The organism is Streptomyces sp. KR55, assembly GCF_052245645.1.
In the GTDB taxonomy this organism is placed as follows: domain Bacteria; phylum Actinomycetota; class Actinomycetes; order Streptomycetales; family Streptomycetaceae; genus Streptomyces; species Streptomyces flavusporus.
On the sequence record NZ_JBQQCE010000003.1, the window covers coordinates 1 to 55,884 of the forward strand.

Sequence of the window (55,884 nt, forward strand, 5' to 3'; positions counted from 1 at the left end):
GCCGAGGCCGTCGTCCTGCGCGTGGTGGTGGGCCTGGACGCGAAGACCGCCGCCGAGACGCTGGGCAAGCGCGCGGGTGCCGTACGCACCGCGGCGCACCGCGGTCTGAAGCGGCTCGCCGAGCTCCTCGGCGAGGCGGGAGTCGATCCGGAATCGGCCGGCGTCCTCGACGCCCTGCCGCCGCAGCGAGAACCGCGCGACCGCGCGGTGACGTCCGCGAGTGTGACGCCTACGCGCGCGCGGACGCAGAAGGACATGTGATGGCCGACGAGCAGTACAGGTGGCTGGACCGTGATACGGCGGAGCGTTTGCTGAGCGGAGAGCCACTGGACGCTGTCGACGCCGCCGCCGGGGACCAGGCCGCAAGGCTTGCCGAAACGCTGGGTGCGCTGTCCGTGAAACCCGCGCTGACCAGCGACGAACTCCCCGGTGAGGCCGCCGCGCTGGCCGCTTTCCGCAAGGCGCGGGCGGACCGGGACAGTGAGCGCGCCGACCTCGGTGCGCCCGGCCGTGCACACCCCTCCGACGCCGGGCTCGTGCGGATCGGCGGTCGCTCCCGTCGGCGTACGCCCGCTGTTCGCGGCCCGCGCTGGACCCGCCCCGTGCGGCTGGGGCTGGCCGCCGCGCTGGTCGTCGGCATGGTCGGCGGGGTGGCTGTCGCGGCCGGAACCGGAGTCCTGCCCACGCCCTTCGACGACGAACCCGGCCCGGCCGCCTCGGTCTCGGCCGCCGAACCACCGGATTCGGAGCGCCCGCTCGTCTCGCCTCCGTCGACGCAGGGCGGCGAGACCGGCGCGCCCACGCCCGACGCCACCACGAGCGGCCCCGCCGTCGAGGAGTCCACCCCGGCCGACAAGAACACGGCCGAGGGGCGGGACGGCGCCGAGAGCCCGGCCGGCCGGCCCGGCGGCTGGTCGGAGGCGGTCACCTCGGCGTGCCGTGATGTGCGCAACGGCAAGGAGCTGGACCTGGGCCGCAAGCGGGCCCTGGAGGAGGCGGCCGGTGGTGCGTCGCGCGTGGGGAAGTACTGCGACGACGTCCTGAAGAACGCCGGCGGTGCCGAGACCCAGGTCGACAAGGGCCGCAGCGACGGCGATGACGACGCCGGGAGCGGCGACAAGGACGACGAGGGCAACGGCGGCGAAGGCGACGACGACAAGGACAAGGGCGAGGACGACATAGCCCCCGGCATCCCCGGCGACCGGGACGGCGTGTCGTCCTCACCGTCGGCCTTCGCGCCCAGTCGCCCGGAGCAGCCGGCAACCTCGCCGCTGCCCACCGCCAGCCCGTCCCGCTCGGCCTTCTGATCTGCGGTTTCGTTCCGCATTGAACTTCTCGCCGCGCAGGGTGTGACATTTTCGGCCGCGGCGGCGCAGTACTGAATGAGCCGACTGGTCATCGGCCGTCGCACTGAGCCGGGGTTCCCCCCGTACCCCACGGCTCGTGCACCTCGGCGGGGGCGGGACACGTTCCCCCGTTCCCACCCGCGCCCCGAAACCCTCCCTCGCCTCACCAGTGCACGACGACCTTGTCGCCGTTGCGCACCTGGGCGAACAGATCCGCGATCGCCGCCTCGTCCCGCACGTTGACGCATCCGTGCGAGGCTCCGGCGTACCCACGGGCGGCGAAGTCGGACGAGTAGTGCACGGCCTGTCCGCCGCTGAAGAACATGGCGTACGGCATGGGCGAGTCGTACAGCGTGGAGTGGTGGTGCCGGGACTTCCAGTAGACCTGGAACTCGCCCTCCCGGGTGGGGGTGTACGACGACCCGAAACGCACCGGCATCGTCGAGACCGTCCGCCCGTCGATCATCCAGCGCAGGGTGCGGCTCGACTTGCTGATGCACAGCACCCGGCCGGTCAGACAGCGCGGATCCGGGGCGTCGGCGGGCTGGCCGCCCATCAGATACAGGTCCCACTGGCCCGGCTTGCGCGTCATCTTCAGCAGCCGCTGCCAGGTGACCGTGTCGGTCTCACCCGTCTGCGGCAGCCCACGCTTTCCCTGGAAGCCCCGGACGGCCTGCTCGGTCAGGTCGTCGTACGTCCCCGTCGGCCCGTCGAACAGCCAGGCGACCTGCCGCAGCCGCGCCTGCAGCTCACGCACGTCCCGGCCCGTGTCACCGGGTGACCAGAGGACCTTCGGCGGCTCGGCGGGCGGGGACGGGGTGCTGGATCTGTCGTCCTGGTCTTCGTCTTGGCGTTCGTCTACGTCTTCGTCTTCGGCGGGGTCGGAGGATGTCGTGGGCGGCGTCGCCGGCCTGGTGCTGGTGATGTCGATGTGCACCGGCCCGCGGGGCTTTCCGTCCGCGTCCACGGCCTGCGCGGTGCAGCCGCCCACCGTCACCAGCGCCGCCAGCGCGGCTATCGCTCTCCCCATGCCCGCAGTACGCATGACACCCCCCCGTCGTCTCACGGCCGCCCCACCCCAGGGCACCGACGTCACCTGAGATGTTCCCCGCGCATGACGGGTTGCGAACGGCGCGGCATCGTTATGAACAAGAAGTGAGTCGGTGCTCGGCGGGAGGCACACCATGGCGCGCGAGTCGGAGTCCGGACTGCCCATCGAGCCGGTGTACGGACCAGACGCCCTGGAGAACTGGGACCCGGCCGAGAAGCTGGGCGAACCGGGGTCGTACCCCTTCACCCGTGGCGTGTACCCGACGATGTACACGGGCCGCCCCTGGACGATGCGTCAGTACGCGGGCTTCGGTACGGCGACGGAGTCCAACGCCCGCTACCGGGACCTGATCGCCCACGGCACGACCGGCCTGTCCGTCGCCTTCGACCTGCCGACCCAGATGGGCCACGACTCCGACGCGCCCCTCGCGCACGGCGAGGTCGGCAAGGTGGGGGTGGCCATCGACTCGATCGACGACATGCGGGTGCTGTTCGGCGGGATCCCGCTGGACAAGGTGTCGACGTCGATGACGATCAACGCCCCCGCGGCGCTGCTTCTGCTGCTGTACCAGCTGGTCGCGGAGGAGCAGGGGATCGGCGCGGACCAGCTGACCGGCACAATCCAGAACGACGTGCTGAAGGAGTACATCGCGCGCGGGACGTACATCTTCCCGCCGAAGCCCTCCCTGCGTCTGATCGCGGACATCTTCAAGTACTGCAAGGCCGAGATCCCCAAGTGGAACACGATCTCGATCTCCGGCTACCACATGGCCGAGGCGGGTGCCTCGCCCGCGCAGGAGATCGCGTTCACACTGGCGGACGGCATCGAGTACGTCCGCACGGCGGTCGCGGCGGGCATGGATGTGGACGACTTCGCGCCGCGTCTGTCGTTCTTCTTCGTGGCGCGGACGACGATCCTGGAGGAGGTCGCCAAGTTCCGTGCGGCGCGCAGGATCTGGGCGCGGGTGATGCGGGACGAGTTCGGCGCGAAGAACCCCAAGTCGCTGATGCTGCGCTTCCACACACAGACGGCGGGCGTGCAACTGACGGCGCAGCAGCCTGAGGTGAACCTGGTCCGTGTCGCCGTCCAGGCCCTGGCGGCGGTGCTCGGCGGCACACAGTCCCTGCACACCAACTCCTTCGACGAGGCGATCGCCCTGCCGACGGACAAGTCGGCGCGACTCGCTCTGCGGACGCAGCAGGTGCTGGCGTACGAGACGGACGTGACGGCGACGGTCGACCCCTTCGCGGGCTCGTACGCCATCGAGCGGATGACGGACGAGGTCGAGGCGGCGGCGGTCGAGCTGATGGGCAAGGTCGAGGAGTTCGGTGGCGCGGTGGCCGCGATCGAGCGCGGCTTCCAGAAGGGCGAGATCGAACGCAACGCGTATCGGATCGCGCAGGAGACGGACGCAGGCGACCGGGTCGTGGTCGGCGTCAACCGCTTCCAGCTCGACGAGGAGGAGCCGTACGAGCCACTCCGCGTGGACCCGGCCATCGAGGCCCAGCAGGCGGAACGGCTCGCGAAGCTGCGGGCGGAACGGGACCGGGCGGCGGTGGACTCGGCCCTGGACGCGCTGAAGAAGGCGGCGGAGGGGAAGGACAACGTGCTGTACCCGATGAAGGAGGCGCTGCGGGCTCGGGCGACGGTGGGGGAGGTGTGCAACGCGCTGCGCGGGGTTTGGGGGACTTACGTGCCGAGCGATGCGTTCTGAGGGCCACGACAGGCGTAGGCCCGGCGTTTCGGTAAGCCGTACACAGCTGCGTGTGTGTACAGTTCTTATATGGAGATGTATCCGCTCGTGGAAGCGCGCAACCAGCTCGGGCAGCTCGTCGGCCGGGTCCGGCACGGGGGCGAGCACATCTTGATCAGCGAGTACGGCAAGCCTGCGGCAGCTCTGGTCCCGATAGAGGAACTGGAGGAGCTCGAGCGCCTTCGCGGTCAGGCCGACATCGCTGAGGCACGTGCCCGCGAGGCGGCTCCGGCCGGGCCGGCCATGACACATGACGAGTCCATGGCCCAGCTGGAGGCCGAGGATCGGCAGGCCGAACGGTGAGCTACACCGTGCGTGTGCTGTATCGACCGGACGACATCACCATCACCGTGCATGTCATCAAGGTGGGCCGGGTCGCCTGAGGAATCCGGAAGAGGAGTGTCACACCTCCGTGCGACACTCCTTTTCATGTTCGGTGTCATCGATCTGCCCACCTACCTCGCAGGACTCGTCCTGATCGTCCTGCTGCCCGGTCCCAACTCCCTGTACGTCCTCTCCGTGGCCGCCCGCCGAGGCGTCCGGGCCGGATACACCGCCGCGGCCGGCGTGTGGTGCGGGGACACCGTGTTGATGACACTCTCGGCTGCCGGAGTGGCGTCTCTTCTCCAGGCCAACGCCGTGTTGTTCGGCATCGTGAAGTACGCCGGTGCCGGGTATCTGACCTGGCTGGCGATAGGGATGCTGCGGGCCGCGTGGGGGATGTGGCGGACCCGGCGGGAGCAGCCCGCCGGCGACAGCGCGGCCGCAGTCGGCGATGAGCGGCCCTACCGCCGTGCCCTGGTCATCAGCCTGTTCAATCCCAAGGCGATCCTGTTCTTCGTCGCCTTCTTCGTGCAGTTCGTCGACCCGGGGTACGCCTATCCCGCCCTGTCCTTCGTCGTCCTCGGCACCTTCGCCCAGCTCGCCAGCGTCCTCTACCTCAGCGCGCTCATATTCAGCGGCACGAAGCTGGCCGCCGCCTTCCGCCGCCGCAGGCGCCTGTCGGCGGGGGCGACCTCGGCGGCGGGCGTGCTCTTCCTCGGCTTCGCGGCGAAGCTGTCGGTGGCGAGCGCATAAGCGCTCCGCTGGAAGCCTGTACGCCACCTGCGGGTGCGTTGTGGCTGGTCGTGCCCGCGCGGCGGAGCCGCATGTCGATACAGCCCCGCGCCCCTTTGGGGCGCTGTCGAACCGCACCGGACTTCGCCGAGCCTGCCTCTAGCTGACGCCCGGCTGCCCGGCGAGCTCCTGCGTCGGCGCCCGCCAGGCCGGCCTTCTCCGTCGCGTCAGCGTCGCGGTGACTGTCTGGCGGCGCGGGCGTTGACGATGGCGCGGGTCAGGACGGGCGGCAGCAGGTCGACCGCGAGGCGGCGGGTGCGGCTGCGCCGGTGCCGGTGCCGGGCCGGCCGGGTCGCCTCCGGCGCGGACGCTTTCCCCGGCCGCTCGGCCACGACGAGTTCGGGCTCGGGCTCGTCCGCGTGGCGGGAGAGCGGGAAGCCGGGAGCCTTCATGCCCCGGGACTTCAACCGTACGAGACGGTGTCCGGCCGCGTGCTGCACGCTGAGTGCGCAGTCGTCCCGGCCACGCACCATCGCCAGCAACTCCTCCTGCACGGGCCCGGGATCGCCCCAGGTGCCGTACAGCTTCTGCGTGCTCAGACAGATGGGCCGCAGCCCGCGCGTGAGCACGGCCTCCCACACGGCGACGGACACGCCGGGCGTGTGCTCGGAGCGGAAGTCGTCCAGGACGACGATCCCGTCGGGCAGCAGGACATCACGCGCGGCGCCGATGTCGTCGTACACATGCTCGTAGAGATGCGAGCCGTCGATATGGACGAACCGGCATGAGCCGGGCGCGACCTCCGAGGGCACCATCGAGCTGGGGCCCTGCACGATGCGGGGCAGTTCGTCATGGAAGGAGAGGTAGTTGATCTCGAAGGCCTGGCGGGTGAGTGCGCTGTACGACTTCGTCGACTCGGCGCGGTTGGCGTCGTCCGGCGCGTCGCCCTCGAAGAGGTCGCACACCGTGTACCGCTCGCCGTCCTGGAGACGGCGCCCCAGGAAGATCGCGCTCTTGCCCATGTAGACCCCGACTTCCAGCAGGTCGCCGCGGACTCCCGCGGCCTCCTGCCGGTCCAGGAGCCAGTTGAAGAGGACCTGGTCGAGTACGGGGAACCAGCCTGGAACATCGTCGAGCCGTCGGGGCCGCGGGGGTGCCTCATGTGCAGTGGTCATGGAAGGAGAACGCCCTTCCTCGTGCGAATGGTGCGGTCAGGGACTGCCCCAGCGCCTGCCCGGGGGGCCAACCTGCCCAAACCAGTCGACAGGTGAACAACGGGTCAATTCCCTACGTACCGTACGCCGACAGCGCCCGCCCACCGAGTAACCGACGCCCGTGGCTACCCGGTTACCCCGGTCCGTGCCGCGTACTCCACCAGTCCGACGCCCGTCTCACCCGCCCAGCCCACATAGCCGTCGGGGCGGACCAGGAAGACGCCGGTGCCGTACGTCTGGTGCGCCTCGTGCGCCTCGTGCGCCTCATGCGTCGGAACGCGGACCGTGGGGACGGGAAGCGCCGGAAGGTCCGCCTCCGTGCCCACGGTCAGCAGCGTCCAGTGCGGCCCACGGAAGACGTCGAACAGTCGCCCGTCTTCCGTGATTCCGTCCGGCGCGCGGTCACCCGCGCGGATCCCGGTGCCGGCGTCCGTACGGGTCTCCTCGGTGAGCGAGGAGTCGCGGTAGCCGAGGCCGAGCTGACGGGTGGCCTCGCCGCGTCGGGTCTCGCCCCGGTGCACGCGGGTCGACAGTCCGAGCATGTCGGCGGCGATCGGGCGGCGCTCCTCCTCGTAGGTGTCCAGCAAGCCCGCCGGGGCGTCCGCGCGCAGTACCGCGCCCAGCTTCCAGCCCAGGGTTGTAGGCGTCCTGGACGCTGATGTTCAGGCCCTGCCCGCCGGCCGGCGAGTGCACGTGTGCCGCGTCCCCGGCGAGGAACACCCGGCCTGCTGGGAACCGCTCGGCCAGCGCCGTCCGAGGTCGGAAGTTCGAGGCCCGGCGACGCGGATGCTGAGCAGGCCGGGGCCGCCCGAGGAGCCGGGAAGGCGAACAGGTTTCCGCTTGATCGCTGGAAGTGGTGATCAGGCCGTCAAAGGGCGTTCATGCATGTGAGGTTCGCACTACGGTGCTGGTCATTCGCGCGGCTGCCGTCGGGCGCCGTGCGGAACTGTGCACGCACAGGGAGCGGGGGTGGGATGGGGATGGGTGCACGCGGTAAGGGGCGGCAGGCGGGTGCGGGGCATGCCCGTTTCGTGTACCGGCGCGGGTGGCGCCGGGCGCGGCTCGCAGGCTGGCAGAGGAGTGGGCGCGGTGCCGGTGGGGGTGGAATGAGTGTGTGGCCCGCTCGCAGGCGGTGCACGCGCACAACCGGCCTCACCCGGGCGAGGAGTGGACGTGTGGGCCTGCGGAGTTGGACCGGATGCTCACCCGGGCACGCAAGGTCACGCCGTGGCTGCGGGCGGGCTCGTGCGTGCCGCAGCAGCAGGTGATCCGCGACTTCGGCCGGTCCCGTTCCAAGGCGCTCAAGGACATCGCGGCCGGGCTGCCGCCACGGCAGCGGGCGGGCCTGCCGCGTTTCAAGACCCGCAAGGGCAAACGCGCCTCGCGGCCGAGCCTGAACTACACCCAGCGCGGCTTCCGTCTCACCGCGGGGCGCCTGCACCTGGCCGGAGGCATCGTGCTGGGTGTGGTGTGGTCGCGCCCGCTGCCCGGCGCCCCGACCTCGGTCCGCGTGTACCAGGACAGCCTCGGCTAGCTGGTACGCGTCCTTCGTCGTACCCGCCCCAGTGAGCCGCTGCCCCCCCACGGGCCGGGTGCTGGGGGTCGACTGGGGCGTTGGCGTGGTCGCGACGACCACCAGCGACGCCCACGACCTGCCCCACCCCCAGTACGGGAAGAAGGCAGCTGCCCAACTGGCCCGCCATCAGCGGCAGATGGTCCGCCGCCGCCCCCGGAAGGGGCAGGCCGCCTCGCGCGGCTACCGTGCGGCGAAGCACCAGGCGGCGAAGGCGCACCAGAAGGTGGCCCGGCAGCGGCAGGACAGCGCCCGCAAGTGGGCCAAACGCGTGGTGCGCGATCATGACGTGGTCGTGGTCGAGGACTTCCGCCCCAGGTTCCTGGCGAAGTCGACAATGGCCCGCAAGGCGGCCGACGCGGCCATTGGCGCGGCGAAACAGGCCGTGGTGGAGATGGGCCGCAAGCATGGACGGGATGTGCGCCTGGTGGCTGCGGCGCACACCACGACGGACTGCGCGGCGTGCGGGGCGAGAGCCAAGCACCGCCTGCCGCTCAGCGAACGTATCTACCGGTGCACCACCTGCGGAGCGGTCGTCCCCCGGGACAAGAACTCCGCGTTCGTGATGCTCCGCCGGGCAGGTCTGGACCCGGCTGGTGTCGATCGCGTCAGACTCGACGGTCCGCCGGACCACCGAGCAGCGTGAGCCAGGAATCCCCCTTCCACTGGTAGGGAGAGCATTCAAGGCGTACAGCTACACCATCGGCCATGCCATCGAGGAACAGGCCATGGGCCCGGACCCGGCCGCGGGCGCCGAAGGTTACGACCTCGACGCCCGTGCCGAACGCCTGGCTGCGCACCCGCTGGCCGCGGCGGCCGGCCTCGAGATGTTCCAGGACCGCGACCGGGGCTTCGAAACCGGCCTCCGGGCGGTGATCGAGGGCATCGCGGCGACCCTGCGGGCCCCCGCGACACCAGACTGAGACAGCGTCAGACCTTCGACACCTGGACCTGCGTCAGTGACCGCCGCAGCAACGGCGTCGCCCACTTCTCCACATACCGGTTGAAAAGCCACGCCAGGGTCAGCATGATCGCCAGCGTGGTGGCCAGGGTCGCCCAGGACGTCAGGGCGAAGTCCCGGTGGAGGACCTCGATGACCGGCCAGCCCAGGTGCTCGTGGACCAGGTAGAAGGGGTACGTCAGGGCGCCCGCGACCGTCAGCCAGGGCCAGTCGGCCCAGCTCAGCCAGCCCAGCGCGACGGCCAGGACCGCGACGAAGCCGAAGGTGACGATCAGGATGATGACCGAGGCGGAACGGTAGGAGAACTGGTCCGGGTAGGGGCTGTGCCAGAGGCTGTCCACCGCCTCGTGCTGCCCGATCAGCCAGCTCACCGCCACGATGCCCCACGCGGTGACGTCCTGCCGGTTGCGGTACACCAGGTAGATGCCCATGCCGCCGATGAAGAACGGCGCGTACTCCGGCATCACGACCAGGTCGAGGAACGGCTGGTCGGCGGCCTTGGTGACGGCGGCGAGCAGGGTCCATACGGCACACAGGAGCACCACGCGCCGACGGTTGGCGCCCGGCAGCACGATGCACACGGCGAACAGCGCGTAGAAGCGGATCTCCACCCACAGCGTCCAGCACACGCCGAGCACCCGGTCCGCGCCCAGCGGCTGCTGGAGCAGCGTCAGGTTCACCAGCGCGTCACTCGGCGTCACCGCCTCATATGCCACCCCCGGCAGGGCGAACACGGCCGTCACCAGGACGACCGCCACCCAGTACGAGGGCATCAGCCGCGCGACCCGGGAGGCGAAGAACGACCGCAGCGGGCGGCCCCAGCCGCTCATACAGATCACGAAGCCGCTGATCACGAAGAAGATCTGGACACCGAGACAGCCGTAGGCGAACCACGAGTGCAACGTCGGGAACTGGACCTTCGGTGACGATCCCCACGCATGGGTGACCTCACCGCCCCGGCCGCCGTAATGATAGAGCGCGACCATCAGTGCGGCCAGCAGCCGCAGCCCGTCCAGGGCACGCAGCCGGCCTCCGGAGCTTCTCGTCCGCGGCCGGCCGCTCGCGGCCTCCCGCGGTCTCTCCGGCGCGGGAGCAGCGGGTCGGGGCTTCGCTGTGCTGACGACCGTCTCGGTCACGCTCGTATACCTCGGCTACCTCGTTTGTCCGCAGGCCTGTTCGGGCGCCCATCCTGCCCAATGCGCCCGTATCAGTCATAACCCCCGGAGGTGTCTGTCAATGCCCTTTGACGCCGCCCGCCACCCTAAACGTCGTTCGACGCAATTCCGTTCGACGGAAACACGATTTGCCCACCGGTCCCGAGCGGTTCACCTTGTCGTCGTATTGGTTTCTTACTGTTCTCCAATCCACCACGTTTACCCAGGCAGATCCTTGCCTGCTTCGTCATATCCAGAGCAGGAGCACCATGACGGTTCGCAGCAGATGGTCCCGTTCCCGAACAGGGGACCCGGCATCGGCGGCCACTGACGCCGGGCCGCCGACCGCACAGGTGAACCCGGCCGAACTGGAGGACTGCCTGCGTGCCTGCGCCGTCCACAGCGGCAAGCTCGTGGGCAGCCTCGACAAGCGTCGTACAGCGCTGGCCGAGAAGCTGCGCGAGCTGCTCGCCCTGTGGGCCGCACAGGAGCAGCCCCAGCCGGCCGCGACGGGTGCCGGCAGCCTGATCCGGCGCGGCGCCAAGGCCGTCAGCGGTAGCGGGCTGAGCAACGAACTCCTCGACGCACTCCTCGCCGTCGGCAACAAGGCCCTGGACTGCGGCTACGACGACGAGCTGAACCTCGCCCTGCTCATCAACGACACCGTGCTGACGCAGCGCAAGAACTCCCGCGCCGGCTGGCGGCTGCGCGGCCGGCTGCTCGAGGCGATGGGCCGCCCGGCCGCCGCCGTCGAGGCCTTCGACCGCTACCTGAGCCTCACCCAGGAGGACGGCTTCGGCGTCCGCGCCAAGGTGGCCGGCCTGCGCACCGCACAGGAGCGGCGCGGCGAGCTGCTCGCCCTGCTCGAGCGGACCGTCCCGGACGCCGCCGCCTTCGCCGCAGGCCCGACGACCGACGTGTGGGCCGAGGGCCTCGAGGCGCACTCCGCCGGCGACTGGGACGCCGCCCAGGCCCGCCTCGTGGGAGCGCTGCTGGCCATGGACCGCGCGGAGGCTCCTGAACAGGAGTTCCAGGAGGCGCTCAGCCACTACCTGGACCTGTGCACCGGCATCCACCAGCGGCCCACCCCCGAACTCACCGAGGCGATCGCCCTGTTCGCCGAACAGCGCCGCAACCGTATGCGCGGCCCGCTGTCCGACCCGCTGTTCGGCGGCCTGCAGTGGATCAGCCTCGGCGAGTTCCGCAACAGGATCGCCGGCAAGTCCGTCTGCCTCATCGCCAACTCCGGCAAGGTCGGGGAGAGTGCGATGGGCGCCGAGATCGACGCCTACGACCTGGTCGTGCGTTTCAACTCGTACAAGATCGACGCGGTGCACACCGGCAAGCGGACCGACATCCACGTCTCCATCCACAAGCACGGCTTCAACTGGGACCAGCCGGTCGACATCCGCCTGATCTTCGGCGGCATCTCCGGCGACTGGAAGTGGTCCCTGCGCAACCGCCTGGTGCCGGGCGCACAGAAGTACCTGGGCGACGAGTCGCTGCGCTGGCCCGTGCGCACCATCGGCAAGCTGGGCGCCGACGTGTGGCCCGCCATCCCGACCTCCGGCTTCAACATGCTCTGGCTGCTCGACTTCCTCGACGTCAGCCCGACCCTCGACCTGATCGGCTTCGACTTCTACGAGAGCGGTGCCTACCGCATCGACGCAGCGATGAAGATGCCCATCACCTCCGTTCACGAATACACCAGCGAGAAGGCGTGGGTCATGGAACGGGCCCAGAGCGTCTCCGGCATGAGGATTTCCCTGAGATGACCGCGACCCACATATCCGCAGCCGAGGCCCGCACCGCGGCCCCGGCCACCGATGCCCGCGCCCTCACCGGCAAGCGCCGTATCGCCTTCGCCAGCTTCGTGGACGAGAACTACCTGCCCGGTTTCCTCGCCCTGCTGCGCTCCCTCGCCCTGTCCAACCCGGGCGTGTGCGAGGACTTCATCGTCCTGCACGACGACCTCAAGCCGTCCTCCGTGGCCCGCATCCGCGCCCTGCACCCGCGCGTGAGCTTCCGTCGCGTCGACGCCGACCACTACGACTCCTACGCCAAGGGCGACCAGGACAACTACCTGGTCCGCAAGGCGTACTTCATCCTCGACGTCTTCAAGATCCGCGACTACGACACCGTGATCACCCTGGACACCGACATGGTCGTCCTCGGTTCGATCTCCGAACTCCTCTCGCTGCGCGAGGGACTCGCCGCCGTACCGCAGTTCTTCTACGGCCAGCACAAGCTCAACAGCGGCCTGCTCGTCATTCAGAAGGAGTACCTGAGCGACGAGTTCTACGCGAAGATCGACCAGGTCGGCCGCAGCGGCTCCTACGAGCTCGACAAACACGACCAGGGCATCCTCAACGCCGTCCTCGACGGCGACTTCGTCCGCCTCGACGCCAAGTACAACTTCGTCAAGCGCCGGCTGTCCGGCGACCTCCCCGTCCCCGACGACACCGCCATCCTGCACTTCACCGGCCGCCACAAGCCCTGGCAGGGCGGCGAGGCCGGCTACGAGCAGGCACAGGAGCGCTGGCGCGAGTTCGACCTCAGCGACGCCGAGCTGCAGGCCGCCTACCTCACCGGCGGCGGCACCATGCACCACGACCTGCTGGTGCACTTCGGCACCCCGCACGTCGAGCGCACCGGCCACGTCGACACCGCCCGCCGCGTCGCCCACGCGCACATCGCCAAGGGTGACTACCAGGCCGCCGTCGACATCATGGAGCGCGTCCACATCCCCATCGACGAGGCCTGGCCGCACGAGGTCTACGGCCACGCCCTGATGAGCGTCTCCCGCTACGAGGAGGCCAGGGCCCAGCTGCTGCTGGCGACCGCCGCACCCAACCGCGCCGCGACCGCCTTCGCCCGCCTCGCCCAGATCTCCTGGGTGCACGGCGACGACGCCACCGCGCAGCAGTACGCCGTCCAGGGCCTCACCGTCGACCCCACGCACCGGGCCAGTCGCATCTGGCAGCAGCGCACCCTCGGCGTCCCGACCCAGCAGTCCGGCAGCCCCGCCGAGCAGCTCGCGCACGTCGCCTTCTACATGGACCGGCAGGGCAACGCGGGCGACAAGCTGCTCCCGGAGAGCGTGCGCCTCGGCTTCGACCCCGACACCACCAGCCGCCGCTGGCACTCGGTGCACGCCCACCGCCTGTTCGACGAGGCGGCCCTGGAGCGCGTCAACGCCCGCCGCGGACTGGTCATCGGCGGCGGCGGCCTGTTCATCCCGGACACCATGCCCAACGGCAACAGCGCCTGGCAGTGGAACGTCCCCGACGAGCTGCTGAAGCGCATCGACGTGCCGATCGCGGTGTACGCCGTCGGCTTCAACGCCTTCGACGGACAGTCCTACCGCGCCCAGCGGTTCCGGGAGTCGCTGCGTCTGCTCGTCGAGAAGTCCGCCTTCTTCGGGCTGCGCAACCACGGCTCGATCGAGAAGGTACGGGCCATGCTCCCGGCCCACCTGCACGACAAGGTGCGCTTCCAGCCCTGCCCGACCACGGTCACCCGCCAGCTCGTCGCGAACTGGCAGGACCCGGCGAGGCGCGACGACACCATCCTCATCAACGCCGCCTACGACCGCGCGGGGCTCCGCTTCGGCCACGACTACGGCTACTTCCTGGCCCAGATGGCCAAGGCGGTCAGGGAGCTCGGCAACCTCGGCGAGGTGCAGTGCGTGGCGCACTCGCTCGACGACGAGAAGCTCGCCTTCGACCTGCGCCGCGAGCACGGCGTCTCGATGCCCGTCATCCCGATGTACGACTTCGAGAACGACGAGATCCGCGACCTGTACGCCAGGACCAGGCTGGTCATCGGCATGCGCGGCCACGCGGGCATGATCCCGTTCGGCTGCGGCACGCCCATCATCAGCCTGATCTCGCACCCGAAGATGGCGTACTTCCTGCGGGACATCGAGCGCCCCGAGTGGGGTGTCTCCGTGCACGACCGCAACCTCGCCGCCCGCCTGGTGGAACGCTCCAAGGACCTGCTCAAGGACCATGCGGCCACCGTCGCCGACGTACACGGCCGACAGCAGGAACTGTGGAAGGTCACCGAGGCGAACGCGGCGGATCTGCGGGTGATTCTGGGCGGCTGAGGCCTGACGCCTGGCGACTGCCCTGGCCAACGATGCCTCGACGGGGCGGCCGCCGGTCACCGTACTGGTGGCTGGCGGCCCGCCTGGCGCCTCACCGGCGACCTGCACTGCGCCCTCGCCGCCGGGCGCACCGGCCGCTGGGGCGGCTACTCCCCGCCGGAGGGGAGTCTCCGTGAGTCCCGGCCGAACACTCCGCGTTGGCGGGCCGTCTTCCTTCCTGTTCCCTTCGGCCTGGTCCTGGTCGTGATGGTGACCGCGGCGAACGTGCAGGACACCGGGACGCCGAGGTACCTGTGCTGGAACGGCTTCGCAGGCTGTACTTCTCCGTCCGGCTCGTCTGGGCGGACGGCGGCTATGCGGGCCGGCTCGTCGGCTGGGCAGCCGAGAAGCTCCAGCTCACCGTCGACATCGTCAAACGCTCCGACACCGCCACGGGCTTCGTGGTGCTGCCGCGCAGGTGGGTGGTGAAGAGAACACTGAGCTGGCTGATGCGCTCGCGTCGCCTGGTGCGCGACTACGAGACGCTGCCCGCCATGCACGAGTCCATGGTGCTGTGGTCGATGACCATGCTCATGAGCGGGCGCCTGGCCGGGCGCCGTCGAAGTGCCTTCAGCCGGCCGGCACCGCGAGCGGGGTGAACACCCCCGGCCGCACCTGAAGCGCCCATCCCCGCTCCACCTGGCGTTTCGCCTTCGACCGCAGTCCTTTGACCTTCGCCGGGACCGCCTCCAGGCCCAGGGCCGCTGCCAGTTGCTGACAGCGCATGCCCTCCCGGCCAGCATCCGACTCCAGCACGGACATGATCCGCTGGTAGTCCGCAGGCAGGACCGACGCTGTCACACCCTCGGCCCGTCGCGGCACCACCGACCCCGGCATCGCACCCCGCCGCGGCTCCATCACCGTGGATAGCGGCATGGCCAGCACCTCGGCCACCGTCACACGGGCATCCGCCAGACGCTGAAGCACCGTTTCCGCCTCGTCGAGCGCGGCCTGAACCCGCTCGGCCTCCTCCCGCAACCGTGCGATCTCTTCCCGGACCTGCTTCTCCCGGCCCTCCAGCAGACCGAGCACCGACGGCACCAGCCACCTCCACGAACGAGACGAGCGGACGAACACGCTCATCTCTCCCGCCGCCGACCGGAGTTCATGCCCGCCCACCCCGAACCAAAGAATCACGTTCGGAAAGCCGATGGCTTCTCAACGAACCAACAACACACCAGATCAGCCACCACCCACCACACCAACTAACCCCCTCCGAGCGTCATCCAGATCGGTTCCCAGGGCGGCGGCCCGAGCACGGCGGCGCGCTCCTGGGCGCTCTGTCGCACGCGCCCGTCCGGGAGTTCAGCCGTCTCGGCTACGAGGCCCACTGGATCGCCGAGCAGGACGGCATCCGCGTCCCGCTGAGCGAGGAGCGGCCGGCCAGCAGCCGCAACGTGCTTCGAAGCCTACGGCTGAGGAACGAGCGTCAGGGTCGCGCACCGGGACCCGCACCGAACGCCTCGGTGCGGGTCCCGTCGGCCCATCAGTAGACGGACATGCTCTTCGCGTCGAGTAGCCTCTGGAACGGGTAGTAGTAGCTCCTGCCGACGACCGAGTCGCTGCAGGGCGCGTCGAGCTCGAAGGCGCCGGACGTGATGCCGAGTGCGGTGGTGCCGATGAAGAGCGGGCCTCCGCTGTCACCGCTCCGCAGGCAGAGCGTCGTCTCGATCATGTGCTCGCGCGTGATGCCGCCGCCGAAGTTGACCGTCGTGTCCACCTGCAGCACCGTGCCCGACATGTCCTGGCTGGTAGCGCCGGTACGTCTGACGGTCTCCCCGTCATCGGGGTAACGGGATCTGTCGATCTGCGAGATCGTGCCGTCCCTGAACCGGATCGTCCCGTACGGGGTGACGTCGGCGTTGCGGTAGTCGATGACCGCCCAGTCGCCGGGTCTGTCGTTCCAGTCGATCACCGTGCCGATGCGGGTGCTTCCCTCGCCCACATACCAGTTGTCGTTGCCTCTGGCACAGTGCCCGGCAGTGAGCAGGTACTTGTTCCCGGTGTTGCCCTGCACGTTGAACCCGGCGCTGCAGTAAGAGCCCGAGCCGTTATTGATCATCATGCCGCCGTGCAGCGGGGTCTCGGCCTCCCGCAGCGTGCCGGAGAGCCGCTCGATGCGCACCGCGCCCGGGTGCGCCGCGGCGACCGCCTCGATGCGGGCCCGGTCGGCGGCCGGGACACCGTCGTGGATCCCGACGGACACCTGGTTGCTGCTGGGGTCGACACCCCACGAGGTGTTGCCGATCCAGCCCAGCCGGTCGAGCTGGGCATGAACGGCCTTGAGTTCCTTCATGCTGTGCGCGACCAGCTCCGGCGTCCCGCCGGCGTTCCGGACGGTCTGTGCGGCGGCCTCGTCGGTCACCGCGACGACCAGGCGGCCGTCGGCGTGGTAGACGCCCCCGGACCGGTCGTCACCGAGCCGGGCGGCCAGCGCGGTCAGCGCCGCGGGGTCGGCGGACGGCGCCGGTGTCTCCCGCGCGTGCGCGGGGGGCAGTTCGGCCTGCTCAGCGAGGTAAGCGCGGCGCGCGCCGATCCGCTCCAGTATCGGGTCCACCGATCCCCCTGCCGTCCGCGTGACGCCGCGTGCAGGCAGAACAGGCAGTCACCAAAGGATCCTCGACGGACGATCAAGCCCGACGATCATGCCGCACTGCCAGCACGAGTACACCCAACCACCGCCACACCAGACCCGTGACCAGCAACTTCAGGATGAAACGAGCTCAATCGTGCGGCGTGAACAGCAGATTCCGCGTCTTGCGTGGCCGGGGCGCATACCATGGCACGAGGGTCCCGTCGGCCTCGGTGACCCAGTTGCAGTCGTAGCCGAGGGGGTTGAACTCGGAGAGGAGCGCGTCCATCTCCGCGTCCCGCAGCGCTTCGAGCATCACGGTCGGCCGATCACGCTTCAGCACCTGCCGGGCTCCTTCGAGGACCGACATCTCATGGCCCTCGACGTCGATCTTGATGAGGTCCAGCTTGGTATCGGCGAACACCTCATCCAGGGACAGCAGTCGGATCCGCTTCAGCTCGGCGTCGACGGCGGCCGCCTCCAGGGTCGAGCCCGTGGAGAGTAGGTTTCCCGAGAAGCGGACGCTGATCTCGGCCCACCCCGCGTGGCTGGAGACCCCAGCCTGGTAGAGCTTGACGTTCTGGACGCTGTTCGATCGGACGTTCACCGAGAGGCGGGCGTGGATCTGGTCCACCGGCTCGAAGGCATGCACCTTCGCCTTCGGGTTGGCTAGGGCGGCGATCATCGAGAAATAGCCGACGTGCGCGCCGACGTCGGCGATCGTTGCGCTCGTCGCGGCCAGCTTGGACCAGGTGGCGAGGCTGCCGGGCTCGTAACCGAACTCACCATTCCACAAGGTGTCGAGGGCGACCGCGTCGTCGTTCACGCAGAACATGACGAATGGTGGGCAATAGGGTGAGTTGATCTCTGCGTAGCCCCTGTAGGGGTGCTTCTTGCGGTGGGTGACGATGATGTCGCTCGTGCTGACCGGCCGGACGGATGGTGCGTGGGCCAGCATGCGGGCATTCGCTTCTTCGAGCTGGGGTATACGCATGCTGCGATCGTAGGGCCCCATCTCGGTCTGTCGCAGGCTCCCGGAACATACGCGGGTGGGCCGCGGCACGTGATCCTGGAGTCACGGGCCGCGGCCCACCGTACGGGCCACCGAACCTCAGGGGCGTACGGCCTTCTTCAAAGCCCGGGCCTTGCGCACCACCCGGCGTGCCGTCGCGTTGCGCGGCAGGAAGGACAGCCGTTCCGGGATGCCGCCGGGCAGGCCCAGCGAGGTGAGCCGCTTGCGCTTGAAGTAGCGCTGGGTGCGCGGGCCGAAGTGCTCGGAGAGGTAGCGCTCGGCCGCCGGGCGCAGGCTCGCGTAGATCTGCGGCTGCATGGTGAACCCTATGGCGGTGACCAGGGCCCACAGCGTGTCCGCCGGGACGGTCTCCTCGCCCTTACGGTTCTCCAGGTCCGGCAGCACCGCGTCGGCCAGCACCGCCGGGACCCGGTTGCTGTTCTGGTACGGCGTCAGCCGCTCCAGGAGCGGCTCGGTGCCGATACGGGCGACCGGCAGGTCGTAGAACGCGGAGGCGGTGAACAGCGCCGTCGAGAAGCAGCCGACGACCAGTCCGGGCCGGGACTTCTCGAACAGCACCTCGGCGAGGACGGGTGTGTCCAGGACGGTGAGGTCGACGCCGAGCTTCTCGGCCTCGGTCTCCAGGATCCGGCTGTAGCGGGCCGGCGCGGTGGGGTGCGGCTTGAACACGATGGAGCGGTGCCCGCGGGCCACCGCCCCCCGCATCATCCGCACGTGCAGGTCCTCCTCCTCGGCCGGGGAGAGGATGTTCAGCGCGGACAGGTACTGGCCGAGCAGCAGCGCCGCGTTGTCCGGCAGCAGGGGCAGCTCGCCCGCGGCGCCGGTGAGGCCGCTCATCACCTTCAGGAAGGCGTCCGTCGGCACCACCTGCGCCGGCACGTCGAACTCGGTGAGCAGCAGCGGCGTGAGCCCCGGCACCAGGTCCAGATGCAGCAGCCGCCGCACCCGGGTGCCGACCAGCGGGTCGAGCTTGTTGCGGGTGGGGCCGTAGCTCATCAGCCCGTCGGCGTAGACGACGAGGGGGGCGCCGGTGAAGATCTGGGCCAGCGCGAGCGCCGGGTTGACCTGGATGGACTCCATGACCAGTTCCACCCGGTCGTCGCCCAGCCCCCACAGCAGCCGCAGATGGCGCTCGAACAGTGGCATGTCGTCGGGGCGCGGCGCCCAGGCGCCGGGGTGGAAGGGCCGGATCGCCTCGTTGTACGACAGGACGTCGTCGAAGTGGTCGCGCAGCGTGCCGAAGCCCGGCATCTCGTCGACGGCCGGGGTGGTCTCCGGCGTGGCCGAGTTGTTGAACACCAGCAGCACCCGGCGGTCCGCCTCGGCGAAGCAGTCCGAGTCGATCGCGGCGGCCAGGGTCGCGGCGCCGTACAGCGTCGAGACGCAGAAGATCTGGGTGGTACGGGACATCAGGCAGCCGCCTTCGCTGTGGTGACCCGGCGCCGCAGCCGCCGCAGCTTGGAGGCGCGGCGCAGGTCCATGGTGTCGAGTACGTCGCCGAGCGCGTCCTGCGGCATGCGCTTTATCGCCGCCGCGCTCATGATCCGCAGCTGCTTGGCCACGGCCGGTTCGAACTTGTCGATCTCCGACAGGTGGTGGGCGATGATCGCGCAGTAGGTGCGCACCGCCTTGGGCAGCAGCACGTCGGCGTCACGGTCCGCCGCCGTCTCCTCGACGACCTGGTCGAAGGCGCGGATGAAGTCGAGCTGGCGGACGTCACCGATCTGCGTGAGGGAACCGGCGACTCCGCGCCGGTAGAACACGCCGAGCAGGTTCAGTACGGCGAAGGACTCCGCCTCACGGTGCAGCTTCCAGATCCACGGCCGGTCCTCGGCCGTGCGCAGTCCGTCGGTGAAGTGCAGGACGCCCTTGTCCAGCAGACGGCGGTGGAAGGCGCCCGCCCAGGCGTAGGCGTAGTCCACGGAGGTCGTGCGGTGGGCGGGCAGGATGTGGTCGCGGGGGTTCATCACCTCGTACCGCCGCCCGACGGGCACACGGGTCACGCTGCGGGCGCGGGCGGTGGCCTGCACGTGGTCGGTGCGCACGAAGTCGCAGCCCAGCTCCTCGATGGCCGCCACCAGCTCGGTGTAGTAGCCCGGGGCCAGCCAGTCGTCACCGTCCAGGAAGGTGATGTACTCGCCGGTCGCGGCATCGAGGCCGGTATTGCGAGCGGTGGCCAGCCCTCCGTTTTCCTCTCTGCGGATATAGCGCACCTGAGCGACCGCGGAGAGTTCATCGGCCGCACGTTCGAGAATGGCCGGTGTTTCGTCCTTCGATTTGTCATCGACCAGGATGAACTCGAAGTCCGGCCTGGCATTGGCGCGAAGGCTTCTCAGGTTGTCGGGGGCGTATTGCTGCACGTTGTAGAACGGCACGATCACGGAAAGCTTTGGCACCTGCGAAAGCCTAGGAGCTGGCCCCGCTGCGGAACTTTCCGGTGAGGGTACTGAGGGTGAACTCAATGTGTCGGAACGGTGCATCCCGTGTACTTCCTGGACTTCGGCGGGGCAGTTCGGCTCTCGGTGGGTTGCTGTTAACTTTTCGTTGAGGCGAGGTTGGCCAGCAACTAGAAATTGCTTCGTAGCGTCTTGGACGTGCCACCAAGTACAACGAAGCCCACGCGGATCGCAGTACTCGCGGACTCCGACACCCGATGGAAATGGGGTGCCCTGACCGCGAGCCGTATCGCTCCGGGCCCGTCCATGGAAGCCGGACCGCAAGGCGAGGCGCAAGTTGCCCCTGCCCTGGACGGATTTCTACTGCGCGGCCGGGCGACCCCCACCCCCCGCCAACTGGCCGAAGTGGGCGTCCGCGCCGACTCCCTCAGGGAGGTCACGGCCGTCGAGTTCCTGCGCATCATGGCGCAGGAGTCGTACGACGTCCTGGTCCTCTCCCTGGTCGGCGGCGGCGTCCAGGCGATGCTGCACGGCCTCGGGCGTGTCTGGGCGGACCGCGAGACGCGGCCCGTCGTCGTCACCGGCTATGTCGGCGTCGTCTACGAGAAGCTCGCCGACGGCCTTCTGCTGCGGCACGGCGCGGACCTCGTCCTCGCCAACTCCCGCCAGGACGCCGAGCGTTTCCGCGCGGTCTACGACGGGGTCGGCGCCGACTCCTCCGCGGTCACCGAGGTGGCACTGCCGTTCCTGGGCGGCGCGAAGTACACCGGCGAGCACGACCCCTACACCGTCGTCTTCGCCGCCCAGCCGTCCGTTCCGGAGAGCCGCAAGGACCGGACGTACCTGCTGGACCGCCTGGTCCAGCACGCGCGGCTGCACCCCGAACGCGAGGTGCTGCTCAAGCTGCGCTCCAAGCCGGGCGAGCACACCACCCACATCGAGGAACTGCCGTACCAGAAGCTGGCGCAGAAGCTCGGCGATCTGCCGCCCAACTTCCGGCTCGTGTACGGCAACATGGGCGAGGTCCTCGACCGCACCGACCTCCTGGTCACCGTCAGCTCGACGGCCGCGCTGGAGTCACTGCACCGCCGGATCCCCACCGTCGTCCTGACCGACCTCGGCGTGCGCGAGGTACTCGGCAACCACCACTTCGTCGGCTCCGGCTGCCTCGCCTCCTGGGACCAGCTCGACGCCGGGCACCGGCCCACGCCGGACGCCGACTGGGTGGCCCGGCAGGGCGTCGCCGCGGACGGCTCGTACGACACGGCCTTCGACGCGGCCCGCGAGCGGATCGCCAAGCTGCTCGGCCGGCCCGGCGGACTGCCGCCCCTGACGCCGTACTACACACCCGCGACCGCCCCCGGCTATCTGCCCGGCATTCTCGCCCGCCACCACCTCGGCCCCGACGGCACCCCGCTGCCCGGCGCCCCCGCCCACGACAAGGAGCCCGGCCCGGTCCGCCAGATAGTCCGCCGCGCCGCCCGCGGCGCCTACCGGCACGGCGTCCAGCGGGTCGCGCCCGTCATCCGGCGGATGGGGGAGCTGTGAGCCACGGGACCTCACCTCACGCACGTCAAGGAGTAGAGCCAATGTCCAACCCGGAAGCAGGCCAAGGCGCTTCGGTGCGCCGGGTGCTCGCGGTGATCCCCGCGCGCGGCGGCTCCAAGGGCGTACCCGCGAAGAACCTCGCCCCGGTCGGCGGCATCCCGCTGGTGGCCCGCGCGGTGCGCGAGTGCATCGCCAGCCGCCTGGTGACCGACGTCGTCGTCTCCACCGACGACCAGGCCATCGCCGCCGCCGCCCGCTCGGCCGGCGCCGAGGTCGTGCTGCGCCCCGCCGCCATCGCCGGTGACACCGCCACCTCCGAGGCCGCCGTGCTGCACGCCATGGACGCCCACGAGGCGCTGCACGGCTCCCCGGTCGACGCCGTCCTGCTCGTCCAGTGCACCAGCCCGTTCCTGATCCGCGAGGACATCGACGGCGTGGCCGGCGCGGTCGTCGAGAACGGCGCCGACACGGCCGTCACCGTCGCACCCTTCCACGGCTTCATCTGGCGCGACGCCGACGCCGAGGCCGCGGCCGACAGCGTCGTCACCGCCGCCGACTCCCTCAGCACGGGCGGCGGCTACGGCGTCAACCACGACAAGTCCTTCCGCCCGCGCCGCCAGGACCGCCCCCAGGACCTGCTGGAGACCGGCGCCGCCTACGCGATGAACGCGGCCGGCTTCCGCGAGCACCAGCACCGCTTCTTCGGCCGCACCGAGCTGGTGCGCACCGACCCCGCGCGCGTGCTGGAGATCGACGACCCGCACGACCTCGCCCGCGCCCGGGCCCTCGCGCCGCTGTTCGACGCGGACCGCCCCGGCGCCCTTCCGACCGCCGCCGACATCGACGCGGTCGTACTCGACTTCGACGGCACCCAGACAGACGACCGGGTGCTGATCGATGCCGATGGACGGGAGTTCGTCTCCGTGCACCGTGGAGACGGCCTTGGCATCGCGGCCCTGCGACGCAGCGGCCTGACCATGCTGATCCTGTCCACGGAACAGAACCCGGTCGTCGCCGCCCGGGCCCGGAAGCTCAGGATCCCGGTACTGCACGGCGTCGACCGGAAAGACCTCGCGCTGAAGCAGTGGTGCGAGGAGCAGGGCATCGCGCCGGAGCGCGTGCTCTACGTCGGCAACGACGTCAACGACCTGCCGTGCTTCGCCCTCGTCGGCTGGCCGGTAGCGGTCGCGAGCGCCCACGACGTGGTACGCGGCGCCGCACGCGCGGTCACCACCGTCCCCGGTGGCGTCGGCGCGATCCGAGAGATCGCCGGCTGGATCCTCGGACCCTCTCTCGACTCTCTCGACCCCTCCACCAAGTAAGGAAAGTTCCTGCCATGAGCACCAACTCCCGCCTCCGTACGTTCGGTTCCCGCGAGGTCGGCCCCGGCAAGCCCGTCTACATCTGCGGCGAGATCGGCATCAACCACAACGGCGAGCTGGAGAACGCCTTCAAGCTCATCGACGTGGCCGCCGAGGCGGGCTGCGACGCGGTCAAGTTCCAGAAGCGCACCCCGGAGATCTGCACCCCGCGCGACCAGTGGGACATCGAGCGCGACACCCCCTGGGGCCGGATGACCTACATCGACTACCGCCACCGCGTGGAGTTCGGTGAGGCCGAGTACCGCCAGATCGACGAGTACTGCAAGGAGAAGGGGATCGACTGGTTCGCCTCCCCGTGGGACACCGAGGCCGTCGCCTTCCTGGAGAAGTTCGACGTCCCCGCCCACAAGGTCGCGTCCGCGTCCCTGACGGACGACGAGCTGCTGAAGGCGCTGCGCGCCACCGGCCGCGCGGTCATCCTCTCCACCGGCATGTCGACGCCGAAGCAGATCCGCCACGCGGTCGAGGTCCTGGGCTCCGACAACATCCTCATGTGCCACGCCACCTCCACCTACCCGGCGAAGGCCGAGGAGCTGAACCTCCGCGTGATCAACACGCTGGAGAAGGAGTTCCCGAACGTCCCGATCGGCTACTCCGGCCACGAGACCGGCCTGCAGACCACCCTCGCCGCGGTCGCCCTCGGGGCGACCTTCGTCGAGCGTCACATCACCCTCGACCGTGCCATGTGGGGTTCGGACCAGGCCGCCTCCGTGGAGCCGCAGGGCCTCACGCGCCTGGTGCGCGACATCCGCACCATCGAGGCCTCCCTCGGTGACGGCGTCAAGAAGGTCTACGAGTCCGAGCTGGGCCCGATGAAGAAGCTGCGCCGCGTCCAGGGCGTCGTCGCCGAGGCGGAGATCGCCGCGGCGGCGGGCGAGCCGCTCCAGGTCTGACGGCACCGTCAGCCCCTCACAACCCCCACAACGCCCTACGACGGGACGGTCGTACGCCGATGAGCCCCCGCGCCGGGAATGCCGGCCCTCACACTCTCGCCTTCGTCGAGAGTCCGGTACAGCTCCTGAACGTGCTGGAGTGGGCGCATGTCCACGCACCCGGCGCGGGGCTCATGCTCGTGGTCCTGTCGCCCGTCGACCCGATGACCCGCGGTCAGCTGCGGCGGATGGCGGAACTGGCGCGCGAGGAGGGCTACGAGGTCCGCTGGGAGGAAGCGCGCGGCGGCGCGACGGCACCCTTCCAGACGATCGGCGGGCTCATGGGGCCGCTGCGCCGCGCGGAACGGATCGTCATGGGCGATCCGTTCTCGCGGTACGTACAACTTCTGCTGACGATAACGCGGGCCCGTGACCTGGTGGTCGTGGACGACGGGACGGCGACGATGGAGTTCGTCGCCCAACTCGCCCGCGGTGAACGCCTGGAGCGCTGGCACCGGCGGGGCAGCCGTCCCGGCCCGCGCGATCTGCTCTTCGCTCCGGTGTCGTCCTCCGCCCGGCGCCGCCTGACGCCCGGCGAGCGCCGCCGGGTCGAGATCTTCTCCTCGATGCCGATCGACGAGGCGCCGGGCGGCGTCACCGTCACCGCGAACGACTTCTCCTGGACCCGCACCCGCTTCGGCCCGCCCCGCATCACCAAGAGCGCCGACATGGTCGGCACCTCGCTGGTCGAGACGGGCGTCGTGGACGGCGAGCGGTACATCGACGCCGTACGGTCCCTCGCCAAGGCGCACGGGGCCCGCCGCTACTTCGCCCACCGCCGCGAGAGCACCGACAAACTCCACCGGCTCGCGGTGGAGACGGGCCTGGAGATCGTCCGCCCCGACCTCCCCCTGGAACTCATCGCCCGCCGCGGCCCGGTCGGCCGCACGATCCTCAGCTTCCCGTCCACGGTCGTCCACACCCTCCCGCTGGCCCTCGCCGGCACGGACGTCCGCGTCGCCGTCTGCGACATCAACCCCGAATGGCTCACCCGGACCGCCTCACCGCGCGCCCAGGGCTTCCTGGACGGAGTGACGGGGACGGCCCGCGATGTGCACCGGCTGTCGGCGGTGACGGCGGTGTGAGTCGGCCGACGGGCGACAACTGCCGTGCTCGGCCCGGCGATAACCGCTTGTTACCCTCTGACCTGCGAGGTTGGCTGAGGTGAGAGGCGGGTCGTGGCAGCTGCCGGACATGACGACGATGCTGACGCTGCGTCGAGCAGGGCCGAGACGCTCCGTCGACGGGCCGAGCGGGCCTTCCGCTCCGGCCGGGCCGACCTGGCCCACCAGATCGCCGTCCGGGCACTGACCGAGGCCGGGCGGACGACGGACTCCCGCGCCCTGCTCCTGGAACACCTCGGCCGCTATCTCGACGCGGGAAGCACCAGCTGGGAGCACGACTACTTCGAGCAGTCCCTCGCCGAGCTGGGGCCGAAGGCTCCGCTGCACGAGCGGATCCGGGTGCTCTGCTCCTCCGGCCTCGCCGGGCTGCGGCGCGGCCGCACCGACGACGGCGTACGGCTGCTCCACGAGGCCGCAGAGCTGGCCCGCGAGGCCGACGACACCGAGCTGGAGACCGTCGTCTGCACGGTCGTGGCCGAGGCCGCCCTCACCCTGGGCCACCTCGACGAGTCCCTCCACCGCACCCGGCGGGCCCGCCGCCTGGGCCTCGAGTCCCAGCAGTACCACCTGGTCGTACGCTCCTACTTCAACGAGGCCCGCGCCACCTACCTACGCACCGGGAACGTCGCCGACGCCGCCCGTATCCGCGGCGCAGGCCTGGCCTACGCCGCCGAACACGGCGAACTGGCCACCGAGGAGGGCAACACGCTGCGCCTGGCCCTGATCGAGGACCTGATCGAGGCCGGCCGCTGGACCGAGGCCGACGACCTGCTGAGCGACCCGGCACCGCACGAGCGGCACGGTTCGCTCAACGAGGTCGAGGAGGCACTCGTACGGGCCTGGCTGCAGAGCTGGCACAGCCGGGATGTGGACCCGGCACCGTCGTTGGTCCGGCTGGTGGCGACCAGCAGCCCGCTGCACGAGGCGTACTTCCTCAGCCTGGCGCTCGCTGTGGCGGCCAGGCTCGGTGATCACGCGGCCGTCGAGGAGCTGACCGGCCGTGCGCTCCTCCTGGCCGGCGGGCACCTCGCACCTCCCAGCAGCGGCCTGTACGTCATCGACGCGCTGGCTTCCGCGATCCACGCCCAGACGGCCGGCCCCCGGCCGCCCATGCTGCACCCCGGCACCACGCCGCACCGGTTGCTGGAGATCGTGGAGGGCGTCTACGCCCGGGTACGCCACCATGTGGCCGCGCCCTACGAACTGACGGACGGCGTGGTGGCCGTGGCGCGTGCGGAAGCGGCACGGGTGCCGGGAGGATCCTGGGAGCAGGACGAGGCGGAGCACTGGGACACCGCCATCTGGGTCTTCCGCCGCACCCATGCCCGTGCCCGCCTGGTCCACGCCCTGCTGGGACGGGCGGCCGTGTACGGACCGGGTGACGAACGCGCGGCCGAGCTGCTCGACGAGGCGGAGCGCATCGCCGTACCCATGGGGGCGAAGCCGTACCTCGAACGGATCGCCCGGCTGCGGGCGCCCCGTCTTCCGGACCGTCCCCCGGATCGTGCGCCGGCCGCGCGCCGGCCGCCCCCGGCACCGTCGGCCGACCTGACACCACGCCAGCGCGAGGTGATCGCCCGCCTCGCCGAGGGCCGCACGGACCGGGAGATCGCCGAGGAACTGCGCCTGAGCGTCCGCACGGTCAACGCGCATGTCGCCCAGCTCCTGACCAGACTGGGCGTGCGCAACCGTGCGGAGGCCGTGGGGTGGTACTACCGCTCCGAGGACGGACGCGGTGCGGAGCGCGGTACGTCGGGCTGACCCACGATCGGTCCGGTCACCGTCGGCGTGGTGCTCCTCGTACCGCTGCGGCAGGCCGCCGTGCCCGCCACGCACACCAGCACCACACCGGCCAGCCGGCCCGCGTCCGGGGTCTGGGCGAGGACGAGGAAACCGATGCCCGTCGCGACCGCCGGTTCCAGGCTCATCAGCGTGCCGAACGCCCCCGCCGTCAGGCGGCGCAGCGCGAACAGTTCCAGTACATGCGGGGCGATCGGCAGCAGCACCGCGGCCAGCGCCGAAACGACCAGCACATGTGGGCTCCACCAGTCCGCCTCCGCCTCGCCGCCCGCCACCACTCCGGTGCACAGGGCCGCCACGGCCGTGGACAGCGCGACGCCTTGCTGACCGGGCAGCCGGTCGCCGACCCGCTGGGTGAGCACGATGTAGCTGCCGAGCCCTGTCGCGGCACCCAGTGCGTAGCCGATCCCCAGCCAGTCCGCGGACGCCTCCCAGGGCCGGGTGAGCAGCAGCACCCCGCCCAGCGCCAGCAGCGGCCACACCAGGTCGGCACGTCGCCGCGACCCCACGACAGCCACCAGCAGCGGCCCGGTGAACTCCACCGCGCTGACCGTGCCCAGTGGCAGCCGGTCGATGGCCTGGAAGGAGCACAGGGTCATCACCGCGCTGGCGCAGCCGAGCGCCGCCGTCGCGCCCAGGCTGCGGCGGGGCAGACGACGGAGCCGCGGCCGGGTCCATACGAGCAGCAGTACTGCCGCGCAGCTCAGCCGCAGCCAGGCCGTCCCGGCCGGCGAAACCCGGTCGAAGAGGGGCACGGCGAGCGAGGCGCCGGTCTGCACGCTGACCATGGCGCAGACAGTGGCGGCCATCGCCGGTGCGGCAGTGCGGACGGGGGAGGCGGCGGGCGGGGCGGGCGCAGTGGGCGCGGTGGAGGTCATGCCGGTACGGGGGCGTACGCGGCGGTCGCCCGGACGAGGAACGCGGTTTCCGCGTAGAAGAACTCCCCGTCCTGCGCGGCCCGTTCCACGGACGCGGTCCACTCGTCGATCTCGGCGACCGACAGTGGTCCCGTCCCGTTGACCGCGCGTTCCCGCAGGGCCGCGGCGATCTGCTCCACCCGGTGCCGGGCGAATCCGGTCAGCTCCGTCCCCACCGTCACATGCGTGTCGACGTGCTCCATCCGCAGCAGGCTCTTGCGCACCAGGGCGGCCGCCTTGCGCCCCATCCAGGCGTCGCTGAACTCCATCCACTCCTCGGGGAACTCGGCCCATCCGTGGCACACGGCACGCGTCAGCTCCGGGTCGCCCGCGCGGATCACCAGGGCGTCGTAGTCGGTGTGCGAGATCACCGCCGTACCGCCCGGCCGCAGCAGCCGGGCCACTTCGTCGATCAGCGCCGCCGGGTCGCGCAGGAACTCCAGGACGTCGTGGCAGACGACCGCGTCCATGCTGCCGGCGGCGTACCGGGTCGGCTTGTTGAGGTCGTGCACCTCGATCTCGGCGTCCCCGACCAGTAGGGTCCGCGTGGCCGCCACCGCCTACAGATCGACGTCGCACCCGTGTAGTAAGGCGCCCGGCACCCGCTCCGCCACGGCCTGCAGTGTCCCGCCAGTTCCGCACCCGAGGTCCAGCACCCGCTGTCCGGTGGCCACGTCCAGGCTCGTGGCCAGCGCACGGTGTATCGAGTGACCAGGCATGGGCATACGAATGTCCTCCACAACTCTGAGACGAGCAGCACTGGTGACGTTTCTACGGGTGCTTGTGGGAGGAGCGCTTCGGTAGTTCTACCTAGCCGTGATCACTTGGCCGAAAACTCCCTCTTCAGGGCTTCGATGAAGGGGGTGAAGGCCTCGGTTGGGACGCTGAGGGTCCCGTAGGACGGGGCCTTCGAGTCGCGGATGGCCATGTGGGTGCGGCGGTCTGAGATTTCCACGCAGGCGTTGCCGTCGCCGCCACCGGAGTATGACGACTTCCGCCAGTTGTCGGGAGTGTTCACCGTGTGCCTCACAGCTCTTTGGCCAGCTTGTGGATCAGTTCACGCGACCGTTCGGGATCGAGTGACGCAGCTTCTACTCTACGGAAAAGTGTTCGAAAGACGCTGAGTTGGGCCTCGGAGTCGATGAACGTCGTGCCGTGAGGGCCGTCGCGCACCACGGTGTCCAGCTTCGGGACGCCGCCGCCCGCGTAAATCATGGCGCTGCCGGTGTCGTCGAAGCGTTCCAGGGCGAAGGGGATGACACGGACGGTGATGTGATCCGCTTCGGAGAGTTCCAGGATGCGGGCGAGCTGAGCCTGTGCGGCAGCCCGGCCACCGACTCTGATCCGCAGGGCCGCCTCGTGGATCACCGCCTCGTACGGGATCGGCGTGGCCCCTTCGATGATCAGGCGCCGCTGCATGCGATGCCGAACGCGCAACTCTAGCTCTCCCTCGGGGAGTTCCGGAATGCGGGTTGAGAAGAGCGCCCGTGCGTAGTCCTCGGTCTGCAGAAGGCCTGACACGTGGAGCAGGTCCACGTCCCATCGGAAGGTGGCGTTGTGTTCCAACTCGGACAAGTCCAGGAATGACGTGGGCAGATGCCCCCGGTACTCCTCCCACCAGCCGCGCGTCCGGTCGGTCGCCATCGCCGTCAAGGCTTCGACGAATTCCTCGTCCGTGCAGGCGTAATGCCCTGCAAGTCGGCGCAGTCGCTGCTCGCTGACGCCCGAGGTGCCCAACTCGATCTGGCTGATCTGGACGGAGTTCACGCCGAGCAGTGCTGCTGACTCGCGTGCACTGAGCCCTGCCGCTTCGCGGAGCCTGCGCAATTCGACCGCCAGCCGCAACTGTCGCGCCGTGGGCTCGCGCTTGGTTCCCATCGACTGCTCCTTGGTTCAACGCGCTTGCGAGCGCGACTCGTTCGGGGGTCAGGTTAGGCGATTGGCTTGCCGCTTCTTAAATCTAAGGTCTACCGTCGGTGATGCGACGCACACTCTGCGGAACGCCGGGATCCCGGAAGCGCACCACTCCGTCCTGCCATGACGGCTGCGGCACTGCCACCGCCCGCTGACCGCAACCCCAAACCATCGAACAGGAGTTGACGCATGCCCGAAACCGCACCCGAAGCCGACTCCGAGTCCTGGGAGTACTCCCTCTACATCCCGAACGACCTGCGCGCCGTCACCATCAGCCGCCGCACCCTCCGCCTGATCCTCACCATGCATGGCCTGATCAACCTCGTCGACGTCGCCGAACTGCTCGCCACTGAGCTGGTCTCCAATGCCGTACGCCACACGAAGGGGCCCGCCGCCCTGCGTGTGCGCTGGGCGGCGGGCGTGCTGCGGTTTGGGGCCTGGGACGCCGATCCCGAACCGCCTGAACCGCCAAGGTCGTGGGATCAGCTCGCCGAGCTGGAGGAAGGGCGCGGGCTCGCCCTCGTCCGGGCCTGCAGTGATCTGTGGGGATGGCAGCCGCTGTCCAGGCACGGCAACAGGGGCAAGTACGTCTGGTGCGAGATGACCACGTAGGTCACGGCCGCTTGCGGGCCAGGACGAACGCGCGAGGGCGCGTCTCCTCGTCCACCGGTTCGCGCAGGACGCGGGCCTGGACCTGAAGGTCCGCCTTGGCCAGGTGGGCGGCGACCGTGTCCGGGGTGCGCAAGTAGTAGTCGAGCGATATCTCGTGGCCGAAGCGTTCCGCTCCACGGTCGTCCACACCCTCCCGCTGGCCCTCGCCGGCACGGACGTCCGCGTCGCCGTCTGCGACATCAACCCCGAATGGCTCACCCGGACCGCCTCACCGCGCGCCCAGGGCTTCCTGGACAGAGTGACGGGGACGGCCCGCGATGTGCACCGGCTGTCGGCGGTGCGGGCGGTGTAGCGATCCGCGAATGAGAGGATGCGCGGACCGCAGTACCGGCCAGCAAGCAGGGGGAGAGGCATGGAGATACTCGTGTTGTCCGGCGTTCTGGCGCTCGCCGTCGGAGGATGCGTCTGCGTCGTGTGGGCGGAACGGGGCGGCCCGCGCTGGGTGCGCGTGGTGGCCGCTGTGACCCTGACGGCCGGCAAGCTGCTGCGCAGTTCGGGGCGCACGAGCCGGAGCTCCGGCTCAGATGGCGACTAGGGGCGCCCCGTCGGCCTTGCGGGCCAGGAGAAACGCCCGAGGGCGCTTCTCCTCCTCCTGGGGCTCGCGCAAAACACGGGCTTGGACGTCGAGGCCGGCCTTCGTCAGGAGGTCGGTCACCTTTTCGGGCGTACGCCAGTGGTAGTGCAGGGCGATCTCGTGGCCGAAGCGTTCCGTGAGGTGGAGACGGTCCTCCGTGTCGCCGTACTGAAAGCCCACCAGGACGTGTCCGCCGGGGAGCAGAACGCGGTGGAACTCGGCGAACGTCGCCGGCAGGTGCTCGTCCGGGATGTGGATGATCGAGTACAGCGCCAGCACGCCGGCCAGTGTCCCGTCCGGCAGGTCCAGGCTCGTCATCGAACCCACATGGAAGCGCAGACCGGGGTGCGCCCGGCGGGTCAGCTCCACCATCCGCGGGGAGACGTCCACGCCGAACACCGGGACACCGAGGCCGTCCAGCATCGCCGTGACCCCGCCGGGACCCGAACCCAGGTCGGCCACCGGGGCGGGGGCGTGCGTGCGGGCGAGGTCGGCGAAGGCGCCGACCACGGCCCGGTCCACGGGCATGCCGGGGCCGTCGGGGAAGTGGGCCGCGTAGTCGTCGGCCATCGCGTCGTAAGAGCTGCGGGTGGCCTCCAGGAAGGCCGCGTCCAGATCGGTCACGGTCGCGCAGGCTACCGGGGAGCGCGTGCCGTGGGCGTCCGACAGATGAACGGGAGCGCGCGGGTGGGGCTGGGCGTGGTATGCGTGGAGGAACGCGGTGCCCGTGATCGGCTCAACCGGTAAAAACGGGCGAGTTTACCCACCCAAGTTGATGCCTATGCGTCCGACGGCCAGATTTTCTTCCCCTAACGGGCTGAACTTTTGTTGATCTCGGGTCAGCTGGCCGTCCGGGCGTCCTACCCTTCAGAGGGTGAAGCAACAGATGTCACTGGAGTCCGACGCCGACCTCCCCGGGGCCGCGCTTCCCGGCACGCTGTCCGAGGCGCTGCGTGCCGAACTGGTCGCCTTCCGGCGCGACCTGCACATGCATCCGGAACTCGGCAACCAGGAGTTCCGTACGACCGCCGCGATCAAGGCACGCCTCGAGAAGGCCGGCCTGAAGCCGCAGGTGCTGCCCGTCGGGACCGGGCTCGTATGTGACGTCGGGGCCGACGGCGGGCAGTGGCGCGGCGGGGCCCCCATGCTCGGCTTCCGGGCCGACATCGACGCCCTGCCCATCCCGGACGCCAAGACCGAGTGCCCCTACCGGTCCACCGTGCCCGACCGGGCGCACGCCTGCGGGCACGACGTACACACGACCGTGGTACTCGGCACCGGGCTCGTCCTCGCCGAACTGCACAAGCAGGGACTGCTGCCGCGGCCCGTGCGGCTGGTCTTCCAGCCGGCCGAGGAGGTGCTGCCCGGAGGTGCCGCCGACGCCATCGACTGCGGGGTGCTCGAGGGGGTGGAGCGGATGATCGCCGTGCACTGCGACCCCAGGGTCGACGCCGGGCTGATCGGACTGCGGGAGGGCCCCATCACCTCCGCCTGCGACCGGCTGGAAATCGCCCTGGACGGGCCCGGCGGGCACACCGCCCGGCCCCATCTGACGACCGACCTCGTCACCGCCGTCGCCCGCGTGGTGACCGACGTGCCCGCCCTGGTCGCCCGGCGCATCGACACCCGCAGCGGGCTCGCCGTGACCTGGGGGCGGATCGAGTCGGGGCACGCACCGAACGTCATCCCGCAGCACGCCGAGCTCTCCGGAACCGTGCGCTGTCTGGACCTCGACGCCTGGCGGCAGGCGCCCGACATCGTGCATGCGGCGATCGACGAGGTGGCCAATCTGCACCGGGCCAAGTCGGAGATCAACTACGTGCGAGGCGTTCCCCCCGTCGTCAACGAGGCCGAGACGACCGAGCTGCTGCGCGAGGCCATGACCGCGCGGCGCGGGGCCGACTCCGTCGAGGGGACCGACCAGAGCCTCGGCGGGGAGGACTTCTCCTGGTATCTGGAGCAGGTGCCCGGCGCCATGGCCCGGCTCGGCGTGCGCACGCCCGGCGAGCGCACGGTGCGCGATCTGCACCAGGGCGACTTCGATGTCGACGAGTCCGCCATCACCGTCGGCGTGGAGCTCTTCACCGCGGCGGCGCTGGTCCACGGCGGTCGGTAGGCCGGTCGTTCAACGTCGTTCTCCTCCGGTTGCGGCCCGTCAGGAGTGGGGGCAGCCTGGTGCGCGTAGTGATCAGAGATGCCCTTCACCGCGCCGGGATCGCCCCAGGTGCACACCATTCGAGCCGGTGGTTCACAAGGTCGTAACCGGCCACCGGCACGAATGGATAACGGCCACGCAGAAGCCCGTTCCCAGGAGTGTCTACGCGCGTTAATGTGCGCCGAACCGAGCACCCACTGCGGGGCTTTGGAGAATGGGGAACTTCAGATGCGTCGGATATCCAAACTGACCCGCGTCGCGGTGGGGGTCGCGTCGCTCGCACTTGCCGCCACGGCCTGCGGTGGCACCAGTGGTGACAGCGGCGACGAGTCCAAGGAGAACCTGGGCCTCGCCATCGCGTACGACATCGGCGGCAAGGGCGACCAGTCCTTCAACGACGCCGCGTACGCCGGTCTGCAGAAGGCCGCGAAGGAGTTCGGCTACAAGACCGCCGACATCGAGCCCACCGAGGGCGAGACCGACGCCGACAAGGAGCAGCGCCTGGCCTCCCTCGCCAGGCAGGGCTACAACCCTGTCATCGGCGTCGGCTTCGCCTACGGGCCCGCCATGCAGGCCGTGGCCGAGAAGTACCCGGACACCACGTTCGGCATCGTCGACTCGGTCGTCGAGGGCGACAACGTGGCCTCCCTTGTGTTCGCCGAGGAGCAGGCCTCCTACCTCGCCGGTGTCGCTGCTGCCAAGGCCACCAAGACCAACACCGTGGGCTTCGTCGGCGGTGTGGACATTCCGCTGATCCACAAGTTCGAGGCCGGTTACAAGCAGGGCGTCGCGGAGACCAACCCGGACGTCAAGGTCGTCTCGCAGTACCTGACGCAGACCGCCGAGGAGGGTGGCTTCTCCAGCCCGGACAAGGGCAAGGCCGCCGCCGAGGGGCAGATCGAGAAGAAGGCCGACGTCGTCTACCAGGCGGCCGGTCTGTCCGGGCAGGGTGTCATCGAGGCCGCGGCCAAGGCCAAGGTGTGGGCGATCGGGGTCGACTCCGACCAGTACCAGCAGGAAGCTCTCTCGGCGTACAAGAACTACATCCTCACCTCCGCGCTCAAGGACGTCGGCGGTGCGGTGTACACGCTGGCCAAGTCCGTGGAGGACGGTAAGCCGCTGACCGGTACCCAGACCTTCGACCTGAAGGTGGACGGCGTCGGACTGTCCGAGAGCAACCCGGAGTTCGCGAAGATCGCCGGTCTTCAGGACGCCGTGAACAAGGCCAAGGAAGGCATCATCGGCGGCTCCATCAAGGTCAAGACCGAGTAGCCGTCGTACGCGGGTGGATCGGTGAGAAGCGGGTGGGCGTGTTCGGCGTCCGCCCGCTTTCTGGTGTGCGGGTGCCTGCGGCGCTTGTGCGGGATGCCTGCGGCGGCCTGTGCGGGTGCCTGCGGCGGCCTGTGCGGGTGCGTGGTGGTGCGGGTTGCGCCTGTGGCTTCGTTGTGGGTCGGGGCCGCGGCAGGGGGGGTCCGTCCTCGGTCTTCCGGGCTGGTTCCTTTCGGGGTGCCGGGCGTTTTCGGCAGCCGCTGCGGGCGGACACCCCCCGGCACGTCCCCTTCCCGCCGTGGGCGGCTGCGCATCACCGAGTGCCACGTTCCGTTTGCAGGCGGCAAGGCCGTGACCTGGGGTGCGGGTGGTATTGGCCACGGGCGGATAACAAGGTGGACAGAAGGGGTTTTCAGGCAGGTCTACGCGCGTTAATCTGCGGCGAAGCCAGCGCCGAAGCTAAACCGTCCGGCGCTTGTACGACAGGAGCACCACACATGCGCCGGGTTTCCCGCATCGCGGTCGCAGGCGCAGCGACCGCATCCCTCGCCCTCGCTCTGTCCGCCTGCGGCGGCACCTCGACCGAGGGTTCGTCCTCCGGGTCGGGCGACAAGGGCCTCGCCATCGCCTACGACGTCGGCGGCAAGGGCGACCAGTCCTTCAACGACGCCGCATATGCGGGCCTGGAGCAGGCGAAGAAGGAGTTCGGCTACGAGACGGCCGACATCGAGCCCACCGAGGGGGAGACGGACGCCGACAAGGCGCAGCGTCTGTCGTCGCTGGCGAAGCAGGGCTACAACCCGGTGATCGGTGTCGGCTACGCGTACGCGCCGGCCGTCAAGGAGGTCGCGGAGAAGTATCCCGACACCACCTTCGGCATCGTCGACGACGCGCAGGTCCAGGCGGACAACGTGGCCGACCTGGTCTTTTCCGAGGAGCAGGCCTCGTATCTCGCCGGGGTCGCTGCCGCCAAGAGCACCAAGTCGAACGTTGTGGGCTTTGTGGGTGGTGTGGATATCCCGCTCATTCACAAGTTCCAGGCGGGCTTCGAGCAGGGCGTCGAGGACACCAGTGGTGGCAAGGTCAAGGTCGTCTCGCAGTACCTGACGCAGACCGCGGAGGAGGGCGGCTTCTCCAGCCCCGACAAGGGCAAGACCGCCGCCGAGGGGCAGATCGAGAAGAAGGCCGACGTCGTGTACGCGGCGGCCGGTCTGTCCGGTCAGGGTGTGATCGAGGCCGCCGCCGCCAACAAGGTGTGGGCGATCGGTGTCGACTCCGACCAGTACCAGCAGGAAGCCCTCGCCAAGTACAAGGACTACATCCTGACCTCGGCGAAGAAGGACGTCGCCAAGGCGGTGTTCGGCCTGGCGAAGTCGGTCGAGGACGGCAAGCCCGTGACCGGTATCGTCAAGGGCGATCTGAAGACCGGCGAGGTCGGGCTCGCGGACTCCAACCCGAAGTTCGCGGACGACGCCGAGCTCCAGGAAGCCATCGAGACGGCCAAGGAGAAGATCATCAGCGGCGAGATCAAGGTCAAGAGCAGCTGACAGGGCAAGGGGGTGTCTCATGGATCAGGCCGGCTCCAAGTGGCAGCGCCTGATAACGCGCTGAGCGGGATCTGGTGCGTGCAGCTGCAAGGCGGAGGAGGGAGTCGGCGACTGACGACAACGCGGCAGATGTGCGTGCCAGGGCCCGCGACGCCGGCAGGATCCATGAGACGCCCCCTTGGACTTCGAGCAGTCAGTAACCGCGGGGTTACGTCCGCTCAACGGGGTACGGGGAGGCTGTCTCCCTGTACCCCGTTGTCTCGGCGCGTCGCCCCTTTGTATGCCGTAGGGGCGCTACGCGCGTAGACGACCCCCGTCCCCAGGAGAGTGCGCCATCAACGCGTCCAGCAGCCCTCCGGCCGGAGCGGCGGTCAACGGTCAGGCGACCGCCGTCGAACTCGCCGGGATCACCAAGCGTTTCCCGGGCGTCGTGGCCAACCACGACATCCACCTCAGCGTCCGCAAGGGCACCGTCCACGCCCTCGTCGGCGAGAACGGCGCCGGCAAGTCGACGCTGATGAAGATCCTCTACGGCATGCAGAAGCCGGACGAGGGCACGATCACGATCGACGGCGAGCAGGTCACCCTGCACAGCCCCGCCGACGCCATCGCCCGCGGCATCGGCATGGTGCACCAGCACTTCATGCTGGCCGACAACCTCACCGTGCTCGAGAACGTGGTGCTGGGCAGCGAGAAGCTGTTCGGCATCGGTGCCCGGGCCCGCCGCAAGATCAAGGAGATCTCCGAGCGGTACGGCCTCGGGGTGCGGCCCGATGTTCTGGTCGAGGAGCTCGGCGTCGCCGCCCGCCAGCGTGTGGAGATCCTCAAGGTTCTGTACCGGGGTGCCACCACGCTGATCCTGGACGAGCCCACGGCCGTCCTGGTGCCGCAAGAGGTGGACGCACTCTTCGACAACCTGCGCGAGCTCAAGGCGGAGGGCCTGTCGGTCATCTTCATCTCCCACAAGCTGGGCGAGGGGCTGTCCGTCGCGGACGAGATCACCGTCATCCGGCGCGGTACGACGGTCGGTACGGCCGTCCCCGCCGAGACCACCCCGCGCCAGCTCGCCGAGATGATGGTCGGCAGCGAGCTGCCCACGCCGGAGACCGCCGAGTCCACGGTCACCGACCGCCCCGTCATCACCGTGGAGAAACTGCGCCTGGAGGCGGCCGGCGGCAAGGCCCTCCTGGACGACATCAGCTTCACCATCCACGCCGGCGAGGTCCTGGGCATCGCCGGCGTCGAGGGCAACGGCCAGACCGAACTGGTCGACGCGCTGATCGGCCTGCGCCATGCCGACTCCGGCACGATCCGGCTCGCCGACGAGGAGATCACCGGCTGGGCCACCCGTAAGCGCCGCGAGCAGGGCGTCGGCTACATCCCCGAGGACCGGCACCGGCACGGCCTGCTCCTGGAGGCCCCCCTCTGGGAGAACCGCATCCTCGGCCATGTCACCGAGCGGCCCAACGCCAAGGGCGTATGGCTCGACCCGAAGGCCGCGCAGGCGGACACGCGCCGCATCGTCGAGGCGTACGACGTCCGCACCCCCGGCATCGACGTCACCGCCGCCTCTCTGTCCGGCGGCAACCAGCAGAAGCTGATCGTCGGCCGCGAGATGAGCCACAAGCCGCGCTTCCTGATCGCCGCGCACCCGACCCGCGGTGTGGACGTCGGCGCGCAGGCCGCGATCTGGGACCACATCCGTGAGGCCCGCCACGAGGGCCTGGCCGTGCTGTTGATCTCCGCCGACCTGGACGAGCTGATCGGCCTGTCCGACACGCTCCGGGTGATCTACAACGGCAAGCTGGTCGCCGACGCCGACCCGGCCACGATCACTCCCGAGGAGCTCGGTTCGGCCATGACCGGCGCCGCGACCGGACACCTCGAACACGAAGAGACCCCCGAGTCCGGCAAAGACGAGGCCCGCTGATGAAGAAGTTCGACAAGGAGCGTGTGCTCCTCGCCGTGGCCGGACCGGTCATCGCGCTCGCTGTGGCCTTCGTGCTGAGCGCGATCGTGCTGATCGCGTCGGGCAAGAACCCGGTCGAGCCGTTCGCCGTGATGTTCGAGCAGGCCGGTTTCTCCGACATCCAGGTCCTGATCATCAACCAGGCCTCGATGTACTACATCGCGGCGCTCGCGGTCGCCATCGGCTTCCGGATGAACCTGTTCAACATCGGCGTCGACGGCCAGTACCAGCTCGGCGCCATGCTGGCCGCGATCGTCGGCGCCCACATGAACCTGCCGGCCGCGATCCAGATCCCGCTGCTGCTCCTGACCGCCATCTGCACCGGCGCCTTCTGGGCCGGCATCGCCGGTGTCCTCAAGGTCACCCGGGGCGTCAGCGAGGTCGTCGCGACCATCATGCTCAACGCGATCGCGACCTCCGTCATCGGCTACCTGTGGCTGCCGACCGTCTTCGGCGTCAAGGTCGGCAACAACAACACCACCGGCGAGATGCACGAGTCGGGCTGGGTGCCCGGCATCGACATGGGCGCCGCCGGCGAGATCTACGGTCTGGTCGTCCTCGCCGTACTCCTCGGCATCGGCTACTGGGTCGTCCTCAACCGCACCCGCTTCGGCTTCGACCTGCGCGCCTCCGGCGCCTCGGAGACCGCCGCCGCGGCCAGCGGCGTGGACCCCAAGCGCATGGTCCTCACCGCGATGCTCATCTCCGGCGCCATCGCCGGACTCGCGGGCCTGCCGATCCTGCTCGGCGACACCCACACCTACAGCCTCAACTTCCCCACCGGCATCGGCTTCCTCGGCATCGGCATCGCCCTGCTCGGCCGTAACAGCCCCGTCGGTATCGCCTTCGCCGCCCTGCTGTGGGCGTGGCTCGACAAGGCCTCGCCCGAGCTGGACTTTCACGGCTACGACAAGGAGATCGCGGTCATCATGCAGGGCCTGATCGTGCTGTCGGTCGTCGTCTCCTACGAGGCCGTACGCGAATGGGGTCTGCGCCGCCAGCAGCGCCGGGTCGGCGCCGAACTGGCCGCCGGTCACGTCCTCGGCGCCCACAACACCACGAAGGAGGTGGCTGGCCGATGACCACCGCGACCGACGTCAACCAGCCCACGCTGCAGCCCGCGGCGCCGACCGGCCGCCGGATGTCCTGGCCGGTGCTGCTCCTGGTCATCGCCGGAGCCCTGGCGCTGACCTCGATCGTCCGCATCATCACCGGCGCCGACGGCATCACCAACGTCAGCCAGATGTCCACCGCGCTCCAGCTCGCCGTGCCGATCGGCCTCGCCGGTCTCGGCGGCCTCTGGGCCGAGCGCGCGGGCGTCGTCAACATCGGCCTCGAGGGCATGATGATCCTCGGCACCTGGTTCGGTGCCTGGGCCGGATTCCAGTGGGGCCCGTGGACCGGTGTCCTGGTCGGCATCATCGGCGGTGCGATCGGCGGCCTGCTGCACGCCTTCGTGACCGTCACCTTCAACGTCAACCACATCGTCTCCGGTGTGGCGATCAACATCCTCGCCCTCGGCGCCACCCGCTACCTCGCGCCCCTCGCCTTCGAGGGCCACCCGGGCGGCTCCGCCAAGCAGTCCCCGGCGGTCGAGTCCCTCGGCAACTTCACGGTGCCGGGCCTGTCCGACGGCCTCAGGGACCTCAACAACCAGGGCTGGTTCCTGATCTCCGACATCGCGGGCCTGCTGGGCGGCCTGGTCACCAACGTCTCCTGGCTGACCCTGATCGCCGTCGCGCTCGTCCCGGCGACCTGGTGGATCCTGTGGCGTACGGCCTTCGGCCTGCGGCTGCGCTCCTGCGGCGAGAACCCGGTCGCGGCCGAGTCCCTCGGCGTGAACGTCTACAAGTACAAGTACCTGGCCGTGATCATCTCCGGCGGCCTGGCCGGCCTGGGTGGCGTGTTCCTCTCCATCGTGGCCAACCCCTTCTACCTGGAGGGCCAGGTCAGCGGCCGTGGTTACATCGGTCTCGCCGCGATGATCTTCGGTAACTGGATGCCGGGCGGACTCGCCATCGGCGCGGGCCTGTTCGGCTACACCGACAGCCTCAACCTGCGCGGCGGCTCCGAGAACGTCCACGCACTGCTGCTGCTCGGCGCGCTGCTGCTGATCATCGGCGCGATCTGGCTGGCGGTCCGGAAGAAGTACGTCCAGGCCGTGATCACGCTGGTCGTCGGCGCCCTGGTGTTCGCCTGGTACGCCGGCACCAACGAGGTCCCCAACCAGGTCGTCTCCGCCACGCCGTACGTCATCACGCTGGTCGTCCTCGCCCTGTCGGCGCAGCGGCTGCGGATGCCGAAGGCGGACGGTCTGCCCTACCGGAAGGGACAAGGCAAGTGACGCCCGCGGTCGACTGGGACGCCCTGCGGGAGGTGGCGCGCGAGGCCATGAGCCACGCCTACGCCCCCTACTCGGGGTACCCGGTCGGCGTCGCGGCCCTCGTCGACGACGGCCGCACGGTCACCGGCTGCAACGTCGAGAACGCCTCGTACGGCCTCGGCCTGTGCGCCGAGTGCGGGCTGGTCTCGGAACTGCAGCGCACCGGGGGCGGCCGCCTCACGCACTTCACCTGCGTGGACGGCCGGGGCGAGATCCTCGTCCCGTGCGGCCGCTGCCGACAGCTGTTGTACGAGTTCGGCGGCCCCGACCTGCTGCTGGAGACACCGGCGGGCATCCTGCCGCTGTCGGAGATGCTGCCGCAGGCCTTCGGGCCGGGGCACCTCCGCTCGTAACTCCCGTACGGCCCCTGGGACTTGACTCGCAGGGGCCGTACTCTTCGCAATCCCCGGAAGGAAAGCCAGCCATGGCCATGGACGTCATCTCCGTCATCCGCACCAAGCGGGACCGCGGTGAGCTCAGCGACGAGCAGATCGACTGGGTCATCGACGCGTACACCCGCGGCGAGGTCGCCGACGAGCAGATGTCGGCCCTCGCGATGGCCATCCTGCTCAACGGCATGAACCGGCGGGAGATCGCCCGCTGGACCGCCGCGATGATCGCCTCCGGCGAGCGCATGGACTTCTCGTCCCTGTCCCGCCCGACGGCGGACAAGCACTCGACGGGCGGCGTCGGCGACAAGATCACCCTCCCGCTGGCCCCGCTGGTGGCGGCGTGCGGTGCGGCCGTCCCGCAGCTGTCGGGCCGGGGGCTCGGCCACACGGGCGGCACGCTGGACAAGCTGGAGTCGATCCCTGGCTGGCGGGCGCTGCTCTCCAACGAGGAGATGCTGTCCGTACTGGACGGTGTCGGCGCGGTGATCTGCGCGGCGGGCGAGGGCCTGGCCCCGGCGGACAAGAAGCTGTACGCACTGCGCGACGTGACCGGCACGGTGGAGGCGATCCCGCTGATCGCCTCGTCGATCATGTCGAAGAAGATCGCGGAGGGTACGGGCTCGCTGGTCCTGGACGTCAAGGTGGGCACCGGCGCCTTCATGAAGACGCTGGACGACGCGCGCGAGCTGGCGTCCACGATGGTCGGCCTCGGCACCGACCACGGCGTGAAGACGGTCGCGCTCCTGACGGACATGTCGACGCCGCTCGGCCTGACGGCGGGCAACGCACTGGAGGTCCGCGAGTCGGTGGAGGTCCTGGCGGGCGGCGGGCCTTCCGACGTGGTGGAGCTGACGCTGGCCCTGGCCCGCGAGATGCTCGACGCGGCGGGCGTCCGCGATGCCGACCCGGCGAAAGCGCTGGCCGACGGCTCCGCGATGGACGTCTGGCGCCGCATGATCGCGGCCCAGGGCGGCGACCCGGACGCCCCGCTGCCCACGTCGAAGGAACAGCATGTGGTGAAGGCGGCGATGTCGGGTGTCCTGACCCGCCTCGACGCCTACGACATCGGCATCGCCGCGTGGCGCCTGGGCGCCGGCCGTGCCCGCAAGGAGGACCCGGTGCAGGCCGCCGCGGGCGTCGAGCTGCACGCCAAGCCGGGCGACACGGTGAAGGAGGGCCAGCCACTGCTGACGCTCCACACGGACACGCCGGAGCGCTTCGCGTACGCGCTGGAGGCGGTCGAGGGTTCCTACGACATCGCGGCGCCGGGCACCGACTTCACGGCATCGCCGGTGGTACTGGAGCGCATCGCCTGAGCTGCGCCCGCGGCCGGAGGCCGCTGGTGTCACGGCTCCTTCGGACGGGATCGGTGCGGCGGCACCGGCCATGAACTCCCCGATGAGTTACGGCCGCCCCGGCGGTCTACCGCTCGTGGACGCCATGACCCCCGCCGAAATCGTGCTGGCCGGCCCCGTCACCCGAGAGCAGGTGACAGGGCTGTGCGATGACGTGCGGGGATTGTTGGAGGCCAGTGGGGCCTCGGTCGTGGTGTGTGACGTCGGAGGGCTCGGGCCGCCGGGCCTGGCCGCCGTGGATCTGCTGGCGCGGCTGGAGCTGGCGGCCAAGCGGGCCGGGGGGCGGATCCGGTTGCGGGATCCCGATCCTGCCCTACACGCCCTCCTCGACCTGGTCGGCCTCCGCTTCGAGATGGAGGGGCAGCCCGAACAGCGGGAACCAGCGCTTGGTGTCGAGGAAGCAGTGGAACCCGGTGATCCGGCCGTCTGAGACCTCCAGCACCTGCACCGCCCACGGAGTGAAGCCGTCCGACTCAGGATCCGGCTTGTAGTGGGCGAAGCCCGGCAGGCCGTTGGCATGGACGGGCCGCAGGCGCGAGCCCGCGCAGGCGGCGCCGAGGGTGGCCATGAAGCCGGTGATGTCCGCCGGGCCGCGCAGCCACAGGTCGAACGGCGGCATCGTCATGACGGCGTCCTCGTGGAGGAGGGCCGTGAGCGCCGTCATGTCGTAGCCCTCGAAGGCTGCGACATACCGCTCCAGGAGCTTCTGCTGCTCCTCGTCCAAGGGGTCGGAGACCGCCGCCTCGGCGCCCTTGTCCTCCCGCTCCGCGAGGGTCGCGCGGGCCCGCTGCAGGGCGCTGTTGACCGACGCGACCGACGTGCCGAGGAGTTCGGCGACCTCGCTCGCCTTCCAGGCCAGCACCTCGCGCAGGATCAGCACCGCCCGCTGCTTGGGCGGCAGCTGCTGCAGGGCCGCCATGAAGGCGAGGCGCACCGACTCCTTGGCGACCGCCGCCTCGGCCGGGTCGTCGGTCGTGGGCAGCACGCGGGCGTCCGGCATCGGCTCCAGCCAGGTGTGGTCGGGGCGGGGGGACAGGGCCGCCTGGGCGAGTGGCGTCGACTCGGAGAGATCCATCGGCCTGGCCCGCTTGTTGCCCGCGTTCAGCATGTCCAGACAGACGTTCGTCGCGATCCGGTAGAGCCAGGAGCGGATGCTGGAGCGCCCCTCGAACTTGTCGAAGCTGCGCCAGGCACGGACCAGGGTGTCCTGCACCGCGTCCTCGGCCTCGAAGGAGGAGCCGAGCATGCGTTAGCAGTAGCCGGTCAGCTCGACTCGGTGCTTTTCCAGTGTGGCGTCGAGGTCCGTTGTCGTCGCCGTGCCGTTGCTCATCGTCCACCCACCCCTGTGGCCGTCCTGCGGTGCGCCTTTGCGCCCAGCACTTCGGAAGCTACCGCAGGGCACTGACAATGGCCCCCGGAGTGGGAAAAGGGGCAGGTCAGATGGGGCGGGTGGGAGATGCGTGGCGTTGCGCTGAGCCAGGGGGTGGGTCGCGCAGCCCGGCGCTGGCGGGGTGCCTCCCCCCACTCTCGGCTTCGCTCGAGCGGGGGGACCCCCATCGCCCACCCGTGCCGCCCCAGCGGCACGACTGCCCGCGGCCTGACGTGCAGACGCGGTCCCGCAGTCGCGCACGGCGGGAAGGGGACGTGCCGGGGGTGCCCGCCCGCAGCGGTTGCCGTGAACGCCCGGCACCCCAACAAGAAACAGCCCGGCAGACCGAGGACGGACACCCCCCCGGCGCGGCCCCGGCCCACCCCTGACAGAAGGCGCGACAGCAACCACGCACCACCCGCGCAGGCCGCCGCAGGCATCCCCCCGCCTACGCCACCCGCGCAGCCACCCGTGCCGCCCGCGACCCCAGCACCGTGATCCCCACAACTCCCACCACCGCCAGCAGCCCGACCCCAACGGTCCCGGCCCAGCCGCCCGCGTGGAAGGCCATGGCCCCCACCGTGCTGCCCGCGCTGGACCCGACGTAGTACGCCGACTGGTACAGCGCCGCAGCCTGGGCGCGGCCCCGCGTGGCCGTCTTGCTGACCGCCGAGGACGCGACCGCGTGACCGGCGAAGAAGCCCGCCGTGATCAGGACCAGACCCAGCAGGACCAGCGGCAGCGATCCCGCCAGGGACAGCAGCAGGCCCGTCGCCGTGGTGCCGCCCGCCAGGTAGAGCGCGCCCCGGCGGCCCAGTCGGCCGACCAGCCGGCCCGCGGCCGACGCCGACACCGTACCGACCAGGTAGACCAGGAAGATCGAGCCGACGATGCCCTGCGGGAGCGAGAACGGGTCCTCGGTCAGGCGGTAGCCGATCACCGTGTAGACGCCGCCGAAGACCGTCATGAACAGGGCGCCGATCGCGTACAGACGGCGCAGCAGCGGGTCGGCGAGGTGGGCGCGGACCGTGCCGGCCAGGACACGCGGGCGCAGCGAGCCCGGCGTGAAGTGCTTCGGGGCCGGGAGCAGGAGGCGGAAGGCGATCGCGCAGGCCACGGCGACCGCTCCGAGGACGCCGAGCGCGACCCGCCAGCCCCACTCCTGCGCCACCCAGCCGGTGATGACCCGGCCGCTCATCCCGCCGACGCTGTTGCCCGCGACGAACAGCCCGATCGCGGTGACCAGCGCCCTGGGCCGGACCTCCTCCGCAAGATACGCGGTCGCCGACGCCGGCAGCCCGGCCAGCGCCGCGCCCTGCACCGCCCGCAGTGCCACCAGCGCGCCCATCGAGGGAGCGAAGGGGACCAGCAGGGCGACCGTCACCGCGACCGCCAGCGACGCGGTCATGACCGTACGCCGTCCGAAGCGCTCCGACAGGGCGCTCATCGGGAGGACGAACAGCGCCAGAGCGCCGGTCGAGGCTGCCACCGTCCAACTGGCCTCGCTCGCGGTCACGCCGAAGTCCCCCGACATCAGGGGGAGCAGAGCCTGCGTGGAGTAGAGGAGCGCGAAGGTCGCGACGCCCGCGAGGAAGAGGGCGAGGCTCATCCGGCGGTAGCCGGGCCGCCGGGGGCCATGCGCGAGTCGGTGACGGGGGTGTCGGGGACAGAGGCAGCGGCGCCCACGATCGTGGACGCCCCGGTATCGGCGGGGTTCATGCCTCGAACCTAAGGACCCGACCATTCATCCGTCCAATGCATGGAATTGTCATAATCGTTCCCATGAAGCATCAGCAGAGGTCACGGGCGCGACTGTCACCAAGCAGTGACACAGAAGACATCGTTGCGCTGCTCGCGCCGCGCCTGGCTCACTTCGCGGGAGTCGCCCGCACCGAGCACGTCACCCGGGCCGCGCAGGAGATGAACGTCCCTCAGTCGACCCTCTCGCGCGCCATGGTGCGCCTCGAACAGGACCTGGGCGTCGACCTGTTCGCCCGGCGCGGCCGGACCGTGTCGCTGACGACCGCCGGCCGGACCTTCCTCGCCTCCGTCGAACGCGCCCTCGCCGAGATCGAGCGGGCCGCCGAGGAGGTGCGCGCCGACGCCGACCCGGCCACCGGGAAGGTCGCCTTCGGGTTCCTGCACACCATGGGCGCCGAGACCGTGCCCGGCCTGCTGCACGCCTTCCGGGCCGACCATCCGGGGGTCCGCTTCAGCCTCGTCCAGAACTACGGCGAGGCGATGCTGGAGCGGCTGCGCGCGGGGGAGCTGGACCTGTGTCTGACCTCGCCCGTCCCGGACGCCCCCGACCTGGTCGCCCGCCGCCTCGACGAACAGAAGCTGCGCCTCGTCGTCCCGGCCGACCACTGTCTGGCCGGCCGTCGGCGGATCCGGCTCGCCGAGGCCGCCGAGGAGATGTTCGTGACCCTGGAACCCGGCTACGGCATGCGCCGGATCACCGACGACCTGTGCCAGGAGGCCGGTTTCAAGCCGCGGATCGCCTTCGAGGGCGAGGAGGCGGAGACGCTGAGGGGGCTCGTCGCCGCCGGTCTCGGGGTCGCGCTGCTGCCGCCGCCGGCCGTGCCGCGTCCAGGCGTCGTCGAGCTGACGGTCACCGCCCCGCGCGCGGCGCGTGAGATCGGCGTCGCCTGGCTGGACGGCCGCCCGGACACACCCCCGGTGGCGGCGTTCAAGAAGTTCCTGCTGTCACGACGCGGCCATCTGCTGCCCGACTGAGCCGTCCTGTCACCCTCGGGCGAAGTCGGCGGTCGGGCCCTACCGCCGCAGCGACCGGCCGAACCCCGCGGCCAGCGGCATCCGCAGCCCCAGCGGCGGCGGTGCGGCGAGCGCGTCCTGGACCGGACGCGAGAGGGGGTGCCCGAACAGCGCTCCCATGGTGAAGTCCTCGGCAAGGGCCAGTACTTCGTCGCGGTGCTGGTGCAACCCGTGCCGGTCGGAGTGGACTTCGAAGCGGCAGACGTCCCGGTTCACCTTCTTCGCGCGGGCCGCGTACCGGAAGGACAGCTCGGGGTCGGTGCGCTCGTCGTTGGTGCCGTGCACGATCAGCACCTGTCGGCCGACGAGCTGTTTCACCGGTTCGGGTGGCGCCGCGACATCGTCCTCCGGCAGCCAAGGGGCGAGCGCCAGCACGGAGTCGACGGCCTCGTGGCCACCCGCGTGCAGCGCGGCCCGCCCGCCCATGTCGATGCCGGCCAGGCAGACCGGGACGTCGCCGTAGCGCCGTACCGCTTCGTCGGCCGCCCAGGAGGCGTCCCGGGCCAGATGGGCCTCGTTGCCGTTCCAGCCGCGGTAGCGGTAGTGCACGACGTGCGCGACCAGGCCCTCGTCGTGGCCGGCGCGCACCAGGCGGCGCCCCAGCCCCCGTACGGATGCGGCCGCGAGCAGGGGGGACGGCCGGCGGGCGGAGACCTCGTCGCCGCCGGGGAGCAGCAGCACCACCCCGTTCACCGCCGTCGGTTCCGGACCGAGCGCCCGCCCCAGCCGGGGCGCGCGGACCGGCGTCACTTCCTGTGCCATGACAGAACAGTGTCAGAAGTGCCGGTGTACACCACCCGTCCGCACGGTCACCGTTACGTATCGACGGTTTCGTGCAACCGGCGATCTACGCGCGTAGGAGTTAGAGTGCGGAAATGACGAGCCAGACTGACCGGATGAGGCACACCCCGAGCCCGGACCAGATCCGCCGGGCGCCCAAGGTTCTCCTGCACGACCACCTCGACGGCGGGCTGCGCCCCGGCACCGTCGTCGAACTCGCCCAGAAGACGGGCTATCAGGGACTCCCCGATTCTGACCCCGACAAGCTCGGCCTCTGGTTCCGCGAGGCCGCCGACTCCGGATCCCTGGAGCGGTACCTGGAGACCTTCTCCCACACCGTCGGCGTCATGCAGACCCGCGAGGCCCTCGTCCGGGTCGCCGCCGAGTGCGCCGAGGACCTCGCCGAGGACGGCGTCGTCTATGCCGAGGTGCGGTACGCCCCCGAGCAGCACCTGGAGGGCGGGCTCACCCTCGAGGAGGTCGTCGAGGCCGTCAACGAGGGCTTCCGGGAGGGCGAACGGATCGCGCGCGCCAACGGCCACCGTATCCGCGTCGGCGCCCTGCTCACCGCCATGCGGCACGCCGCCCGCGCCCTGGAGATCGCTGAACTCGCCAACCGCTACCGTGACTTGGGGGTTGTCGGCTTCGACATCGCGGGCGCCGAGGCCGGCTACCCGCCCACCCGGCACCTCGACGCCTTCGAGTACCTCAAGCGCGAGAACAACCACTTCACCATCCACGCCGGCGAGGCCTTCGGGCTGCCGTCCATCTGGCAGGCCCTCCAGTGGTGCGGTGCCGACCGGCTCGGGCACGGGGTGCGGATCATCGACGACATCGAGGTCGCCGAGGACGGCTCCGTCAAACTCGGCCGGCTCGCCTCGTACGTCCGCGACAAGCGCATCCCGCTGGAGCTGTGCCCCAGCTCCAACCTCCAGACCGGCGCGGCCAACTCCTACGCCGAGCACCCCATCGGCCTGCTGCGCCGCCTGCACTTCCGCGCGACCGTGAACACCGACAACCGGTTGATGTCCCACACCAGCATGAGCCGGGAATTCGAGCACCTTGTCGATGCATTCGGTTACACGCTCGACGACCTGCAGTGGTTCTCGGTCAATGCTATGAAGTCAGCATTCATTCCTTTCGATGAACGACTGGCAATGATCAATGACGTGATCAAGCCCGGATATGCAGAGCTGAAGTCCGAATGGCTGTTCCAGCAGACCGCCTCCACCAGCGGTTCTGCACCTCAGAAGGGCTGATCGGGGACGGTAAATGTGGGCGGGCATTCACAAGCCGTCCGCATTTCGATGTTTGCGGCGCCTGCCCTCGCGTGTTTACGTTCATGGACCGCTCCCCAAACACCGTCATCCCATTTCAAGTCAGTCAAGGACGCAATTCACCATGAAGCAGTCTGCTGCCAAGTCCCTCGGTGTCGCCGCCCTCGGTGCCGCCTTCGCCGCTGCCGGTGCGGGTGCCGCCAACGCCGCTCCGGCCGTCCCCGATGCGACCCAGGCCCTGGACACCGTCACCCAGACGCTGCCGGCGGAGAACGTCTCTCAGTCGCTGCCGGGTGCCGGCAAGACGCTGCCGGGTGCCGGTAAGGCGCTGACGCAGGCGCAGCCCGCTCTCGGCAAGGGCCTGAACACCGTCAAGCCGGACCCCCAGAAGGAGCTTTCGGGCGTGACCGCGCCGGTCACCGGGCTGCTCGGCGGTATGCCGGTGCAAGCCAAGGGGCCGGGCGCCAAGGGCACCTCGCTGAACGGTATCCCGCTGGGCTGAGCACCGGCTTTGTACCTGCCGATGGGGCGCACCCTGGTCCGGGGTGCGCCCCATCGGTTTTTCCCCTGAGGGAGGGGCTTTCACCAGGCCGTCTGCGCCTTGCTCTCCGACGGCAGCAGGATCCACAGCGCGATGTAGAGCAGGAACTGCGGGCCGGGCAGCAGGCAGGACAGCAGGAAGATCACGCGCATCGTCGTCGCGGAGGTGCCGAAGCGCCGTGCCAGCGCTGCGCACACTCCGCCGATCATCCGGCCGCTGGTGGGGCGGGCAAGGCGGGACATGGCGGCTCCTTGGTGAGCGTCGGTGCGAGGCCTCCCCTCGTGGCTGCCTCATCTGCCCGCAACGCTACGCAGACGAACCGGGCAAAGCGTCGCTCTACGGGGCGATGCCGACCCTGGGAATCGTCGGGGTCCGACCCTGAGCCGACTCCTCCCGACGGAGGGCCGGGCCGGCGGACGGGCCGACTCCGAGCGGCGGTGGCCAGTGGCCCGTCCACGAGCTGAGCGGGCTCAGTGAAGTCCGGTGCGGTTCGGCAGCGCCCATGAGGGGCGCGGGGCTGTATCGAATCGACATGCGGCTCCTCCCCCACTCTCGGCTGCTTCCTCACTTTCGGCTGCTCCCCCCACGCTCGGCTTCGCTCGCGACGGGGGGAGCTCCATGAGCGGGGGGACCCCCACCGTGGGCGCGACCAGCCACGACGCACCCGCACGTGGCGTACCGGACTTCCAGCGGAGCGCTTAGTTCGAGCGTGGAGGAGCGTCCAGCCGTAACGCGGAGGAGGACGGCGACGCGACGGGGGTCCCCCCGCTGGAGCGAAGCCGAGCGCGGTGGAGTCGGCGACCGACGACAGCGCCGCCGGGGGCGGGCGTGCCGGCCCCCGCGACTCCGGCCGGGCCCGCCGGCCGACCCCTACGGGAGGCCCGGCGTGGGGACTCCGGCCTGCGACGCAGCCAGTGGCGACCGGCCGGTACGACGACGATGTGGGCGAGGGCCACGCCCACAGTGTTCAGCAGCATCGAGTCGACGTCCACGACCTGCCCCGGCACCCCGGTCTGCAGCAGTTCGATGCCCAGCGAGATCAGCGCCCCGGCGGCCACCGTACGGAGCAGCGAGCCCAGCGGTGACACGGCCAGCCGCCCGCCGGCCAGCGGAAGCAGGACGCCCAGCGGTGCCAGCAGCGCGAGCCCCGCACCGATGCTCCGCGCCGCCTCGGGCCAGCCGAGTGCCAGATCGGCCCGGATACCGGCGAGCGGACGCAGATTGGCGGGCATCACCCAGGGCACATCCAGCGGACGCAGCGTGAACCAGGCGACGAACGCGAGGTGCGCGACCAGGAGGACACCCCCTGTCACACGCATGCGGATCGCGGCGCTGCCGCCCACGGAGCCTTGACGCTGCACGCCCCCCAAGACGCGGCCTTCGGCACCATCGGTTCCGGGATGTCACCCCCTACCCGGGTGAGGCCTGCGCCACACCCGGGTTCAGTCGCCCGTGACCTCCGTCGACGGCGGCTCCACCGAGCCCGGCCGGGAGCGCACCTCGTCCGTGCACTCGTAGCGGCGGGGCTCCTCGGCGCTCGGGCCGCCGAGGATCACCGAGCCGTCGCCTTCGGCTGCCGTCGAGTCGGAGAACGTACACACGATCTGGGCGAGGGCGTACGAGGTGAGCGTCTAGGGGGCGGTGGTGAGGCGCAGCGTGTCCTCGGGGTCCCGGGGGCCGGGCCCGCTCACCGTGATGCCGCCGCGTACGTCCGTGGAGTACCCGGCCTCCTTCTCCCGGGCCGACGGCGCCTTGGCGAGCTCGTCCAGCAGCCCCTGGGCCACCGGCACCCGCCGCTCGGAGTCCGCCGCGCCCTCGGGGACGCGCACGGCCCGGTCGACAGGCACCAGCGACGAGCCGCACAGCAGGAACACCTGCACCGGCATCCCACGCGAGGACTGGGTGGTGATGTCCGCCCCGGTGAGGGAGCAGTGCACCCGCGACGGCGCGGGCCCGAAGTCCGTCGGCACCTCCGTGGCCCGGATCCCGCACCCGGCGAGCAGCCCCGCGAGCAGGGGAAGCGCCAGCAGACGTCCAGCTACCTTCATCAGGCGTCCCCCTTCTCCGAGCGCTCCTCCTCGGCCGCCTGCGCGAGCGCCGAGGCGTCCCGCGGCAGCCGCAACGTGAACACCGCGCCGCCCTCGGGGGAGTTGGCGGCGGTGATCTCGCCGCCGTGGATGTGCGCGTTCTCCAGGGCGATGGACAGGCCGAGCCCGCTGCCCTCGGAACGCGGTCGGGAGGCGCTCGCCTTGTAGAACCGGTCGAAGACATGCGGCAGGACGTCCTCGGGGATGCCGGGCCCGTGGTCCCGCACCCGGATCACGACCTCCTCGTCCGCCTCCCGCACGGACACCCGCACCGGCGAACCGCCGTGCTTGAGCGCGTTGCCGATCAGGTTGGCCATGATCACGTCCAGTCGGCGCGGGTCGAGCCGGGCGTGGATGCCGCGTTCGGCGTCCAGCTCCACCGCGTCGAGCCAGGCCCGCGCGTCGATGCAGGCGGTGATCTGGTCGGCGACGTCGACGTCGTCCGCGACCAGCCGGGCGGTTCCCGCGTCGAAGCGGGTGACCTCCATCAGGTTCTCGACCAGGTCGTTCAGCCGCCGCGTCTCGCTCACCACGAGCCGCACCGCGGGCTCGATCATCGGGTCGATGCCACCGCCCTCGGAGTCCAGCTCCTCCTCCAGCACCTCGGTCACGGCGGTGATCGCGGTGAGCGGCGTACGCAGCTCATGGCTCATGTCCGCCACGAACCGCCGCGACGCCTCGTCCCGCGCGGTCATGTCCGCGACCCGCTTCTCCAGCGCCTCGGCGGCGTTGTTGAAGGTCCTTGAGAGGTCGGCCAGTTCGTCCGTTCCGGACACCCTGAGCCGCGTGTCCAGCTTGCCCTCACCGAGCCGGCGCGCGGCCACGCCGAGGCGGTGCACCGGCTTCAGTACGGTCGTGGCGGCGGCCTGCGCGAGCAGCGCCGAGCCGATCAGCGCGAGACCGGTGGCGATCCCCAGCGACCAGGCCAGCGAGTTGAGGTCCTTCGCCTCCGGCTCCAGCGACTTGAGCATGTACCCGGTCGGCCCGCCCCCGATCACCCGCGTACCGGCGACGAGATACGGCGTGCCGTCATCGACGACCCGCTGCCAGTACAGGTGGTACGGCGACTTGTTGTTCGAGGTCAGCGGCTGCTGCTTGTTGACGGCCTTGCGCAGCGACTTCGGTACGTCCTCCAGCGCGAAGCCGTCATTGAGGCCGCCGGAACTGCCGTACACCGTCCTGCCGCTCGTGTCCTCGGCGACGAGCAGCACGCTGAAACGCTGGCTGCTGCTCGCCATCTGACCGGCGGTGCGCTGGAGTTCGTCCTGGCCGGGATGCTCGGGCAGCGCACCCGCGCGGTTCTCCATCTCCTGCTCGAAGTCCCGCAGCACCGCGTCCTGGGTACGGGTGAGCACGGCCTCGCGGTTGAGCCAGTACGCGATCCCGGACGCGGACACCGCGGCGGTCAGCGCCACCAGCCCGAACACCACGACCAGCCTGAGCCGCAGACTGGTGAAACGCAGCGTCGACAGAACTCCCCTGCGTGCCGCGGCCCAGCCGCGCGTTCCCCCTTGCCGGTCCGTCACTGAGGCGTATCCAGCCGGTAGCCGACACCACGCACGGTACGGATCAGCGTCGGGGACGACGGCACGTCCTCGACCTTGGCGCGCAGCCGCTGGACACAGGCGTCCACCAGCCGCGAGTCACCGAGATAGTCATGCTCCCAGACGAGGCGCAGCAGCTGCTGGCGGGACAGCGCCTGACCCGGCCGCCGGCTCAGTTCGAGCAGCAGCCGCAGCTCGGTCGGGGTGAGCTGGAGGTCCTCGCCGTTCTTCGTCACCGTCATCGCCGCACGGTCGATGACGAGGCTGCCGAACGTCGCCGCGTCGTTCGACTCCCGCTCGCCGCGCCGCAGCACCGCCCGGATCCGCGCGTCGAGCACCCGCCCCTGCACGGGTTTGACGACATAGTCGTCGGCCCCGGACTCCAGCCCGACGACCACATCGATGTCATCGCTGCGCGCGGTCAGCAGAATGATCGGCAACTGGTCCGTGCGCCGGATGCGCCGGCACACCTCGAACCCGTCGATGCCGGGCAGCATCACATCCAGCACGATCAGATCCGGTCGCTGCTCACGCAGCAGCTTCAGACCGTCCTCACCGCTGGCAGCGGTCGCCACGCGGTGTCCCTGGCGCGTCAGTGAGAGCTCCAGGGCCGTACGGATGGCGTCATCGTCCTCGATCAGCAACAGGGAAGGCACGGGCTCATTCTGGCCCATGGTGGGGTGGCGTTTCGACACTCGGGCGACTGCGTAGCCGTACGACTCTTCTGGGTGACCACGCTGTGCTGCTCGTACGCCACGCTGTGTGTCTCGTACGCCATGCTGTGTGTTTCGTGCGCCACGCTGTGTGTCTCGTATGAACGACATACGACCGGCCCCTGTGACAGCTCTGTGACAGTCGGCGGACACGGCCATGAAGGTCCCCGGGCAAGCTTTTGGACACAGCACGGAAGCAAGACGGAGCAGGGCCGAACACCGGCAAGTCCACGACGGGGGGCGCGAGATGAACACGCTGCACGGCACCAGCACCAGCGCAGTGGTCACGCGTCTGCACGACGTGAACGGGGGCCGGGGTTCCGAGAAGTCCGGTGCCGTGAGCGGGCGGGGGTGCGCTCGCGGCACCGGGCGTCAGCACACCGCGTATGCGCAGCAAGGGCTTCAGCCCTACATGGCGGTGGTTGACGGCTTCACGGGGGAAACACACGGGGGAGCCGCGTACGGGGAGGAATCGGGGGAGCGGCGTCGCTCGCTGTCGGAGGCGGAGTTCACCGCCTACGTCCAGGAGCGCCGCGCCTCCCTGTACGCAACCGCCTACCACCTCACCGGCGACCGCTTCGAGGCCGAGGACCTGCTGCAGAGCGCCCTCTTCTCGACGTACAGGGCGTGGGACCGGATCAGTGACAAGGCGGCCGTCGGGGGATACCTGCGGCGGACGATGACCAACCTGCACATCAGCGCGTGGCGGCGCCGCAAGCTGAACGAGTACCCGACCGAGGAACTGCCGGAGACGCCCGGCGACACGGACGCGATGCGCGGCACCGAGCTGCGCGCGGTCCTGTGGCAGGCGCTGGCCCGGCTGCCCGAACTCCAGCGGACGATGCTGGTCCTCCGGTACTACGAGGGCCGCACCGACCCGGAGATCGCGGAGATCCTCGACATCAGTGTCGGCACGGTGAAGTCCAGCATCTGGCGGTCCCTCCGTCGGCTGCGCGAGGACGAGGTCCTCAGCTTCGGCCGTGACGAGGAGGACGCCTTTGGGGAGCTTGTTGCCTGAAGGTTGGGGGGATACGGGGGAGTACCACGGGGGAAGCACCACGGGGGAGCGGGACTGGAGGGCCGGGGGGTCCATCCAGTCCCGCTTTTGTGTGTGGGTGTCGCTGCAGGCGTGTGTGTGGGTGTGTGTGTGTCGCTGCAGGCGCGTGAGTTTCAGGCCGTCGTACGAGCCGTGCACCGGCCGGCCGCCGCGGCCGCCAGCCGGCCCATCGCCTCGTCCTTGTCACAGGCGTACGCCCCCAGCGCGGTCTGCCGGGCCACGATGGACTGCTCGGCGCGCATCAGACGCCAGCCGCGCCGCAGCAGGAAGGGGACCGACTTGCGTCCCTCCTTCAGGTCGCGCAGGAAGCGCCGGCGGAAGGTCCACACCGGGCCACGGCTCAGGCACAATGCGTCGGCGAGGACCCCGAGTTCCCGGCAGTGCGTCACGATCTCGGCGGCGAAGACGCCCTCTGCGATGAACAGCGGGGTCCGGCCGATGTCGACGGTGTCCTCGCCGGTGCGGACACTGAGCGAGATGTCGTACACCGGGACGTTCGTACGGCCCGTGCGGCACAGTTCCTCGATCGCGGCGACGGCCGCGTCCGCGTCCCACGACTCGGGGTGGTCCCAGTCGATGTCGGAGCTCCCTGCCACCAGCGGCAGCGTCGGGTCGGTGCCCTCCTTGTAGAAGTCGTCGAGCCGCAGCACCGGCAGGCCGGAGCGGGCGGAGAGGAGGGACTTGCCGGAGCCGGACGGGCCGCAGAGCAGCACGACCCGGGTGGGTATGGGTGGATGGGAACTCACAGGACACCAGTGTGAGGCATCGCCCGACTCCCGAACGACCCCGCGGGTCGCCTTTGATGCGCGCGTCACACCTCAACTACCCTCTGCATCGACCTGATTACCCAGTGCAGTAGAAGGTGGCGGCAGAGATGGCCCGACACGAAATTCCTCAGAAGTCGACCGCCCGGCGCGTCCTGGTCGCCCTCGCGACCGCCGGCATGGCCCTCGGGGCGGGCGCGACGAACGCTGCCGCCGCCGACGCCGAACCGGCCGACCACCCCGTCTCCCTTGGCAGGACCGACCCCCAGGCGGGCTTCCAGGCCCTCCGCCACGCCACCGGCCCCGTCACCGGCCTCAAGCCCAACCCCCTCGCCGGCACCGGCGTCGACCCCCTCGACAACGGCGTCGGCACGCAAGTCGCCGACTTCAAGCCCGTGACGTCCCGGGACCTCACGGGGCCGGTGGCGCAGGCGCCGTCGGTTGGGAGCGTGCCGGGGGTGGGAGGGGTGGGTGAGCCGTCGACGCGGAGGTGACGGGCGCGGGGGTGAGGGGCGCTGGGCTTTAGTGGCCGCCTGTTTCCAGGGGACCGTCGGGGCCGCTCGCTTCTTGGTCAGTGTCGTGCTTCCACGGCCCGAGTAAAGGGCGCTTCGCGTCGGCTGCGCCGATCGGCCTGCGACCGACCCTTGACTCGGTCCGCTCCAGCACGGGTGAGAAGCGAGCGAACGGCCCGGAAAGGCGGGGGCCCAGGTTGGCGGGCCGTGCGGGTGGGGTGGGGGTTGGCCGGGGCTGGGGGCGCGTCGGCGCCTCGCATGCACGCCGGGTGGGTT

At 70.3% G+C, this 55,884-nt stretch carries 51 protein-coding genes and 6 pseudogenes; 32 read left to right on the top strand and 25 right to left on the bottom strand.

Annotated elements, in window-relative coordinates; translation table 11 throughout:
- Positions 1–261, top strand: a 261-nt coding sequence (locus ACTWQJ_RS00645) for an RNA polymerase sigma factor (protein WP_443304635.1), incomplete at its 5' end; no start/stop codon positions are given.
- Positions 261–1,307, top strand: coding sequence for a hypothetical protein (locus ACTWQJ_RS00650; protein ID WP_443304636.1), 1,047 nt, complete (start codon positions 261–263; stop codon positions 1,305–1,307). The genes ACTWQJ_RS00645 and ACTWQJ_RS00650, both read left to right, overlap by 1 nt.
- Positions 1,308–1,509: 202 nt before the next feature.
- Here ACTWQJ_RS00650 and ACTWQJ_RS00655 read toward each other — a convergent pair whose 3' ends face one another.
- Positions 1,510–2,376, bottom strand: a complete 867-nt coding sequence (locus tag ACTWQJ_RS00655; protein WP_443304637.1) for a L,D-transpeptidase family protein — start codon at positions 2,374–2,376, stop codon at positions 1,510–1,512.
- A gap of 154 nt (positions 2,377–2,530) precedes the next feature.
- Here ACTWQJ_RS00655 and ACTWQJ_RS00660 point away from each other — a divergent pair, with 154 nt between their 5' ends.
- The 3 genes from ACTWQJ_RS00660 to leuE all read left to right on the top strand — a co-directional run bounded on the left by ACTWQJ_RS00660 (position 2,531) and on the right by leuE (position 5,227).
- Positions 2,531–4,111 carry an acyl-CoA mutase large subunit family protein gene (locus ACTWQJ_RS00660; RefSeq protein WP_443304638.1) on the top strand — a complete coding sequence of 527 codons (1,581 nt, stop codon included), beginning with the start codon at positions 2,531–2,533 and terminating at the stop codon, positions 4,109–4,111.
- 69 nt (positions 4,112–4,180) lie between these two features.
- Positions 4,181–4,453, top strand: coding sequence for a type II toxin-antitoxin system Phd/YefM family antitoxin (locus tag ACTWQJ_RS00665; RefSeq protein WP_443304639.1), 273 nt, complete (start codon positions 4,181–4,183; stop codon positions 4,451–4,453).
- Between the two features lie 126 nt (positions 4,454–4,579).
- On the top strand, positions 4,580–5,227 hold the full coding sequence (gene leuE / locus ACTWQJ_RS00670) for a leucine efflux protein LeuE (protein ID WP_443304640.1): 648 nt from the start codon (positions 4,580–4,582) through the stop codon (positions 5,225–5,227).
- Between the two features lie 206 nt (positions 5,228–5,433).
- Here leuE and ACTWQJ_RS00675 read toward each other — a convergent pair whose 3' ends face one another.
- Together ACTWQJ_RS00675 and ACTWQJ_RS00680 are read right to left on the bottom strand one after the other, a co-directional pair.
- The gene (locus ACTWQJ_RS00675) at positions 5,434–6,381 is read right to left on the bottom strand and encodes a class I SAM-dependent methyltransferase (RefSeq protein WP_443304641.1); all 948 of its coding nucleotides are present in this window, start codon (positions 6,379–6,381) and stop codon (positions 5,434–5,436) included.
- 164 nt (positions 6,382–6,545) lie between these two features.
- A pseudogene (locus ACTWQJ_RS00680) lies at positions 6,546–7,200 on the bottom strand (FAD-dependent monooxygenase); the annotation flags it as partial.
- 200 nt (positions 7,201–7,400) lie between these two features.
- Between ACTWQJ_RS00680 and ACTWQJ_RS00685 the strand changes: the two are divergent.
- Together ACTWQJ_RS00685 and ACTWQJ_RS00690 are read left to right on the top strand one after the other, a co-directional pair.
- Positions 7,401–8,639, top strand: a pseudogene (locus ACTWQJ_RS00685) (RNA-guided endonuclease InsQ/TnpB family protein).
- On the top strand, positions 8,590–8,916 hold the full coding sequence (locus tag ACTWQJ_RS00690; protein ID WP_443304642.1) for a TetR/AcrR family transcriptional regulator C-terminal domain-containing protein: 327 nt from the start codon (positions 8,590–8,592) through the stop codon (positions 8,914–8,916). Before ACTWQJ_RS00685 ends, ACTWQJ_RS00690 begins: the two are co-directional and overlap by 50 nt.
- Before the next feature lie 7 nt (positions 8,917–8,923).
- Here the strand turns inward: ACTWQJ_RS00690 and ACTWQJ_RS00695 are convergent, their stop codons facing one another.
- Complete coding sequence (locus ACTWQJ_RS00695) at positions 8,924–10,090, bottom strand: acyltransferase family protein (protein ID WP_443304643.1); 1,167 nt, start codon at positions 10,088–10,090, stop codon at positions 8,924–8,926.
- A 287-nt stretch (positions 10,091–10,377) separates the two neighbouring features.
- On the opposite strand from ACTWQJ_RS00695, the gene ACTWQJ_RS00700 reads away from it, so the two are divergent.
- From ACTWQJ_RS00700 to ACTWQJ_RS00710, 3 genes are all read left to right on the top strand, one after another.
- Positions 10,378–11,883 carry a glycosyltransferase family 29 protein gene (locus tag ACTWQJ_RS00700; RefSeq protein ID WP_443304644.1) on the top strand — a complete coding sequence of 502 codons (1,506 nt, stop codon included), beginning with the start codon at positions 10,378–10,380 and terminating at the stop codon, positions 11,881–11,883.
- Complete coding sequence (locus ACTWQJ_RS00705; protein ID WP_443304645.1) at positions 11,880–14,216, top strand: glycosyltransferase; 2,337 nt, start codon at positions 11,880–11,882, stop codon at positions 14,214–14,216. Before ACTWQJ_RS00700 ends, ACTWQJ_RS00705 begins: the two co-directional genes overlap by 4 nt.
- Before the next feature lie 293 nt (positions 14,217–14,509).
- On the top strand, positions 14,510–14,854 hold the full coding sequence (locus ACTWQJ_RS00710; protein WP_443304646.1) for a transposase: 345 nt from the start codon (positions 14,510–14,512) through the stop codon (positions 14,852–14,854).
- Here ACTWQJ_RS00710 and ACTWQJ_RS00715 read toward each other — a convergent pair.
- The 5 genes from ACTWQJ_RS00715 to ACTWQJ_RS00735 form a co-directional block, all read right to left on the bottom strand.
- Positions 14,826–15,338, bottom strand: a complete 513-nt coding sequence (locus ACTWQJ_RS00715; RefSeq protein WP_443304647.1) for a hypothetical protein — start codon at positions 15,336–15,338, stop codon at positions 14,826–14,828. The genes ACTWQJ_RS00710 and ACTWQJ_RS00715 overlap by 29 nt on opposite strands.
- 403 nt (positions 15,339–15,741) lie before the next feature.
- Complete coding sequence (locus ACTWQJ_RS00720; protein WP_443304648.1) at positions 15,742–16,812, bottom strand: S1 family peptidase; 1,071 nt, start codon at positions 16,810–16,812, stop codon at positions 15,742–15,744.
- Positions 16,813–16,978: 166 nt separating this feature from the next.
- Positions 16,979–17,842, bottom strand: coding sequence for an FkbM family methyltransferase (locus tag ACTWQJ_RS00725; RefSeq protein WP_443304649.1), 864 nt, complete (start codon positions 17,840–17,842; stop codon positions 16,979–16,981).
- A 96-nt stretch (positions 17,843–17,938) separates the two neighbouring features.
- Positions 17,939–19,270, bottom strand: a complete 1,332-nt coding sequence (locus ACTWQJ_RS00730) for an alpha-2,8-polysialyltransferase family protein (RefSeq protein ID WP_443304650.1) — start codon at positions 19,268–19,270, stop codon at positions 17,939–17,941.
- Positions 19,270–20,256, bottom strand: a complete 987-nt coding sequence (locus tag ACTWQJ_RS00735; protein ID WP_443304651.1) for a glycosyltransferase family 2 protein — start codon at positions 20,254–20,256, stop codon at positions 19,270–19,272. The genes ACTWQJ_RS00730 and ACTWQJ_RS00735 overlap by 1 nt, the downstream gene beginning before the upstream one ends.
- 198 nt (positions 20,257–20,454) lie before the next feature.
- On the opposite strand from ACTWQJ_RS00735, the gene ACTWQJ_RS00740 reads away from it, so the two are divergent.
- The 5 genes from ACTWQJ_RS00740 to ACTWQJ_RS00760 all read left to right on the top strand — a co-directional run bounded on the left by ACTWQJ_RS00740 (position 20,455) and on the right by ACTWQJ_RS00760 (position 27,003).
- Entirely contained in the window at positions 20,455–21,804 is a 1,350-nt protein-coding gene (locus ACTWQJ_RS00740; RefSeq protein WP_443304652.1) for a DUF6716 putative glycosyltransferase, read from the top strand.
- A gap of 41 nt (positions 21,805–21,845) precedes the next feature.
- Positions 21,846–23,126 (top strand): cytidylyltransferase domain-containing protein, encoded by a 1,281-nt coding sequence (locus tag ACTWQJ_RS00745; protein WP_443304653.1) that lies wholly within the window; start codon positions 21,846–21,848, stop codon positions 23,124–23,126.
- Between the two features lie 14 nt (positions 23,127–23,140).
- Complete coding sequence (locus ACTWQJ_RS00750) at positions 23,141–24,079, top strand: N-acetylneuraminate synthase family protein (RefSeq protein WP_443304654.1); 939 nt, start codon at positions 23,141–23,143, stop codon at positions 24,077–24,079.
- A gap of 59 nt (positions 24,080–24,138) precedes the next feature.
- Positions 24,139–25,203, top strand: coding sequence for a hypothetical protein (locus ACTWQJ_RS00755; protein ID WP_443304655.1), 1,065 nt, complete (start codon positions 24,139–24,141; stop codon positions 25,201–25,203).
- Between the two features lie 93 nt (positions 25,204–25,296).
- The gene (locus tag ACTWQJ_RS00760) at positions 25,297–27,003 is read left to right on the top strand and encodes a response regulator transcription factor (protein WP_443304656.1); all 1,707 of its coding nucleotides are present in this window, start codon (positions 25,297–25,299) and stop codon (positions 27,001–27,003) included.
- Here ACTWQJ_RS00760 and ACTWQJ_RS00765 read toward each other — a convergent pair.
- From ACTWQJ_RS00765 to ACTWQJ_RS00785, 5 genes are all read right to left on the bottom strand, one after another.
- Entirely contained in the window at positions 26,955–27,920 is a 966-nt protein-coding gene (locus ACTWQJ_RS00765; protein ID WP_443304657.1) for an EamA family transporter, read from the bottom strand. The two genes, ACTWQJ_RS00760 and ACTWQJ_RS00765, sit on opposite strands and share 49 nt — an antisense overlap.
- The gene (locus ACTWQJ_RS00770) at positions 27,917–28,516 is read right to left on the bottom strand and encodes a methyltransferase domain-containing protein (RefSeq protein ID WP_443304658.1); all 600 of its coding nucleotides are present in this window, start codon (positions 28,514–28,516) and stop codon (positions 27,917–27,919) included. The genes ACTWQJ_RS00765 and ACTWQJ_RS00770 overlap by 4 nt, the downstream gene beginning before the upstream one ends.
- A 3-nt stretch (positions 28,517–28,519) precedes the next feature.
- Positions 28,520–28,684, bottom strand: a complete 165-nt coding sequence (locus ACTWQJ_RS00775) for a class I SAM-dependent methyltransferase (RefSeq protein ID WP_443304659.1) — start codon at positions 28,682–28,684, stop codon at positions 28,520–28,522.
- Positions 28,685–28,779: 95 nt separating this feature from the next.
- Positions 28,780–28,977, bottom strand: coding sequence for a DUF397 domain-containing protein (locus tag ACTWQJ_RS00780; RefSeq protein WP_443304660.1), 198 nt, complete (start codon positions 28,975–28,977; stop codon positions 28,780–28,782).
- Between the two features lie 8 nt (positions 28,978–28,985).
- Entirely contained in the window at positions 28,986–29,837 is an 852-nt protein-coding gene (locus ACTWQJ_RS00785; RefSeq protein ID WP_443304661.1) for a helix-turn-helix domain-containing protein, read from the bottom strand.
- A 225-nt stretch (positions 29,838–30,062) separates the two neighbouring features.
- Between ACTWQJ_RS00785 and ACTWQJ_RS00790 the strand changes: the two genes are divergently transcribed.
- Entirely contained in the window at positions 30,063–30,485 is a 423-nt protein-coding gene (locus tag ACTWQJ_RS00790) for an ATP-binding protein (protein ID WP_443304662.1), read from the top strand.
- Between the two features lies 1 nt (position 30,486).
- On the opposite strand, the gene ACTWQJ_RS00795 is transcribed toward ACTWQJ_RS00790, so the two are convergent.
- On the bottom strand, positions 30,487–30,618 hold the full coding sequence (locus ACTWQJ_RS00795; protein ID WP_443304663.1) for a hypothetical protein: 132 nt from the start codon (positions 30,616–30,618) through the stop codon (positions 30,487–30,489).
- A 30-nt stretch (positions 30,619–30,648) separates the two neighbouring features.
- Here ACTWQJ_RS00795 and ACTWQJ_RS00800 point away from each other — a divergent pair.
- A pseudogene (locus tag ACTWQJ_RS00800) lies at positions 30,649–30,837 on the top strand (hypothetical protein); the annotation flags it as partial.
- A 60-nt stretch (positions 30,838–30,897) separates the two neighbouring features.
- Positions 30,898–31,080 (top strand): hypothetical protein, encoded by a 183-nt coding sequence (locus ACTWQJ_RS00805; RefSeq protein ID WP_443304664.1) that lies wholly within the window; start codon positions 30,898–30,900, stop codon positions 31,078–31,080.
- Here ACTWQJ_RS00805 and ACTWQJ_RS00810 read toward each other — a convergent pair.
- Positions 31,066–31,743: a class I SAM-dependent DNA methyltransferase gene (locus ACTWQJ_RS00810; protein ID WP_443304665.1), complete on the bottom strand. Its 678-nt coding sequence runs from the start codon at positions 31,741–31,743 to the stop codon at positions 31,066–31,068. The genes ACTWQJ_RS00805 and ACTWQJ_RS00810 overlap by 15 nt on opposite strands.
- 262 nt (positions 31,744–32,005) lie before the next feature.
- Here ACTWQJ_RS00810 and ACTWQJ_RS00815 point away from each other — a divergent pair, with 262 nt between their 5' ends.
- The 9 genes from ACTWQJ_RS00815 to ACTWQJ_RS00855 all read left to right on the top strand — a co-directional run bounded on the left by ACTWQJ_RS00815 (position 32,006) and on the right by ACTWQJ_RS00855 (position 42,619).
- Positions 32,006–33,235, top strand: a complete 1,230-nt coding sequence (locus tag ACTWQJ_RS00815; protein WP_443304688.1) for a M20 family metallopeptidase — start codon at positions 32,006–32,008, stop codon at positions 33,233–33,235.
- Positions 33,236–33,502: 267 nt separating this feature from the next.
- Entirely contained in the window at positions 33,503–34,546 is a 1,044-nt protein-coding gene (locus tag ACTWQJ_RS00820) for a BMP family lipoprotein (protein ID WP_443304666.1), read from the top strand.
- A gap of 494 nt (positions 34,547–35,040) precedes the next feature.
- Positions 35,041–36,090 (top strand): BMP family lipoprotein, encoded by a 1,050-nt coding sequence (locus ACTWQJ_RS00825; RefSeq protein WP_443304667.1) that lies wholly within the window; start codon positions 35,041–35,043, stop codon positions 36,088–36,090.
- 334 nt (positions 36,091–36,424) lie between these two features.
- Positions 36,425–38,020, top strand: coding sequence for an ABC transporter ATP-binding protein (locus ACTWQJ_RS00830; protein WP_443304689.1), 1,596 nt, complete (start codon positions 36,425–36,427; stop codon positions 38,018–38,020).
- Positions 38,020–39,141: an ABC transporter permease gene (locus ACTWQJ_RS00835; protein WP_409470050.1), complete on the top strand. Its 1,122-nt coding sequence runs from the start codon at positions 38,020–38,022 to the stop codon at positions 39,139–39,141. The genes ACTWQJ_RS00830 and ACTWQJ_RS00835 overlap by 1 nt, the downstream gene beginning before the upstream one ends.
- Positions 39,138–40,403 carry an ABC transporter permease gene (locus ACTWQJ_RS00840; RefSeq protein ID WP_409470049.1) on the top strand — a complete coding sequence of 422 codons (1,266 nt, stop codon included), beginning with the start codon at positions 39,138–39,140 and terminating at the stop codon, positions 40,401–40,403. Before ACTWQJ_RS00835 ends, ACTWQJ_RS00840 begins: the two co-directional genes overlap by 4 nt.
- Positions 40,400–40,795, top strand: coding sequence for a cytidine deaminase (locus tag ACTWQJ_RS00845; RefSeq protein ID WP_385517707.1), 396 nt, complete (start codon positions 40,400–40,402; stop codon positions 40,793–40,795). Before ACTWQJ_RS00840 ends, ACTWQJ_RS00845 begins: the two co-directional genes overlap by 4 nt.
- Positions 40,796–40,866: 71 nt before the next feature.
- Positions 40,867–42,150, top strand: coding sequence for a thymidine phosphorylase (locus ACTWQJ_RS00850; RefSeq protein WP_443304668.1), 1,284 nt, complete (start codon positions 40,867–40,869; stop codon positions 42,148–42,150).
- Positions 42,151–42,232: 82 nt separating this feature from the next.
- Entirely contained in the window at positions 42,233–42,619 is a 387-nt protein-coding gene (locus tag ACTWQJ_RS00855; protein ID WP_443304669.1) for an STAS domain-containing protein, read from the top strand.
- On the opposite strand, the pseudogene ACTWQJ_RS00860 reads toward ACTWQJ_RS00855, so the two are convergent.
- Together ACTWQJ_RS00860 and ACTWQJ_RS00865 are read right to left on the bottom strand one after the other, a co-directional pair.
- Positions 42,503–43,519: pseudogene (locus ACTWQJ_RS00860) on the bottom strand (sigma-70 family RNA polymerase sigma factor). The gene ACTWQJ_RS00855 and the pseudogene ACTWQJ_RS00860 overlap by 117 nt on opposite strands.
- A gap of 487 nt (positions 43,520–44,006) precedes the next feature.
- Positions 44,007–45,277 (bottom strand): annotated as a pseudogene (locus tag ACTWQJ_RS00865) (MFS transporter).
- Positions 45,278–45,340: 63 nt separating this feature from the next.
- Here ACTWQJ_RS00865 and ACTWQJ_RS00870 point away from each other — a divergent pair.
- Positions 45,341–46,294: a LysR family transcriptional regulator gene (locus tag ACTWQJ_RS00870; protein ID WP_443304670.1), complete on the top strand. Its 954-nt coding sequence runs from the start codon at positions 45,341–45,343 to the stop codon at positions 46,292–46,294.
- Positions 46,295–46,333: 39 nt separating this feature from the next.
- Here ACTWQJ_RS00870 and ACTWQJ_RS00875 read toward each other — a convergent pair whose 3' ends face one another.
- Positions 46,334–47,095: an alpha/beta hydrolase gene (locus ACTWQJ_RS00875; RefSeq protein WP_443304671.1), complete on the bottom strand. Its 762-nt coding sequence runs from the start codon at positions 47,093–47,095 to the stop codon at positions 46,334–46,336.
- A 113-nt stretch (positions 47,096–47,208) separates the two neighbouring features.
- On the opposite strand from ACTWQJ_RS00875, the gene ACTWQJ_RS00880 reads away from it, so the two are divergent.
- Together ACTWQJ_RS00880 and ACTWQJ_RS00885 are read left to right on the top strand one after the other, a co-directional pair.
- On the top strand, positions 47,209–48,372 hold the full coding sequence (locus ACTWQJ_RS00880; RefSeq protein WP_443304672.1) for an adenosine deaminase: 1,164 nt from the start codon (positions 47,209–47,211) through the stop codon (positions 48,370–48,372).
- A 142-nt stretch (positions 48,373–48,514) separates the two neighbouring features.
- Positions 48,515–48,892, top strand: coding sequence for an ATP-binding protein (locus tag ACTWQJ_RS00885; RefSeq protein ID WP_443304673.1), 378 nt, complete (start codon positions 48,515–48,517; stop codon positions 48,890–48,892).
- Positions 48,893–48,972: 80 nt separating this feature from the next.
- Here the strand turns inward: ACTWQJ_RS00885 and ACTWQJ_RS00890 are convergent, their stop codons facing one another.
- The 5 genes and pseudogenes from ACTWQJ_RS00890 to afsQ1 all read right to left on the bottom strand — a co-directional run bounded on the left by ACTWQJ_RS00890 (position 48,973) and on the right by afsQ1 (position 53,218).
- Positions 48,973–49,173, bottom strand: coding sequence for a PspC domain-containing protein (locus tag ACTWQJ_RS00890; RefSeq protein ID WP_385263609.1), 201 nt, complete (start codon positions 49,171–49,173; stop codon positions 48,973–48,975).
- Positions 49,174–49,629: 456 nt separating this feature from the next.
- Positions 49,630–50,292, bottom strand: coding sequence for a VanZ family protein (locus tag ACTWQJ_RS00895; RefSeq protein WP_443304675.1), 663 nt, complete (start codon positions 50,290–50,292; stop codon positions 49,630–49,632).
- A gap of 81 nt (positions 50,293–50,373) precedes the next feature.
- Positions 50,374–50,979, bottom strand: a pseudogene (locus tag ACTWQJ_RS00900) (hypothetical protein).
- Positions 50,979–52,544, bottom strand: a complete 1,566-nt coding sequence (locus ACTWQJ_RS00905) for an ATP-binding protein (protein WP_443304676.1) — start codon at positions 52,542–52,544, stop codon at positions 50,979–50,981. The pseudogene ACTWQJ_RS00900 and the gene ACTWQJ_RS00905 overlap by 1 nt, the downstream one beginning before the upstream one ends.
- A complete protein-coding gene (gene afsQ1 / locus ACTWQJ_RS00910) occupies positions 52,541–53,218 on the bottom strand; it encodes a two-component system response regulator AfsQ1 (RefSeq protein WP_208117166.1) in 678 nt (225 codons plus the stop codon). The genes ACTWQJ_RS00905 and afsQ1 overlap by 4 nt, the downstream gene beginning before the upstream one ends.
- Positions 53,219–53,522: 304 nt before the next feature.
- Here afsQ1 and ACTWQJ_RS00915 point away from each other — a divergent pair, with 304 nt between their 5' ends.
- Entirely contained in the window at positions 53,523–54,293 is a 771-nt protein-coding gene (locus tag ACTWQJ_RS00915; RefSeq protein ID WP_443304677.1) for a SigE family RNA polymerase sigma factor, read from the top strand.
- A 152-nt stretch (positions 54,294–54,445) separates the two neighbouring features.
- Here ACTWQJ_RS00915 and ACTWQJ_RS00920 read toward each other — a convergent pair whose 3' ends face one another.
- A complete protein-coding gene (locus ACTWQJ_RS00920; protein ID WP_443304678.1) occupies positions 54,446–55,147 on the bottom strand; it encodes a uridine kinase family protein in 702 nt (233 codons plus the stop codon).
- 59 nt (positions 55,148–55,206) lie between these two features.
- Here ACTWQJ_RS00920 and ACTWQJ_RS00925 point away from each other — a divergent pair, with 59 nt between their 5' ends.
- Positions 55,207–55,590: a hypothetical protein gene (locus ACTWQJ_RS00925; RefSeq protein WP_443304679.1), complete on the top strand. Its 384-nt coding sequence runs from the start codon at positions 55,207–55,209 to the stop codon at positions 55,588–55,590.
- Positions 55,591–55,884: the final 294 nt, after the last annotated feature.

Bases quoted from the DNA above. Each gene is read 5' to 3' on its own strand.
- leuE (WP_443304640.1), top strand. From the start codon at position 4,580: ATGTTCGGTGTCATCGATCTGCCCACCTACCTCGCAGGACTCGTCCTG.
- ACTWQJ_RS00755 (WP_443304655.1), top strand. From the start codon at position 24,139: ATGAGCCCCCGCGCCGGGAATGCCGGCCCTCACACTCTCGCCTTCGTC.
- ACTWQJ_RS00815 (WP_443304688.1), top strand. From the start codon at position 32,006: ATGTCACTGGAGTCCGACGCCGACCTCCCCGGGGCCGCGCTTCCCGGC.
- ACTWQJ_RS00715 (WP_443304647.1), bottom strand. From the start codon at position 15,338: ATGAGCGTGTTCGTCCGCTCGTCTCGTTCGTGGAGGTGGCTGGTGCCG.
- ACTWQJ_RS00775 (WP_443304659.1), bottom strand. From the start codon at position 28,684: ATGCCCATGCCTGGTCACTCGATACACCGTGCGCTGGCCACGAGCCTG.
- ACTWQJ_RS00785 (WP_443304661.1), bottom strand. From the start codon at position 29,837: ATGGGAACCAAGCGCGAGCCCACGGCGCGACAGTTGCGGCTGGCGGTC.
- ACTWQJ_RS00850 (WP_443304668.1), top strand. From the start codon at position 40,867: ATGGCCATGGACGTCATCTCCGTCATCCGCACCAAGCGGGACCGCGGT.
- ACTWQJ_RS00805 (WP_443304664.1), top strand. From the start codon at position 30,898: ATGGAGATACTCGTGTTGTCCGGCGTTCTGGCGCTCGCCGTCGGAGGA.
- ACTWQJ_RS00870 (WP_443304670.1), top strand. From the start codon at position 45,341: ATGAAGCATCAGCAGAGGTCACGGGCGCGACTGTCACCAAGCAGTGAC.
- ACTWQJ_RS00745 (WP_443304653.1), top strand. From the start codon at position 21,846: ATGTCCAACCCGGAAGCAGGCCAAGGCGCTTCGGTGCGCCGGGTGCTC.
- ACTWQJ_RS00700 (WP_443304644.1), top strand. From the start codon at position 10,378: ATGACGGTTCGCAGCAGATGGTCCCGTTCCCGAACAGGGGACCCGGCA.
- ACTWQJ_RS00820 (WP_443304666.1), top strand. From the start codon at position 33,503: ATGCGTCGGATATCCAAACTGACCCGCGTCGCGGTGGGGGTCGCGTCG.
- ACTWQJ_RS00705 (WP_443304645.1), top strand. From the start codon at position 11,880: ATGACCGCGACCCACATATCCGCAGCCGAGGCCCGCACCGCGGCCCCG.
- ACTWQJ_RS00765 (WP_443304657.1), bottom strand. From the start codon at position 27,920: ATGACCTCCACCGCGCCCACTGCGCCCGCCCCGCCCGCCGCCTCCCCC.
- ACTWQJ_RS00885 (WP_443304673.1), top strand. From the start codon at position 48,515: ATGAAGCAGTCTGCTGCCAAGTCCCTCGGTGTCGCCGCCCTCGGTGCC.
- ACTWQJ_RS00650 (WP_443304636.1), top strand. From the start codon at position 261: ATGGCCGACGAGCAGTACAGGTGGCTGGACCGTGATACGGCGGAGCGT.
- ACTWQJ_RS00875 (WP_443304671.1), bottom strand. From the start codon at position 47,095: ATGGCACAGGAAGTGACGCCGGTCCGCGCGCCCCGGCTGGGGCGGGCG.
- ACTWQJ_RS00725 (WP_443304649.1), bottom strand. From the start codon at position 17,842: ATGGGGCCCTACGATCGCAGCATGCGTATACCCCAGCTCGAAGAAGCG.
- ACTWQJ_RS00855 (WP_443304669.1), top strand. From the start codon at position 42,233: ATGAGTTACGGCCGCCCCGGCGGTCTACCGCTCGTGGACGCCATGACC.
- ACTWQJ_RS00835 (WP_409470050.1), top strand. From the start codon at position 38,020: ATGAAGAAGTTCGACAAGGAGCGTGTGCTCCTCGCCGTGGCCGGACCG.
- ACTWQJ_RS00880 (WP_443304672.1), top strand. From the start codon at position 47,209: ATGACGAGCCAGACTGACCGGATGAGGCACACCCCGAGCCCGGACCAG.
- ACTWQJ_RS00790 (WP_443304662.1), top strand. From the start codon at position 30,063: ATGCCCGAAACCGCACCCGAAGCCGACTCCGAGTCCTGGGAGTACTCC.
- ACTWQJ_RS00655 (WP_443304637.1), bottom strand. From the start codon at position 2,376: ATGGGGAGAGCGATAGCCGCGCTGGCGGCGCTGGTGACGGTGGGCGGC.
- ACTWQJ_RS00825 (WP_443304667.1), top strand. From the start codon at position 35,041: ATGCGCCGGGTTTCCCGCATCGCGGTCGCAGGCGCAGCGACCGCATCC.
- ACTWQJ_RS00730 (WP_443304650.1), bottom strand. From the start codon at position 19,270: ATGTCCCGTACCACCCAGATCTTCTGCGTCTCGACGCTGTACGGCGCC.
- ACTWQJ_RS00675 (WP_443304641.1), bottom strand. From the start codon at position 6,381: ATGACCACTGCACATGAGGCACCCCCGCGGCCCCGACGGCTCGACGAT.
- ACTWQJ_RS00660 (WP_443304638.1), top strand. From the start codon at position 2,531: ATGGCGCGCGAGTCGGAGTCCGGACTGCCCATCGAGCCGGTGTACGGA.
- ACTWQJ_RS00915 (WP_443304677.1), top strand. From the start codon at position 53,523: ATGAACACGCTGCACGGCACCAGCACCAGCGCAGTGGTCACGCGTCTG.
- ACTWQJ_RS00665 (WP_443304639.1), top strand. From the start codon at position 4,181: ATGGAGATGTATCCGCTCGTGGAAGCGCGCAACCAGCTCGGGCAGCTC.
- ACTWQJ_RS00925 (WP_443304679.1), top strand. From the start codon at position 55,207: ATGGCCCGACACGAAATTCCTCAGAAGTCGACCGCCCGGCGCGTCCTG.
- ACTWQJ_RS00890 (WP_385263609.1), bottom strand. From the start codon at position 49,173: ATGTCCCGCCTTGCCCGCCCCACCAGCGGCCGGATGATCGGCGGAGTG.
- ACTWQJ_RS00750 (WP_443304654.1), top strand. From the start codon at position 23,141: ATGAGCACCAACTCCCGCCTCCGTACGTTCGGTTCCCGCGAGGTCGGC.
- ACTWQJ_RS00840 (WP_409470049.1), top strand. From the start codon at position 39,138: ATGACCACCGCGACCGACGTCAACCAGCCCACGCTGCAGCCCGCGGCG.